Source organism: Sinomicrobium pectinilyticum (assembly GCF_003725735.1).
Lineage (GTDB): Bacteria > Bacteroidota > Bacteroidia > Flavobacteriales > Flavobacteriaceae > Sinomicrobium > Sinomicrobium pectinilyticum.
This window is the reverse complement of record NZ_RJTM01000057.1, coordinates 57,672-115,342: the sequence shown is the minus strand read 5'-3', so window position 1 is coordinate 115,342 and position 57,671 is coordinate 57,672. Positions and strand designations below refer to the sequence as shown.

Below are 57,671 nucleotides of genomic sequence, written 5' to 3'. Positions count from 1 at the left end.
CCCGGTTCTGTTATCTGATCTTCATCTCATAATATAGGCAAAAAACCTCATCACAGGCATCCCTCAATGAAAATAATCATAAACTTTCTTTGCCTTTGCCTGTCCGATCACTTTCGAAATTTCTTTCAGTTCCGCCTCTTTTATCCGTTTTACCGAACGGAATTCTTTCAATAGTTCTTCGGCCGTTTTATCGCCCACTCCCTCGATGTTTGTCAGTTCACTGTCTATCGCGGCATTGCTCCTTTTATTTCTGTGGAACGTAATGCCAAACCGGTGCGCCTCATTCCGGAGATGCTGTATCACTTTCAGGGTTTCGGATTTTTTGTCCAGGTAAAGCGGTACGGAATCCCCGGGATAATATATTTCTTCCAGCCGTTTGGCGATCCCTATAATTGCAATTTTCCCCCGGAGCCCCAGAACGTCGAGACTTTTTAATGCGGAAGACAATTGGCCTTTCCCTCCGTCTATAACGATAAGTTGCGGCAGGGATTGCCCTTCTTCCGAAAGTCTTTTATACCTTCGGAAAACCACCTCTTCCATAGAAGCAAAATCATCCGGCCCCTCTACGGTCTTGATATTGAAATGCCGGTAGTCCTTCTTACTGGGCTTGCCGTCCTTGAACACCACACAGGCCGCAACCGGATTGGTCCCCTGAATATTGGAATTATCGAAACACTCAATATGCCTCGGTTCTTCCTTTAGGCGCAGGTCCTGCTTCATCTGTGCCATCACGCGGTTCACATGCCTGTCCGGATCGGTGATTTTTACCTGTTTGAAACGTTCCTGCCGGTAAAACCTGGCATTTCTTTCGGACAGTTCCACCAGTCTTTTTTTATCGCCCAGCTTGGGTATAGTGACCTTGACATTATCGGAAGTTTTTACGGGAAACGGTACATAAATCTCCCCGGACCTGGAATGGAAGCGCTGCCGGAGCTCCGTAATGGCCAGTTCCAGTAATTCCTGATCGGATTCCTCCAGCTTCTTTTTCATTTCTATCGTATGGGCCCGGATAATGGAACCGTAAGATAGTTGTAAAAAATTGACATAACCATAACTATCGTCCGAAACAATGGAAAATACATCCACATTACTGATCCTGGGGTTTACTATGGTTGATTTCGCCTGGTAATTTTCCAGTATTTCTATTTTCTCCTTGATCCTGTGGGCCTCTTCGAACTGCATCTCATCGGCACAGGCTTTCATCCGGGTTTTAAAACTTTGCAGGGAATCCTTGAAATTACCTTTAAGGATCTCCCGTATGGCCCTGATCTGCGCATCATACTCACCGATAGATTGCAGGCCTTCACAGGGCCCCTTACAATTCCCCAGATGATATTCCAGGCATACCCTGTATTTACCCGCTTCTATTTTATCGGCAGAAAGGTCATAGTTACACGTTCGCAGCGGATAAAGTCCTTTGATGAGCTCCAGCAGTGTCCGGATGGTTTTCACGCTGGTATAGGGGCCAAAATATTCGGAACCGTCCTTTATAACCCTTCTCGTGGAAAAAATGCGGGGGAAACGCTCCTTTTTAATACATATCCAGGGGTAGGACTTGTCGTCCTTCAGTAAAACATTATACCTCGGCTGATACTTCTTGATGAGATTATTTTCGAGAAGCAGCGCGTCGGTCTCCGTGGGAACTACAATATGCCGGATGTCTGCGATTTTTTTAACAAGTACCCTAGTCTTGCCGTATTCATGGGTTTTGTGAAAATAGGAAGACACCCTCTTTTTCAGGTTTTTGGCCTTCCCTACATATAATATCTTTCCGTCTTTGTCGTAAAACTGATAGACACCGGGACTGTCCGGAAGGGTCTGGAGTAGTATATCTACAGAAGTAGTGCTCATATAGCGAAATTAGTAATTTTATATATTACTTTTTGCCGATCCGTCCACCTACTTCACCCGGTTTTCTTTGCCGGAAGAAAAGATGGCATGATTTTTAAGGTATATTTGCATATACTAAACATAGTCATACCTAAAAATATAAGGATTATGAGAAATTTGAAATTTATATTCGGACTTTTCCTCATGGCTGTATTTATTACTTCCTGCAGTGTGCACAGGGTTCATACCAATGCCAAAGGAGACATTCCCCCAGGGCAAATGAAAAAGATAACCGGTGAAAAAAATGCCAAAAACCATGCTCCCGGACAACAGAAAAAGCAACAGTACTACCGTTAACCTGTAAATAAAACAGTAAAACCAAAGCTTCGCACCGGGATTGCTTTACAGTACATCAAAAAGTTTCATGGATAAAAAGGAACTGAGAATAAAATACAAAGGCCTGCGCAGGCAGGTAACTGATGCAGCCGCCGAAGAAAAAAGTCTCGGCATAGCCAATAAAATACTGTCCTTACCTATCTGGAAAGGCACATATTACCATATTTTTCTCCCGATCGAAAAACACCGGGAAATAGATACTTCTTTCATATTGAGTATTCTCCAGGGGAAAGATAAGGAGATCGTAATACCGAAAAGCAATTTTGAAGACGGCTCCATGATCCACTACCTGCTTACGGACAATACCGTGATGAAAAAAAACGTATATGATATTCCCGAACCTGTTGACGGGCTGGAAGTGCCTCCCGCAAAAATAGATGTTGTTTTTGTGCCGCTGCTCGCTTTTGATGCAAAGGGGCACCGTGTAGGATACGGGAAAGGGTTTTACGATCGTTTTCTGTCTTTATGCCGGAAGGATACTATAAAGGTCGGCCTCTCCTTTTTTGAAGCGGAAGAATATATTACGGAAGTCCTGGAAAGCGATATAAGACTGGATTACTGTGTAACCCCGGAAAATATCTATGCGTTTTCCTGAGTTGCCGTTTCTTCCTTTTTAGGGAATGCCTGTTTATTAAAAATCAAAAGGGTCACTACACCGATAAAAATGGCCGAATCCGCGAGATTAAATACCGGTTCGAAGAAACGAAAGGCCCTTCCGCCCAGTCCGGGTACCCAATCGGGCCAGGTGGTATTTACCATCGGAAAATAAAGCATATCCACTACCTTCCCGTGAAAGAGTTTACCATAAGGTTCGGCCGCGAAAAGGGTCGCTACCTCGTTATGGCTCTCGTTGAAGACCAGGCCGTAAAAAACAGAGTCTACAATATTACCCAATGCGCCCGCAAAAATAAGGGCTATGCAAATTATTAATATCCTGGGGCTGTTTTTCTTCACTGCATCATACAGCCAGTAACCGATCCCGCAAATAGCAAACAGGCGAAAAACCGTAAGGGCAATTTTTCCTGCTTCATCCGAAATAAAGGGAATGATATCACTGAGTTTTGTACCCCAGGCCGCTCCTTCATTTTCAATGAATAATATTTTGAACCAACTGAAAACAGTTACCGATTCTCCCAGGACAAAGTGGGTTTTGATATAAATCTTGCTTATCTGATCTATAAGAACAACCAGGAAGATTATTAAAGCGGCTTTTTTTAAAGACATGATCCCTTTACCAATATGTCCGCCTGAGGCGGATTTTAAATATCATTTTTCTTTTTCTTTTAAGCAAAGGCCAAAAATACAAATATACTCCGTTTCGGATAATACACTCCCTTGTTTAAAAGAAAACCTGCCGGACACGGAACATCGGCAGGTCTTTTTTTTTATAACGTATCGCTATCGGGCCACCCGGGTATCTGTTACGGCATACATTCCGTATTCACCGGAGGGTTTTCTAGCTCTTCTGCATGTTTTTGGCTTCAATGCTCAATGTAGCATGAGGCACGAGTTTCAGACGTTCTTTACTGATGAGTTTCCCGGTTACGCGGCAAATGCCATAGGTCTTATTCTCTATACGAACCAATGCGTTTCTCAGGTCCCTGATAAACTTTTCCTGGCGGATAGCCAACTGCGTATTGGCCTCTTTACTCATGGTTTCGGAACCTTCTTCAAAAGCTTTGAATGTAGGAGAGGTATCGTCCGTACCGTTATTGCCGTCATTCATGTATGCGCTTCTTATCAGTTCCAGATCCTTTTTGGCTTTGTCAATTTTTCCTTCTATCAATATCCGGAACTCTTCCAGTTCTTTATCGGAATATCTTACCTTTACATCTGTACTCATAGCGTTAATGTTTTTGAATAAACAATTTGGTGTTCACATCATCAAAAGCAACTTCCGTACCGTTTTTCATATCTTCTTCAAGATAGAGCTCTGCTGTCAGGGTTTCTGTCTTGATATAATCGAGATTACTCGTTACTGCCTGTTCCACAGAACCGTCTTTCTGAAGCTTCACATCTATTTTGTCTGTTACGTCAAAGCCCGAATCTTTTCGAAGGTTCTGTATCCTGTTCACCAGTTCTCTTGCTATACCTTCCCTTCGAAGGTCTTCGGTGATCGTAACATCCAGAGCTACGGTAAGCCCTTCCGACACTGCAACCAACCATCCTTCTATGTCTTGTGAAGAGATCTCTACTTCATCGCTAACTAAAGTAATGCTTTTTCCGTTAATTTCCACCTCAATTAGGCCATTTTGCTCGATTTTTTTAATATCTTCCTGCGTAAACCCCTGTATTTTACTGGAAACCAACTTCATATCTTTACCAAACCGCGGCCCCAATTTTTTGAAATTGGGCTTCACCTGTTTTACCAGCACTCCGGAAGCATCATCCAGCAGTTCTATCTCCTTGACATTCACTTCCGATTTTATGAGATCGGCTACGGCAAGGATCTCTTCCCTGCTTTGTTCGTCGAGTACCGGGATCATTATTTTCTGTAACGGCTGGCGTACCCGGATGCTTTCCTTTTTACGCAGTGACAGTACCAGGGAAGATATGGTTTGTGCCTTCTCCATCTTGTGTTCCAGCAATTTATCCACACACTTTTCATCATACACCGGGAAATCGGCCAGGTGCACACTTTCCGCATTTCCTTTTCCGGTCACTGCAGTGAGGTCCCTGTATAGCCTGTCCATATAGAAAGGCGCTATGGGAGCCCCGAGCCTGGCAATCACTTCCAGACACGTATATAACGTCTGATAAGCGGAAATCTTGTCTTTGCCGTAATCTCCTTTCCAGAAACGCCTCCTGCTGAGACGTACGAACCAGTTGCTCAGGTATTCCTGTGTGAAATCGGAAATAGCCCTGGCTGCCCTTGTAGGCTCGTAATCGGCATAAAAACCGTCCGCTTTACGGATAAGCGTGTTCAGTTCCGACAGTATCCAGCGGTCTATCTCCGGACGTTCTTCCAACGGTATGTCGGCTTCCGAATAGGTGAAATTATCTATGTTGGCATAGAGACCGAAGAAAGAATAAGTGTTGTATAAAGTCCCGAAAAACTTCCGGCGTACCTCGGCTATCCCTTCCACATCGAATTTCAGGTTATCCCATGGGTTGGCATTGCTGATCATATACCACCGGGTAGCATCCGGACCGTATTCTTTCAGTGTAACAAAAGGGTCTACGGCATTGCCGAGGCGTTTGGACATTTTCTGCCCGTTCTTATCCAGAACCAGCCCGTTGGAGACCACGTTCTCATAGGCTACGGAATCGAAAATCATGGTTCCTATGGCATGCAGGGTATAGAACCACCCCCTGGTCTGGTCCACCCCTTCTGCTATATAGTCGGCGGGGAAAGCTTCTCCCCCGTCTATTTTTTCCTTGTTTTCAAACGGGTAATGCCACTGGGCATACGGCATAGAACCACTGTCGAACCAAACATCGATGAGATCAGACTCCCGCTTCATCGGTTTTCCGGAAGGCGACACCAGGACAATACGGTCTACCACGTTTTTGTGCAGGTCTATCTTTTCATAGTTCTCCTCACTCATATCTCCGGCAATAAAGTCCGCGAATATGTCTTTCTCCATCACCCCGGCCGTAACTGCTTTTCCCATTTCGGCTTTCAGTTCTTCTACCGAGCCTATGACGATCTCCTCTTTACCGTCTTCAGTACGCCATATAGGCAAAGGTATACCCCAGAAACGGGAACGGGACAGGTTCCAGTCGTTGGCATTCTGCAGCCAGTTGCCAAAACGTCCTTCACCGGTAGCCTTCGGTTTCCAGTTTATGGTAGTATTGAGGTCATACATCCGTTCTTTTACCTCGGTCACCTTTATAAACCAGGAATCCAGCGGGTAATACAATACGGGTTTGTCTGTCCTCCAGCAATGCGGGTAACTGTGCACATATTTTTCGACTTTAAAGGCCTTGTTCTCTTCTTTCAGTTTTATGGCTATCTCCACATCCACCGATTTCTCCGGCACCTTATCATCGTCGTAATATTCGTTTTTCACATATTTACCGCCTACTTCCGGCAGTTCCCCGCGGAAACGTCCCTGGAGGTCTACCAGCGGTACGGGGTTATTATTATCATCGAGTACCAGCATTGGCGGTACTTCCGGAGAAGCTTCCTTTGCCACCCTGGCATCGTCCGCACCGAAAGTGGGCGCAGTATGCACGATACCCGTACCGTCTTCTGTAGTGACAAAATCGCCCGGAATTACCCGGAAAGCATTTTCCGGATGCCGGTAGGGCAGGGCATAGGACAGTAACTGTTCATATTTTATACCTACAAGGTCTGCTCCCTTACATGCTGCCAGTACACGGTATGGTATCTTTTTCTTTTCCGAAGTATAAGTATCAAAATCCTCCCCGCTTTCCGCTGCGTAATACTTGCCGGCAAATATGCTTCCTACCAGATTCTTTGCAAGGACTACATGTATAGGCTCAAAAGTATACTGGTTGAACGTTTTCACCAGCACATATTCGATTTTCGGCCCTACGGTAAGCGCCGTATTGGACGGCAATGTCCACGGCGTTGTAGTCCAGGCCAGCAAATGGATATCCCCGTATCCGCGCAACACTTCCGGCAACGTGTCCTGTATGGTTCTGAACTGGGCAACGACCGTAGTATCCGTAACATCCCGGTAGCATCCCGGCTGATTGAGCTCATGTGAACTGAGCCCTGTTCCGGCCTTCGGGGAATAGGGCTGTATGGTATACCCTTTGTAGATCAGGCCTTTGTCATATATCTGTTTTAGCAGCCACCATACACTTTCCATGTATTTGGATTTGTAGGTGATGTACGGATTATCCATATCCACCCAATACCCCATCTTACGGGTGAGATCGTTCCAGATACCGGTATATCGCATAACCGCTTGTTTACAGGCCTGGTTATATTCTTCCACCGATATCTTTTTGCCTATGTCCTCTTTGGTGATACCGAGTTCCTTTTCCACACCGAGCTCTACCGGAAGCCCGTGGGTGTCCCACCCGGCCTTACGCTTTACCTGGTAGCCTTTCTGGGTCTTGTAACGGCAAAAAATGTCCTTGATAGCACGTGCCATTACGTGGTGGATTCCCGGCAGTCCGTTTGCCGAGGGCGGGCCTTCGTAAAAAACGAAGGGTTTACATCCTTCCCGTGATGTTATACTCTTTTCAAAAACACTGTTTTCCTCCCAATAATTCAGGATTTCTTCTGCCAGTTCAGGCAGTTCAAGACCTTTATACTCGGTAAATTTCATTATTTGTTCTCCTTATCTCTTTTAAGATTGCGAAATTAATCATTTTCAACGAATTGTAAAGGAGGTCAGCCGGGAAAATCGGCGCGTTCGTCACGGGGACAGACCACGGCAAACTTCCACCGCCGGGAACCCCGGGGTTTAAAGCTGATTATGAGTTTCTTCTCCCGGACCGTCATTTCACCGGAATTCTTTTTCGTATTGCAGGGTACTCATCATCTTTACATGGATCCGAAAGCCGTACCGGCAGACCACCGCAATGGTTTTTCAGGACTTTACTTATCTTTAAAACACCTATCCTGCAAAAACCGTTTCAACGGAATACTTCATGCAGGACCTGCAGGGACTTCGGCTTACGGAAACCGGAAAGATGCAGTTCGTAGTAGGTTATGAGGCCATCTAAAATATTTCTGCGAATATCCTTTGTAAGCTTTCTCCGGGACAGGCCTTCAAAATCCGCTCCCAGAAATTTCCGGAAGTATTCCAGAGTAACCCCTTCAATAACAGGGCCATATCCGGCATGGGAAACAAAAACACCTTCCAGAAGGTCAAAATAAGGGAGGTGATCTTCTGAAGCATCCGGATAAAAGCCGAGGTACCTGGTTAATTTCAGCAGGAACAATATGTGAAAATTTGCTGTATTTTCCTGTCTGTCCAGCCAAAGAAGGGCTTCTTCCATATACCGGTACAATGCTGTATTTTCCTCTTCTTCCTGTATACAACTGCTCAGCACTTCTGCCAGGAAAAGCACGACGGCATTTTTGGTCATATCGGAATAAAGGGTATGGTAATGATGTTCTACCCGGGCTTCTTTGATGTGCTCAAGGTTACCTTTCCCCTTGTGACCGGCTGTGATTTCCAATTGGTTAAGCGGAAAGAAAAGAGCTTTTTTTAATTTTCCCTTACGGGAGGAGGACAGGATGCCACGCAAAAGATAGGACTGCACTCCGCAGCACTCGGTAAAGCACTTGACAATAAGGCTGGTATCGCTATATTTTATAGCCGACAACACTATGGCTTTGGTAGTTATTACCATACACGCGATGATTGTTTCCCGGGTTTACTGCAAACCTAAGGAAATTTTGCAAGTATCCGGAACCGGAAAATCAGTACATGCCCGGTTATCTCAAACCGAAAATTCCGGTATTTGCTGTTGCCATAACTTGTAATAATGCCCCTGGCTGTGATACAATTCCCTATGACTCCCCTCTTCTATGACCTCTCCCTTGTCCAGCACTACTATTTTGTCTGCATTGACTACGGTACTCAGCCGGTGGGCTATAACTATAATGGTTTTGTTCTTTTCCCTGAGACTGGCAATGGTTTTTTGCACAAAACTCTCCGAAGTACTGTCCAGGGAAGAAGTGGCTTCGTCCAGCACCAGTATTTCCGGTTGTTTATAAAGTGCCCTTGCTATGGCAATACGCTGCTTTTGCCCTCCGGAAAGCGTTGCCCCGTTTTCTCCCAGATAGGTTGCAAAACCATTGGGCAGGTTTTCAATGAACGGAAGGATACCTATGCTCTTGCATATTTCCATAATCCTTTCCATATTGGGCTGGAATTCTCCGACGGCAATATTTTCTACCACATTTCCCCCGAAAAGATCTATTTTCTGTGGCACTACTCCCACCAAATCCCTCAGGCTGGAGTTTTCAATATATTTCAAATCGTATTCCCCTATGAGGATCTTACCTTTTTGTATAGGATAAATATTTTGCAGCAGGGAGATAAGGGTCGATTTTCCGGAACCGCTCTCTCCGATTACTGCGGTGATCTTACCTTTGGGTATCTCCAGGGAAAAATCCTTGAAGACTTCTACCCGGGTACCATACCGGAAATAGACATTGCGGAAGGTTATGTCTCCCATGTTCTCCCGGGTAAGTTTTATTTTATCCTCCTGTTCTTCGCGTTCCAGGTCCATAATCTCAAACAGACGGTCTGCTGCGATCCAGGCATTCTGTATTTGCTTGTTTGCCCCTACCAACTGGGCCACGGGGCCTGTAAAGTAACCGATAATGGCATAAAAAGACAGCAATTCTCCCGGGGTTATTTCACGGTCTATAACAAAATAGGACCCACTCCACAACAGTACAATAGTGAACAACTGGGAAATAAAAGTAGAAGAAGTGGTAGAAAAAACGGTGTTTAAAGCCGACTTATAGCCGATATTCAACAGGTTGATAAAGCGGGCTTCTGTCTTAATATTCGCAAAAGACTCCAGTCCGAAACGTTTGATGGTCCCCACAGAGTTCAATGATTCCACCAACTGGCTTTCCAGGTCGGCTCCGCGTTCCATGACCTTTCTTTCTGCTTTTTTATTGAGCCTGTTGGTCACTACATAAATACCAAGGTAAAACGGAATAATAGCCAGCATGATAAGCGCCAGTTTCCAATAGTAAAAGAACATCAATGCGAAAGAAAAGATAAGGATAAGCACATTTACGGTAAGGCTGAGCGCCACCCCGTTGATGAAAGTACGTATTTTAACAGCATCGTTAATACGGGAAATAATCTCCCCGACCCGCATGGTATCGAAAAATTGTTGCGGCAATTTCAACAGGTGCTTATAATATCCCAGTATGAGCCGGGCATCTATTTGCTGCCCTGTTTTTATGAGAAAAGTATCCTTGAATATGCCTACAATGATCTGCAACGCCAGCAGTATGAGCATTACCACACTCAGGAGATTGAGAAGCTTGGTATTACTTCCCGTAAGCACATAATCCGTGATCTTTCCGAGATAAATAGAAGTGGAAAAACCGAGCAGGGTAACAATAAGGGCCCCGAAAAAGGCCTGCAGAAGAACAAATTTATGAGGGCGCAGCAAAAACCAGAACCGCCTGAGCGAAGAAACCTTTTCATTTCCGGCAGAAAAGCTTTCATCCGGCATCAGAATAACCAGTACTCCGGTCCATTCTTCCTGGAACTCCTTATGGGTCTTCTTGTGCATTTTTCCATCTCCAGGGTCCATGACCATCACATGTGTCTTGGTCACTTCATATACGACTACATAATGGTGTAATACCTCCCGGACGATAACATGAGCTATTGCGGGTTTCGGAATCTTGAAGAGGCTGTTAATGTCTCCGCGAACTCCCTTGGCCTCAAAGCCCAGTTTCTGGGCGGCTTCAATAAGGCCGAGCACATTGGTCCCCTTTTTATCGGTACTGGCATACTGCCGTATACGGGCAATGGGTATTTGTAAATTGTAATGAGCTGATATGGAAGCCAGGCAGGTAGCCCCACAATCGGTAATATCGTGTTGTTTTATTATGGTCTTCTTTTTTGCCATAGCAGTAATTCGGGTTTGGGAGCGCAAAATAAGCCGGAAAACTGCACAAAACATGCAGAGAGTGTTTTTTAATCCTGCAAATCATACCGGCTTGGTATAAATGCTATATGGTGTTTCAGGGAAAAGGCCTTCATTATTTCAGTTCGCTTATCGGATTTCATATCCTGAAATACTTCCTTTTCATCCATACATAAGTCTCCTTTTCCCGTAATTTCCGATACCTGCGAAGCAGGTTTTAGACTGAATGCCCCGATATCCCGCTATATAACTCACCACTAACAGCCCGAAGCACTCCCGACTGTTACACTAATAAAAACCCGGATCAATAAAAAAGCCATTCCCAAAAGGGAACAGCTTAAACTTTTAGACTGAAATATATTACTTATATCTCTATGCTTCTGCAGAAGCAGAAATGGATATGCTCCCCAACAGGCTAGACAGCAGAGAAACAGCCCCACCAACAGTCCCGGTAACAAAGCCTATTACGCCGGAAAGCGCACCGCTTAAACTTCCTATACCTATGCTGATAGTTAATCCGCCATTTGTTTCATTCATTTCAGTAGCGTTCAGTTCCTGAACTCCGTAATTGTCTAAATTTTTCATAATAGAATCTAAGTTAAGTTAATAAAACAATTATAAAAGGTGTGCAATTTCGTAACAGTTATGGCTGGACTCCGGCTGCCCGAAGCAACCGGAATAATATCGTGAAACACTTGTAAAAGTGCATAAACTCTTATTTAATTAAGGCTAAGGTAGCTATATTCACTGCACAAACCTTGCAGTTTAAAAACTTACTTCACACTCGAAGATTTATCTTACATATGCATAAAAAAAAACTGCTTTCCCTATTCGGAAAAGCAGTCTTATAAACGTTCAAAGGTTGAAGATTCTATAATCCTCCGATAATCCCGGCTACATATTGTGCAACAGCCACTGCAGCATCCTGCACGGCGTCAACAACAATATTAACCACACCCAAGGCCAGCCCAAGGGCTTGTCCAAGACTGAGGGTTATCCCTCCGTTGATTTCATTCATTTCCGTGGCGTTCAGCTCCTGAACTCCGTAGTTTTCCAGATTTTTCATGATTTGTTAAGTTAAGTTATACAATAAGATTAGCAATCATTTTTACACGATAACAACATCGTATAAAAAGGAAAAGGGTAAAAAAACAAAGTGCCAAAAGTTTACTGCTAATTTAATGTTACTCACTGTATAAACCTTGCAGTTTTGTATGTTTTTAACTACAAAACCAAACTATTATGGACTTGAAGTCCATAGGTTTGTGGCAGACTGAAAATCTGTCCGGCCACGAATTCACGAATGAAAATGGGTTTGTACTTATAAAGATATTCGTGAATTCGTGGCGTAAATAAAAAAAGAGGATGACTTTAATCACCCTCTTTTGTGTTCTTTGTAATTTCCGGGATTAGATACCTCCGAGAAGACCTCCTAAAAGACCACTAACCAGATTCACAACGGTCCCTACAACACCGGTTACTGTTCCGATAACTCCTGTTACCAGGTCAATAACTCCGCCAAGGTCTCCTAAAAGTCCACCGTTTACTTCTTTTAATTCGTTGGTGTTCATTTCCTGAACTCCGTAGTTTTCCAGATTTTTCATGATAAAATATTAATTAATTACACAATGATTTTAGCTATTTACATCATCTTTTTACAAAAAGTAAAAGATTGAGAAAATACGTAACCGGGTAAAGCACTTCTCTGTCATTAGGCCTAAGCCGTAATACCTTCCAGAAAACTGTTTATGTAATCTTCCACGGCCTTAACCGCCGCATTCATATATCCCAGGACAATATTAAGGATACCGTTTAGCAGTGTTATGGCATCCCCGAGAGCTATCCCCCCGTTGATTTCATACAGTTCGGAACATTCCAGCTCCCGAACTCCGAATTTATTCAGATCTTTCATAACAATCAGATTATGTTCAATAAGATTTGTATGGGGCAAAAGCTATTAACAAGGGAGGTTTGGATACCGCTAAATTAGTCTTATTCACTGCACAAACCTTGCAGTTTAATGTTTTTTTGGGTCTTTCTTCAAGAAAAAACCAGGTATTTTCAACAATACCTGGCTTTTACATTTTCGGTTGGTGTAATGTGTAATGATTACAGTCCGCCTAACAGACCTCCTAAAAGACCTGTAACAGTGTTAACTACAGTTCCTACAACACCAACAACGGTATTGATAACGCCGGTTACCAGGTTAAAAACCCCGTCAAGGCCTCCGATCAGTCCGCCGTTGATTTCGTTCATTTCAGTAGTGTTCAGTTCCTGAACTCCGTAATTGTCTAAATTTTTCATGATTTCTGATTTAAATTAAATTATATGAATTAATTACTTGATTATGTTTTTCCGGTATCAGGTTGTATATCAAATCCAGAACTCAGGTCTATACGCCTCTGCTTTATACCGCTAAGGTAGCTTCGTTCGCTGCACAAACCTTGCAGTTCTTTCCTTTAATTCGACGGGAATAAAAAACCGTATCCAAGAGAATTTCCAGGTTTTTCCGGGATTGACATCCCTTTTTCTGTAATTTCTCTTCAATACGGTTTCTCTGTATCTCTCAACAAACCTGTTTACAGATCTGCCACTCCGGAGATAAGTCCCAGGGTAAGTTCTACGATGCTTCCCACTACGGAAACAATTCCTCCTACCACACCGGTAACAGTACCGAGAACTCCGGTAACCAGGCCGATAACTGCTCCCAGATCAAGACCTCCGTTGATTTCCTGTAATTCAGCCGTGTTCAGCTCCTGAACACCATAATTGTCTAAGTTTTTCATGACATTAATAGTTTAAGTTACACAATAATTTAGGACGCAATATTTAAAAAAATACTACAAACAAAAGTTTTGGCACCCTTGTTTCATATGACTAAGATAATATGGATCCCTGCATAAAGCTTGCAGTTTGGATCTTATTTGATAAAAAATAACTTCCCCCGAAGATTTCGGTAAGTTCATTATCTTTCAGAACGGTCACGGAAACCGTTACCTGAAGGTCAAAATCATCTTCATAGAAATACGTTTTATGCACCCTGCTGTACGAAACAGGGGCCTCTATGTCTTTTAACTGCTCGATAAGCTGATATACCTTACGTTCACTTATCTGCATGAGCCGGGCCAACTGTGGCGGTGAGCCCGTAGCTTCTTTTACAATAAGCTGATGTAGTTGTTGCAGTCGTTCCAGGTTCTTTAAATTATTCATTATCTAAAGGGGTTTTAGATGGTTAATTCCAGTCTAAACGTATAAATCATATTATTTTTCTTCAGTTCTGCCGTGCCCTGGACGGATTCAGCCAATCGTCCACCTTATCGTATAGCAGGTCGAACAGGGATCTCTCGGTAAGCTTAAAGTTGGCGGTCAGGGTCATCCCTTTTTTTAAATTGCCTTTAAAACCGTTTTTCAGTTGCAGATAACTCTCGTTAATGCTGCATCTTACCTTAAAGGCCGCAGATTCTTCATCAATGGTTTCTATATCATTGCCTATACTTACTATCTGTCCGGAGGCAAAGCCCCACTGGTTGTAATTAAAGGCATCTATCTGGTAGGTTATGGACTGTGCTTCCTTTACCAGACCAATATCTGTGGGCGGCACATAACATTCGATAAGCAGTTTGGTATCGGGGGAAATCTCCGCGATCTTCACTCCGGAATTAATATATCCGCCGACATCCAGTCCGGCCACATTTAACAGTGTACCCGAAACAGGGGCGATCAGTACCTGGTTCTCATTATTTGAACTGTACTGGTTAAAGTCCGATCCCAGTTCTTTCAGTGTATTGTTCAGGGAAGTATGCTCGGACTGCCATTGATAACGCTGTTGTGTTTTATAGTTTTCCAGGTCGTTCATGGCCATATCGTATTCCAGTTTTTTGGCTTCGTATTCCGAATTGGAAATCACTTTACGCGCGTGGAGTTTTTCGTGTCTTTCGAAATCTTTTCGTGTTGTTTCCAGACGTGTTTTTAGTTCTTTGATCTTTTGGCTGTACTCCATATAGCTCGCCTTGTATTTTGCAGAAGAAAGCTGAGAGGGCATTATGGGAGTGTTGCGCGTAAGCAGGGACAAATCGTGCAGAAAGGTCCTGTTTTCCCCGATTTGCTGTCTGTACAGTGAAAGTTTGTCGCTGATCTGCTCATTATTCAGGATAAGCAAAGTATCTCCGGCCTCAACCCTCTGGTTGTTGGCCATGTTCTTGTAAGCCACTTTTCCGGAATTTATAAGTGTCAGCACAGTCCGTTCGTCTTCAGGTTTAATAATACCCCTGGAAGTCGTATATACATCTACGTAAATAAAAGGGAGCGACAGGAGAAATCCCATAATACTCAACAGAACGATAGCATAGATGATCTTGCTACGGTTCCTGAGTTTAAAATGATGGGCCTCCACAGTACTATCAATTATTTCTTTGGGGAAGATTTCCATAGAGCACATTGAGATTTTGAAGTATAAAAATAGGCAAATTATCGATAATCTGCTTAAGTTTTGCGATAAATTACTGTAAACATATCGCAAACCGAGAATAAAATGACAGGAAAAATCCCTGACAAACAACAGTATAAGATATGTTTTTCGCAAGGAAGAACAGTATATTTACCGAAAAAAAGGAACTTCCCGATAACGAAAGGACAAAAAAAGAGGCTGCCTTTTATGGCAGCCTCCCGGTGTATTGTCAAAAAGTGAAAAGGACACTATACCACACCCTGTGCCAGCATAGCATCTGCCACTTTTACAAAGCCTGCAATATTAGCTCCTTTAACATAGTCTATAAACCCGTCTTCCCGCTTACCGTATTTTATACACGAATCGTGGATATCCAGCATAATCTTCCTCAGCCTTTCGTCTACTTCCTCACGGGTCCAGCCTACCCTGAGGGCATTCTGCGACATTTCAAGCCCTGAAGTAGCAACCCCTCCGGCATTGGAAGCTTTTCCGGGAGCAAAAAGTATTTTCCTGTCATGAAATACTTCCACAGCACCCGGCGTCGATGGCATGTTCGCGCCTTCCGCAACACAGAAACAACCGTTTTCCAGCAGTGTTCTGGCGTCGTTTTCATCCAGTTCGTTTTGTGTTGCACAAGGCAGGGCAATGTCGCATTTTTCTCCCCAGGGGGTTTTTCCCGCTGCATATTTTGCCTGGGGATATTTGAGAATATACTCACTGATCCTTCCGCGCTTCACATTTTTCAGTTCCATAACATAGGCGAGTTTTTCTTCGTCTATACCATCCGCATCATAAATATACCCTGATGAATCGGAGAGGGTGAGTACGGTGGCCCCCAGCATAATAGCTTTTTCCGCTGCATATTGAGCCACGTTCCCGGAACCGGATATAACCACTTTTTTACCTGTAAAGCTTTCCCCCCTGGTCTTCAGCATACTTTCCGCAAAGTAAACCGCTCCGTACCCGGTAGCTTCGGGCCGGATGAGGGAACCACCCCAGGAAAGGCCTTTTCCCGTAAGTACTCCCGTAAATTCGTTTTTGAGTTTTTTGTACTGACCGAACATAAAACCTATTTCCCGTGCCCCTACACCTATATCACCGGCAGGTACATCGGTATTGGGTCCTATATGACGGAAAAGTTCTGCCATGAATGCGTGACAAAAACGCATGATCTCGTTGTCTGACTTCCCTTTAGGATCAAAATCGGCCCCCCCTTTTCCGCCACCCATGGGCAGCGTAGTAAGACTGTTTTTGAATACCTGCTCAAAGGCGAGGAATTTCAAAATGCTGAGGTTTACCGAGGGGTGAAAACGAAGCCCTCCTTTATAAGGACCTATAGCAGAATTCATTTCTATACGGTATCCGCGGTTAACCTGGATATCTCCTTTATCGTCCACCCAGGGAACGCGAAACATTATAACCCTTTCCGGTTCTACCATCCGCAGCAAAATGTTCTTTCCGTTATAAATTTCATGTTCCTTTATATATGGAATTACCGTTTCCGCAACTTCTTTTACGGCTTGCATAAATTCCGGTTCGTGGCCGTTTCGTTCTTCCACGCAGGCCAAAAATTCTTCAATTGTTTGTTTCATAAGTGTGTCGTATCAAAAATAGAGTGTAATTGGAAAATTCTTAAAATATCGGTGCAAATATACGATATAGTCAAAATTATGAGGTTATTTTTTCTGATTATTAAGGATACATTATTCCAGCGCCTGCTTCAGGTCTTCTATAAGATCGCTCACATCTTCTATCCCCACACTAAGCCGTATCAGCGCATCCGATATGCCCAGTTTTTTCCTTTCTTCTTCCGGGATACCGGCATGGGTCATACTCGCCGGATGACCTGCAAGTGATTCCACACCACCGAGGGATTCTGCCAGGGTAAATACCTTCAGCTTTTCTACGGCACGGATAGCTTTCTCCGCATCATTTCCCTTTACCACAAAAGAAACCATACCACCAAAATCGCGCATCTGTTTTTTGGCGACCTCGTGGTTCGGGTGATTTTCCAGTCCCGGCCAGTATACTTTTTCTACTCCCGGGTGATCTTTAAGAAAAAGAGCTATATCCCTTCCGTTTTCACAATGGCGTTGCATTCTTACATGAAGGGTTTTTATCCCCCTCAGCACCAGAAAACTGTCCATAGGGCCGCAAACAGCCCCGCTGGCATTCTGTATAAAGTACAGCCTGTCTGCCAGGGCCTTCTCCTTCACCACCAGCGCACCCATCACCACATCGCTGTGCCCGCCCAGGTATTTTGTGGCCGAATGCATAACAATATCAGCCCCCAGGTCCAGCGGTTGCTGAAGGTACGGCGTGGCAAAAGTATTGTCTACCGCCAGAAGCAAGTTATTCTTTCCGGCCACCGCGGAAATTGTTTCGATATCTATGACATTCATCATGGGATTGGTAGGTGTCTCTACCCAAATCAGCCTTGTGGCAGGGGTTATAAAGTCTTCTATTTTCCCGGCATCCGCCATACCCGTAAAACGGAACCGGATACCGAGATCTTCATATATTTTGGTGAAAAGCCTGTATGTTCCCCCGTAAAGATCATTGGTAGAGATAACTTCGTCCCCGGGTTTTAACAGCTTGAGTACCGCATCTATCGCCGCCAGGCCACTGGCAAACGCCAGTCCGTACTTTCCGTTTTCCAGGCTTGCAAAAGCATTTTCAAGTGCTGACCTCGTGGGGTTATGTGTCCTGGAATATTCGAACCCCTTATGCCCTCCGGGGGTAGTCTGTGCGTAGGTAGATGTCTGGTATATGGGGGGCATAACGGCGCCGTAAGCTTTATCGTGTTCCTGGCCTCCGTGAATGGTCTTGGTATTGAACTCCATACGTCCGTTGTTTAATCGGGCAACTGTCCGTGCCTGCACTGCATATCACAGTCTCCGTTGCCTGTATCTGCTACACAAAAATAGCATTTACTTTTTCCCATTCACAATAAAGAAGTATCTTTAGCTTATTATTCTTGCTTTTACGGAGTAACGGACCGTGTTGAACACGGTCTTGTCGTAACCAAAAGAATATAAACCCATAACAATCAAACAGAAAAGCATTTTAAATTTAACCGGACCCAATGAAAGTGAAAAATATACATTCCCGACCCGGGCTCTTACCCGTTATTTTCCTACTCCTTATCGTGGCAGGCTGTGTCAAGAACGACGAACTTTCCTATACCTCTCATAAAATTGCAACGGACTCCGGTGATTGTGATAAAAACCCATGTGCCAAAGTAAAAGTAAGCTTCCCTATAGCTGTGGCCTCTACAGCCATTGCAGAGAAGATCAATGCCATTATTGATGACAAGATCATCAGCTATTTTATTATAGATCCCGATGCCAAAAAGGAAGAATCCATAGAAAAGGCTGTCGAAAACTTTAAAAACGAATACCTGAAAGACAAGAAAATGCAACCGGATTTTGCATTTGGCTATGAAGCGGACATCCAGGGAGAAGTACTTTTTAAAGGAGAAAAGCTACACAGTATTGCCTTCTCGGCATTTATGTATACCGGGGGTGCACATGGCTACTCGAGCCTCACCTATCTCAACCTGGACCCGAAAACCGGTAAGGAATATGACAATACGGAGCTGTTCACCGACATGAAAGCGTTCAAAAAAATCGCCGAAAAAAAATTCCGGACACAGGAAAAAATTCCCGAGGGCAGCAACATCAACAGCACCGGGTTCTGGTTTGAAGACGACACTTATCAGCTCCCGGAAAATATCGGTTTTACCAAAGACAATATCATCCTCCATTACAATGCCTACGATATCAGTTCTTATGCAGAAGGTGGCAAGACACTTGAAATCCCCCTGGAAGAGGCAAAACCATACCTGGCTATTTTATAGCCCGTTTCAGTGCCAGTATGTAACCCAGGTGCAGGCCTTCGTGCATATTATTATAAGCCATTGCCGAACCTATATCGGTAAGTGTTACGTTCATGCTTGTGGTATATGTATTGTATTCCGTAAAGAGACCTTTCCGGTAATCTTCCCGGAATTTATCCGCATTGTTCAGAAATAGTTCCCGGAAGTAGAGCAACTCCTCTTCTGTAACCGGTTTTTCGGGACTCGGCGCAGTTCCTTTCCTGTAGCCGTTTATAACTTCTTCACTGACATTACACTCCAGCCCGGACAGTCTGTAACACAATATCTGCTGCGACACCACAAGATGCGCCAGGTTCCAGGCAATGTTATTGTTAAACCCTTCGGGGATCTTATTGATCTGGTCCAGGGACAATCCGTCAATGGCACTTACCACCAGGCTCCTGGTATTTTTTAAAATATCAAACTGTTTTTCGTACATCGCTAATTTTTTCCAAAGCTAACTATTTAAGGGCACTCCTCCTTTCTGCTTTGTCGGAAAGTTATGCTACTTTTGTATAAAGCATCATTTTTTATGAACAAGATATATCACCTCAGCACCTGCGACACCTGTAAACGCATCATAAAACAGCTTCAGCTTCCGGATTCGTTTGTATTGCAAGACATAAAATCCGAACCGATAACAGTAAAACAGCTGGAAGAGATGAAGAAACTGGCCGGTTCTTACGAGAGCCTTTTCAGCAGAAGGGCAAAACTGTACAAGGAAAGAAACCTGGCGGAAGAAAAACTGGCCGAAGAGGATTACAAACGCTTTATCCTGGAGCATTACACTTTCCTGAAAAGGCCGGTAATACTGGCGGACGGAAAGATATTCGTGGGAAACAGTAAAAAAACGGTCGAAGAAGCCGCAAAGACTATTGCGGGAATGCAGGACTAGGTCCACACAGAAAAAAGAAACCCGGATTTCCTCCTGCCAAAAGCAGTTCCGGAAATCCGGGCTTTAAAAGTCTTCGCCTTTACTTTTTTATTATAATTCCAATGCCTTTCTGGCATTTCCGTCCATGAGCAGCTCCTCCGGGCTCTCCAGGGCTTCTTTTATAGCCACAAGGAAACCTACGGATTCCTTCCCGTCAATGATCCTGTGATCATAGGAAAGGGCAACGTACATCATGGGATGTATCTCTACTTTTCCGTCTACGGCAATAGGACGTTCCAGAATGTTGTGCATTCCCAGAATACCGGATTGCGGCGGATTGATGATAGGTGTGGACAACATACTTCCGAACACCCCACCGTTGGAAATGGTAAAGGTCCCTCCGGTCATTTCATCTACGGTAATCTGTCCGTCACGGGCACGGATGGCCAGACGTTTGATCTCCGATTCGATTCCCCTGAAGCTCAGGTTTTCCGCATTTCGCACTACGGGCACCATAAGCCCCTTGGGACCTGATACGGCTACGGAAATGTCGCAGAAGTCGTAGCTTATCTTATAATCCCCGTCAATCATGGAGTTTACATCCGGAAATAACTGTAATGCCCGCACTACCGCCTTGGTAAAGAAGCTCATGAAACCGAGACCTACCCCGTGCTTTGACTTGAAGTCTTCTTTATACTGATTTCTCAATTTAAAGATCGGCGTCATATTCACCTCGTTAAAGGTGGTAAGCATAGCCGTTTCGTTCTTGGCCGAGACCAGGCGTTCCGCCACTTTTCGGCGGAGCATGGAAAGTTTTTTACGTTCCTGACCCCTGCTCCCGGGTCCGGGCGTCCCCATAGAAGGCACTGCCTTTACGGCATCGTCTTTGGTAATACGGCCGTCTTTACCAGTCCCTTTTATTTCATTTGCCGGAACTCCTTTTTCCTCCAGTATTTTTTTTGCTGCAGGAGAAGCCGTACCAGAGGCATAAGTTTCTTTCTTCTCGGGCTGGGCTGGCTGTGCTGCCGGTTTAGCCTCTTCTTTCGGGGCCTCTTTCTTTTCTTCTTTGGCTTCCGGTTTTTCTTTTTTGTCTGCATCCCCTCCTTCCGGTTTGGCAGCGCCTGTATCTATCAGACAAACCACTTCACCTACGGCAACCGCATCGCCTTCTTCGGCTTTAAGCGTAATAATACCACTCGCCTCGGCAGGGAGTTCCAGGGTTGCTTTATCCGAATCCACTTCCGCAATGGCCTGGTCTTTCTCTACATAATCCCCGTCAGAAACCAGCCATTCGGCTATTTCTACTTCTGTAATAGATTCCCCCGGCGAAGGAACTTTCATTTCTAAAATCATTGTTCTATAATTTTATTGGTCGTATTCTTGTTTTTGGTTTACCATGCCTTATGACAGGGACATTTTTTAATGTCCGTAACCATTTTTGGCCCTGTAATCCCTGATGTTGTTATCCTTGTTTTCGTCAAAAACGTAATCTATGACTTCCTGATGTCTCTTTTTGAACCTTACCGCACTTCCGGCAGCAGGGGAAGAATAGAATCTTCTGGAGCATACCCTGAATTCCCGGGCATCCTCGAGATGCATCAGCAAGTGGCTCCAGGCACCCATATTACGGGGTTCTTCCTGTGCCCATACAATGTCTTTGGCATTCTTATATTTGCTTATGATCTCCCTGATCTCATCGGAAGGCAACGGGAACAACTGTTCCAGCCTCACCAGTGCCACATCTTTCTCTCTTCCTTTTTCTTCACGGGCGTCCAGCAGATCGTAATAGAACTTACCGGTACAGAAAACCAGGCTCTTCACATCTCCGGCCTTTACACCGGCATCATCAATTACCGGCCGGAAAGACCCATTCACCAGATCTTCCACACTTGAAACCGCTTTCGGATGACGCAGTAAGCTTTTAGGTGTAAATACCACAAGAGGTTTACGGAAATTCACTTTCATCTGTCTGCGCAACAGGTGATAGAAGTTGGCCGGGGTAGTACAGTCTGCCACGTACATATTGTCTTTAGCACAAAGCTGCAGATATCTTTCCATACGTGCCGAAGAGTGTTCGGCCCCCTGTCCTTCATACCCGTGAGGCAGCAACATAACCAGGCCGTTCTGTATTTTCCACTTATCTTCGGCGGCAGAGATATACTGGTCGATCATGATCTGCGCACCGTTACTGAAATCTCCGAACTGAGCTTCCCATATGGTCAGCGTCTTCGGGCTGGCCATGGCATAACCGTAATCAAAACCAACTACTCCGTATTCCGAAAGCAGGGAATTGTAGACATAGAAATGGCCTTGTTTTTCATTCAGTTCATTCAGCAATACTACTTCCTCTTCGCTATCCTCTACTTTTAAAACGGCATGACGGTGCGAGAAGGTCCCCCGTTCCACATCCTGTCCGCTTAGCCTCACATTAAAGCCTTCATCGAGAAGGGTCCCGTAGGCGAGAAGTTCTCCCATGGCCCAATCCAGGGTATCGGTTTCGAAGAACATCTTGTGCCTGTCTCCTATAAGTCTTTCTATTTTCCTGAGGAACTTTTTGTCTTCCGGAAGTTTAGTGATAACCTCAGCTATTTTCGTGAGCTTATCTTTGGGATAACCGGTATCTACCGGCTTCAACATTACATCTTCTCTTACCAGCTCATATCCCTTCCATTCATCCTGCATAAAAGGGGTGATCCTGGTGGTATCCTCTTTCCGTGATTCCTCCAGTTCTTCTTCCAGCAGTGTTTTGTATTTGGACTCAAGTTCACTTACATACTCATTATTTATAATACCTTCTTTAATCAGTTTCTCCGCATAAAGGTCCCTTGCGTTTTGATGTTTGGCAATGGCCTTATAGAGTTTAGGCTGTGTAAATTTCGGCTCATCTCCTTCATTATGACCGTATTTACGATATCCGAGAAGATCTATAAAGACATCTCTTTTAAAGGTCATCCGGAAATCCAGGGCAAACAGTGCAGCATGCACCACTGCCTCCACATCATCCGCATTGACATGAAGTACGGGTGACAAAGTCACTTTTCCGACATCCGTACAGTAAATAGATGAACGGGCATCGAGATAATTGGTAGTAAAGCCTATCTGGTTATTGACTACCATATGAATGGTTCCCCCGGTTTTATAGCCGTCCAGCTTAGCCATCTGTACTACCTCATAGGCAATTCCCTGGCCGGCAATGGCAGCATCTCCGTGCACTACTATAGGAAGTACTTTAGAGAAGTCATCTTCATAGTGGTTGTCCTGCTTTGCCCTTGTAATCCCTTCCACTACCGCTCCTACGGTTTCGAGGTGTGAAGGGTTGGGCGCGATATTCATGCGTATTTCCTTACCCGCTTTGGTCTTTCGTTCGGAAGTCCAGCCCAGGTGATATTTAACGTCCCCGTCAAAAGCAGGAATTTCATAGTCCTTACCGTCAAATTCGCTGAAAATATCCTTTGCGGACTTCCCGAAGATATTGGTCAGGACGTTGAGACGGCCACGGTGGGCCATCCCCATGACAAACTGCTTTACCCCCAGATCTGCCGCCTTGTCCACAATAGCGTCCAGAGCCGGAATAAGGGATTCGCCTCCTTCGAGTGAAAACCGCTTTTGCCCCACATACTTGGTGTGCAGGAATCCTTCAAAGGATATGGCATCATTCAGCCTGCTGAGAATGTGTTTTTTCTCTTCGGCAGAAAAAGAAGGATGGTTATCGTTGACATTGAGTTTGTTCTGTATCCATTGTACTTCTTCAGGCTGGCGGATGTACATGTATTCCATCCCGATAGAATCGCAGTAGATCGCCTGAAGATGATCTATGATCTCCCGCAGTGTCTTGGTCCCTATACCGAGTATTTCGCCGGCCTTGAACTCCACGTCCATATCCGCATCCGTAAGGCCGAAGTTCTCCTTGTCGAGCGTAGGGGCATATTGCCTCCTTTCCCTGACCGGATTGGTCTTGGTAAACAGATGGCCCCGGGTACGGTAAGCATCGATGAGATCCACGACCCTGAATTCCTTCACAACAACTGCCGGCACTTCTGCCTGGCCGGAAGTCCCTGAGGAGGAGGCTGCTTCGGGAACGGTTACTTCAATACCATTTGAAGCGACAAAGTCATCGGGTGCAACGCTTTCCACTCCAAAATCGAATCCTTGAAAAAAAGCCCTCCAGCTGGGTTCCACGCTGTCGGGATTCTGTAAATACTGATCGTATAGGTCAGCAAAAAATGCTGTATGCGCAGCATTCAAAAAAGAATACTTATCCATATTATCTTTTTCAGCTGTCTCTTTATGACAATTTTTTTTCAAAAGTACAATATTTCAAATACATGGTGTTAAAGTTATGAGACATTTATATATACAATTAGTAAGATTTTAACAAGTCGAAACAAAAACGCACTTACAGTAACTATATGCCTTTTTTTTGTGGGATTCCCGCCATTTGACTTTACGGACAACAAGAACCGGAAGTCACTCCCGGGGCTTTTATGAAAACCGGGGCCACAGTATCAGGTCCTGTTCTTGAACCATACCTTTTGCCATTCTCTTTTGAGGATGAGAAACGATACTTCCCCGGATATCTCCACCGTATCCAGTGCCTGTATATTTTTCACCTCTGTTTCGGGGACGTCGATAATATAGAGCAGGTTCAGGTAATCGTTAAACCTGTCCCGCATCAGCAGAAATACCGTCTCGTGCAGTATTCTCCCCAGTTTCCCGGGAGAAACGGTCGTATCTATGTCTATATGGATATTGGCGTACAGAAAATCTTTGTTTAACTGCATCACCAGTTTTTCCCATAATTGTTCCTTCCGGGCACAGTCCAGTAAGGCCTCCGTATCTTTCACCTGTGGTACCACAACATTGTTTTAATCGGATGGTTATTTCAGCGGAACGGGCCATCACCTCCGCTCCGCCCTGTTTATTCTGGCTTTGTATGCTCGTTTTTGTAAACCACTCCTTCTTTCATGACAAATACCACATTCCGGAGTGTTTTTATATTTTTGACCGGATCGTCATTCACTGCAATAATATCTGCAATATAACCTTTTTTGAGTTGCCCGATCTGGTCTTTCATCCCCAGCAACATGGCAGGCGTAACCGTAGCCGATCGGATAGCTTCCGCTTCCGGCATTCCTGCTTCCACCATATACTGGAATTCCTTTGCATTATCCCCGTGCTTATACACTCCGGCATCCGTACCGAAAGCTATTTTCACTCCTTTCTTATATGCCTTCGCAAAAGTTCCCTGTATCTTCGGCCCCACTTCCCTGGCCTTGGGAACTACCAGGTCGGGAAAATACCCTGCTATCTCCGCTTTTTCGGCTACTTCCTTTCCCGCGATTATGGTAGGCACATAATAGGCATCATATTCTTTCATCATCTCCATGGTTTCCTCACTCATAAACGTACCGTGCTCTATGGTCTTTACCCCTCCCCGAATAGCGCGCTGCATACCTTCGTCGCCATGCGCATGGGCCGCTACCAGCATGCCGTAATCAGCTGCTGTTTCCGTTATAGCTTTTATTTCGTCTAAAAAGAACTGCGGATTATGACCGCTTTTTGCCACACTAAGCACTCCGCCTGTCGCCGTTATTTTTATGACATCCGCACCGTTTTTATAACGCTGCCGCACGGCTTTCCGGGCTTCCTCGGGGGAATTTATCACACCGTCCTTAGGCCCGGGGTCCCCCATGAGGTCTTTACGGCTACCATTGGTAGGGTCCGCATGACCTCCGGTAGTAGCAATGGACTTTCCCGCGGAAAAAATCCGGGGGCCCACAACGTATCCTTTTTTTATGGCATCGCGCAAGGCTGTATTAATACCGCTACCTCCCAGGTCCCTGACCGTGGTAAAACCGGCCATCAGGGTTTTTCTGGCATACACTGTAGATTCAAAGGCCACATCGGCCTCATTTTCGGTATACCTCGCCAGGTAGCGTTTCGGGTTGGTTTCGTGTTCCAGGTGTACATGCATATCCACAAGCCCCGGTAACACGGTTTTTCCGGACAGGTCTATAACGTCTCCGGAATCTGCCGGGGTCACATAACCGGCTGCCACCTCAATTATTTTACCGTCGGAAATAACCAGGTTTTTTTCATTCAGAATCTCACCACTCTCCGTATCCAGAATTTTTCCGCAATGCAGATAGGTCTTTTGTGCCTGGAGTAAAGCAGCACTGAAGAGCGCGGTGTACAGAAGCATTTTTTTCATTGTTGTTTATTTGGTCAGTTAATTCGTATGAACTATCCAACAGTCCGGTCTCCGGAAAAATGGAAAATCTTTACGGGTACCCGTTGTTAGCCGGCAACAATTTAAAATCAACTACCCCGGGGCAATCCCGATAATAATCGGGATCGGGACACGAGGTACCCAAACGAGTCAAGCCTTAGCCTATTTCAATGCAGAGCACCGGGGAATTAAACCCATTTAATGGGATTAAACTTCTGCAACACCCGGGCTAAATAGCCGTATTTTTTCGGTATGCAACTTCAGATTTCTTTAAAATCCCCCTCGCCCATCCGGATTTATCAGCTTCTTATTTTCTTTTCCCACTCCCATGCCGATCGCATGGCATCATTGAGGGTAGATTTGGCTTTCCATCCCAGTTCCGTATTGGCTTTAGTGGTATCTGCATAGGCAGCGGTAATATCGCCGGGCCTGCGGTCTACTATCTTGTAATTGAGTTTTTCACCGGAAACATTTTCAAAACTCCCGATTACTTCCAGGACGGAACTTCCTTTTCCGGTACCTACATTATATACTTCGTAGTTGTTTTTGTTATCTCCCTTCAGTAATCGTTGCAATGCCACGACGTGGGCCTTCGCCAGGTCCACAACATGGATATAATCGCGTATCCCCGTACCGTCGGGTGTCGGATAGTCTCCTCCGAACACGGATAGTTGTTCACGCACTCCGGCACCGGTCTGCGTAATAAAGGGCACCAGGTTTTGCGGCACTCCCAGGGGCAGTTCGCCGATTTCCACGGAAGGATGTGCTCCAATGGGATTGAAATAACGAAGCGATATAGCCTTCAGCCCTTTATGCACACTACAGGTATCGGCTATAATCTCTTCTCCTATCTGTTTGGTATTTCCATACGGCGATTCTGCTTTTTTCACGGGGGCGTTCTCCGTGATCGGTAATTCGTCTGCCTGCCCGTAAACGGTACAGGAAGAGCTGAAGATAAAGCAGGCCTCTCCTTTATCCCGCAGTTCCTGTAATATGTAGACCAGCGTGTTGATATTGTTCTCGTAATACAACAGCGGCTTTTCCACACTTTCGCCAACAGCCTTGGATGCGGCAAAATGAATAACCCCGGAAATATCGGCATGTTTGGCAAAAAACTCCTTCACTTTAACTTTTTCTCTCAGGTCTATCTTTTCGAACCGGGGTGTTTTTCCCGTAATACGTGTTATTCCTTCGAGCACTTCTATGGAAGAATTGGAAAGGTTATCGATAATCACCACCTCAAATCCTTCGTTCTGCAATTCTACCACCGTGTGGGAGCCAATAAAGCCAAGCCCTCCTGTCACTAATATCTTCTTTTTCATAGTTTTTTGTGATTTTTTAATACCGAATCCCGAATGTTGAGCCGTAGAATTCCGAAGTGCTGTAAAGCATGAATTATGGATTTTTAAAACTTCGTCATTCGATTAGGTTCCTGAACCCAGCCGAAGGGTTCTGTATTCATCATTCGTTATTCCCTAAAGTACAAACTAACGATGTTTTTAATTAGTCAATTCGGTAATGTGATAATTAGAAAATTTACTTATTGGCACATTGATTAATTGACACATTTATTCATTTACAAATTCCTTTATTTTGGATGTAATGTATTCTATCTGTTCGTCTTCCAGTTCCGTATGCATGGGAAGGGATATTACTTCTTCCACCAGTTTATTGGTCACGGAAAATTCTTCTTCTTTATATCTTTCGTCCAGATATGCCTTTTGTCTGTGCAGGGGTATCGGATAATAGACCCCGCATGGTATATCGTGCGCTCCCAGAAATGCTACCAGCGCATCCCTGTCCGCTCCTTTTATCTTCAGGGTGTACTGGTGATAGACATGCGAATCGGTTTCACCTACAAGAACAGGGGTAACGACTTTGTCTTCTCCTTCGAATGCCCTGGTATATTTTGCAGCGGCTGCTTTTCTTTTTTCATTATAGGTGTCCAGCAGGGGCAATTTGGCACGCAGTACGGCTGCCTGTATGGAATCGAGCCGTGAATTCACACCGACGACATCGTGGTGATAGCGCTCATACATACCGTGGTTGACGATACCTCTTATCACATGCGCCAGGTTATCGTCATTAGTAAAAATGGCTCCGCCATCCCCGTAACAACCAAGATTTTTGGACGGAAAGAACGAAGTCGCAGCCACATCTCCTATGGCACCGGTCTTTACCTTTTTACCATCCCTGAAGGTATACGTAGCCCCTATACCTTGTGCATTGTCTTCAATGACATAGAGATTATGCTCCTTTGCTATTTCCATAATGGCATCCATATCGGCACACTGGCCGAAAAGATGTACGGGCACTATAGCCTTGGTTTTCGGCGTTATGGCCCTGCGTATGGCATCCGGGTCGATATTAAATGTATCCGGCTCCACATCCACCAGTACCGGGGTAAGCTGAAGCAGGGCAATAACCTCTACGGTAGCCGCAAAAGTAAAATCGGCCGTAATCACTTCGTCACCGGGCTCCAGGCCCAGCCCCATCATGGCAATCTGCAAGGCATCCGTACCATTGGCACAGGGAATAACGTGTTTTACACCGAGATATGCTTCCAGTTCTCTCTGAAACTCCCTTACTTCCGGGCCGTTGATAAATGCCGTAGAGTTTATAACTTCCGCTATGGAACGATCAACGGTATCCTTGATAAATTCATACTGACCTTTGAGGTCTACCATCTGTATTTTCTTCACTATATCTGTATTTAAATTGAACGCCGCACTCTGACAGGCCCCGCTCCGAATAAAAGTCAATGCTGCGGGGGCATCCACATGAATAGTATCCATATATCAGCGGCTGAAAAACCAAACAATAATACGAAATAAAGGAACGTCCGCCAATGAAACAGGAATGAATTTCTTCGATCCTGAAAATTTGGTTTTACCTCACAGGTTTGCGGAAAGTAATGTATTTTAGCAGCCAAAGAACAGGATTTCGTTCCGTTCCTCAAATTCCGGTTGCACCATGCTGTCTTTTATTTACAACATCCTGATTTGTATTGCAGGTTTTCTGCTGAAGATCATAGCTATATTCAACAATAAAATAAGGTTTTTCGTCAACGGCAGAAAAACGGTTTTTTCGGATCTGCGGAAAACACTGGGCCCGGGCGACAGGATCATCTGGTTCCACACGGCTTCGCTCGGTGAATTCGAACAGGGGCTCCCCGTCATTGAAAAGATCAAAACCGAGTTCCCGGACCGCAAAATTCTGGTTACTTTTTTCTCTCCTTCTGGATACGAAATCAAGAAGGGCAGCAAAGCCGCGGATATAATTACCTATCTGCCCCTGGACACCAGGAAAAATGCAAAAAAATTCCTTGACATTACAACGCCCGAACTTGCCGTGTTTGTCAAGTATGAATTCTGGCCGAATTATCTTTCCGAACTTAATAAACGAAAAATAAACACTATTCTTATCTCTGCCATTTTCCGTGAAGACCAGTTGTTCTTTAAACCCTACGGCGGATTTATGCGACGTTCCCTCCAAACGTTCCGTCACTTTTTTGTACAGGATGAAAACTCGGGTAACCTGCTTAACGGAATAGGTATAGACCGGGTGACCGTGAGCGGCGATACCCGCCTGGACCGGGTAGAAGAGATCCTGCACCGGGATAATACGCTTGAATTCATGGAAACATTCAAGAACGGGAAGCTGTGTTTTGTGGCGGGAAGCACCTGGCCCGAAGACGAAGAACTGCTTTCCGAAATGATAAACAATGCCCCGGAAGATATTAAATTTGCCCTGGCACCACATAATATAAAACCTGCGCATAACGAGAGCCTGCTAAAATCCATCCGGAAAAAGACCGTCCTTTATTCCGAAAGAGAAAAACACCATTTACAGGACTACGATGTCATTATCATCGATACCATAGGGATACTTACCAGAATATACAGTTATGCCGATATAGCCTACGTAGGTGGCGGTATGGGCTCCACCGGGCTTCATAATATCCTCGAACCCGCAGTTTTCGGGATCCCTGTAATTATTGGCAAAAACTACAGTAAATTCAAAGAGGCCAATGAACTTGTAAAACTCGGCGGAGTACTTTCTGTTTCCCATAAAGACCAGCTTTCTCAGGTATTTTCACAACTAATTGAAAAAGAACTGCATAGAAAAGAAACAGGACGAATTAACTCACTTTATGTTAAAAAAAATACAGGCGCTGTAATCCAAATAGTCGGTTTTTTGCGTATATTACTATAGACAAGTAAGCTAAGAAGGGTCAATCGGAAAAACATTTTCCGGATTTTTCTATTTATTAACTCGTAAAAAACATTCAGATTATGAAAAAAGTATCTTTAAGCATGATTTTATTGGCTGTATTTGCAATTACCCTCACTTCATGCAGGGACACCAAGAAAAAAGAAGACGCCGGAGATAAAATAGAAAACTCTCTGGATGAGGCCGGGGACAAGGCAGAAGATGCCTGGGATGACACCAAAGATGCTGCGGAAGACACTTGGGAGGATACCAAGGATGCAGCAGAAGATACCTGGGATGAAACTAAAAAAGCAGCTGATACTATAAAGGAAAAAGCCAAAAAGACCGGCGAGAAAATCGAAGAAAAGATCGATGATAATCAATAGGCTGAAGTCCTGCTGCAAAATATTTGCATAGAAAAAAACCCGTCATATGGTTATGGCGGGTTTTACTTTTTTATATCTTTCCTGTTGTATTCAGGACCGGCCCCGGAAATTACAGGCTAAAAAGTCCGGGGATTTAATGAGAATTCTGTTTTCAATCGTTCAGGTATCGGAGTGTTGAGGGCGTGGAGTCATCAATAGTTATAACACAAAATACCCATAGGGGAAATCCGAAGGAATACCGGCAAATTTTTTATGTGAATGACGGAATTGAAAGGGCTGCCACAATACAAAAATGCTGTAACTTATATATGACAACAACGCCGGACATACTATATTATATCGGTGCAAAATATCTTCAAAACAACAGAACATGACACAAAACGATCTTGACGAATCGGTAGCATATCTTCTCGAAAGGGGTTTCCGGGAGCCGGAAATAGGCATTGTACTGGGTACCGGGCTGGGGAAACTGGCCGATGATATCCGGAATGCCGTAGTGGCCTATTACAGTCACATCCCCTATTTTCCGCTGGCCACGGTAGAATTCCATTCGGGAAAGCTGATTTTCGGGGAACTCGAAGGTAAAAAAATTGTGGTCATGCAGGGAAGATTTCACCTGTACGAAGGGTATGACCTTATCGGCGTAACCTATCCTATCCGGGTAATGCACCGGCTGGGAATAAAAAAATTACTTATCTCCAATGCCGGAGGGGCTGTTAACCCGGAATTCAAAAAGGGTGAGATCATGCTTATCGAAGATCATATCAACCTTCAGGGTGACTCCCCGCTCGCCTTTAAAAATGTTTCCGATTTCGGAAAACGCTTTGTGGATATGAGCAACCCCTATGACACTTCCATGCGGGACATCCTGGTAAAAATAGCACAGGAAAAAGACATCGTCCTCAGAAAAGGAGTGTATGCTTCCGTAGTGGGGCCACAGCTGGAAACCAGGGCCGAATACCGCTACCTGAAGATCATCGGCGCGGACGCCGTAGGCATGAGCACCGTACCGGAAGTAATCGTAGCCAACCATCTGCAACTTCCAGTAGTGGCGGTATCCGTACTCACCGACGAATGTGATCCGGATAACCTGGCCCCCATAGATGTCAATGACATTTTAGCTACTGCAGCCAGGGCCGAACCCGATATGATACTACTTTTCAAGGAATTAATAAAACGACTCCCCGCTTAAAACTTTACCCCGCGGCAAATAAATAGCCCGGTACGCCGTTTAAAGATTGTGTACGGAACATCCGAAGCAAGAAAAATCCTTGATGCCGGAGAGCCATCTTGTTTCGGATACCCGGAAACAGGCAATAGCGGGAGAAAATACGGAGCCTGGCCATAGCGGGATTTTCCCTGCTAAAAAAATTACAGGGAAAAACATCCAAAACATCTGTTATGCTCGTATGTTAATGACAGCAGTTATTCCGAACTACCCCGGCTAATTGAGAAAAAATGATATGTCCGTTATGCATAAAAGGTGTTACCCCTTTAACCCCGGGGAAGTACATCACGGGAAATGCCCGGCGGACCCAAAACACTGAAAATGAACACAGGTGCAGGGAAAATACTATATAACGAAATACCAGATCGTTATAAAAACGGAATAGTGGTCCGAAAAGTTTCGGGAACCGTAAAAGGTACTATCTTTGCCGCCGCTCAATTTTGGGCGGGATATTCAAGTACAGTTTAAAACAATCTAAATGGTGCTAACACTTTCATACATTGCCATTGCTATATACAGCATAGCTTTGTTGCTTATTTTCTTTTACAGCCTGGCGCAGTTAAACCTGCTTTTCAATTACCTGGGGCACAAACGTAAAAACGACGAGGCTCCCAAATTCAATTTACTGGACCCGAGAGAGATCCCTTACGTTACTATCCAGCTTCCTATTTACAACGAGGAATATGTAGTGGAAAGGCTCCTCGAGAATATCGCTAAGATAGAATATCCGCAGAACAAACTGGAAATACAGGTCCTGGATGATTCTACGGACGAATCGGTTGCCGAAACAGCCGGGCAGATCGCCAAACTCCGGGAAACCGGGCTTGACATTCAGCATATCCGAAGGGAAAATCGTCAGGGGTTTAAAGCCGGCGCATTAAAAGAAGGCCTGAAAATAGCCAAAGGAGAATTTATAGCCATCTTCGATGCCGATTTTTTACCGGACAGCGACTGGCTGAAGAAAACGGTGATCTATTTTAAGGACCCGGAAATAGGTGTGGTACAAACCCGTTGGGGACATCTTAACCGTGATTATTCTCTACTCACCAAGATACAGGCTTTCGCCCTGGATGCCCACTTCACCCTGGAGCAGGTGGGGCGTAACAGCAAAGGGCACTTTATCAACTTCAACGGTACGGCAGGGATATGGCGTAAGGAATGTATCATCGACGCCGGGAACTGGGAAGGAGATACCCTTACCGAAGACCTGGACCTGAGTTACAGGGCACAGCTCAAAAACTGGAAATTCAAATATCTTGAAGACGTGGAAACACCGGCAGAACTTCCCGTGGTTATCAGTGCTGCCCGTTCCCAGCAATTCCGCTGGAACAAGGGAGGAGCCGAAAACTTCCGGAAAACGGTTACCCGCGTTATCTCGGCGAAGAACATCCCGTTCAAAACCAAGCTGCACGGTGTTCTTCACCTGCTGAACAGTTCCATGTTCTTATGTGTATTTGTCGTGGCGTTGCTCAGTATACCTATGCTCTATATAAAAAACACCTTCGGACATCTCGACTGGGTTTTTGAAGTAACAAGTTTTTTTATAGCCAGTACCATCATACTGTTCGTGTGTTACTGGTTTACTTATAAAAACATTCAGGGCAGCGGATTTGACAATTTTATCGACTACATCAAAATGTTCTTTACCTTCTTCTCCGTAGCCATGGGCTTTTCCCTGCACAATTCCGTAGCCGTACTGGAAGGACATATCGGTAAAAGAAGTGAATTTGTAAGGACGCCGAAATTCAATATCAAAAATCTTGCAGACAGTTGGAAAGGCAATAAATACCTTCACGAAAAAATTTCCCCCAACACCCTGCTCGAAGCAGTTCTGGCCTTTTATTTCCTCTTTGGCATGTACAGCGCAATATCACTGAATGATTACGGACTATTCCCGTTCCACTTTATGTTGTTTCTCGGCTTCGGGTTCGTCTTCTTTAAATCACTGACTTCCAAAGCCTAATCACAGGAAGGGCATATCTGAAGGAAGAAAACGTTCCGGTGTGACCCAATAGCGGAAAGATAAAACCAGAAAAGGGCTGTTCAAACACAGCCCTTTTCTATTATTTTCCGTTTACATCATTTTGAGATTGATAACCTCCTGTTGTGTCAGGGGGCGCCAGTGTCCCCGCGGAAGGTCTTTTTTGGTAAGCCCGGCAAAAATAACCCGGTCCAGTTTAATCACATCATACCCCAGGTGTTCGAAGATCCTGCGGACAATACGGTTTTTGCCGCTGTGTATTCGTATCCCCACCTCGCGTTTAGGAGCATTTTCTATATAGCTGACCTCGTCTACCTCAATAAGACCGTCATCCAGGGTAAGCCCCTGCTGTATCTTCACCAGGTCTTCCTGCTTAAGGTTCTTGTCCAACTCTACGTGATATATCTTCCGCACCCCGTGTTTCGGATGGGTAAGTTTCTTGGCCAGGTCTCCGTCGTTGGTAAATAAAAGTAATCCGGTGGTATTGCGGTCCAGCCGCCCTACAGGCAGCAATTTGGATTTGGAAGCATTGGACACCAGTTCCATGACCGTTCTTCTCCCCCGCTCATCCCTGGTTGTGGTAATAAAACCTTTCGGTTTGTTCAGAAGCACATATTCTTTCTTCTCCGGCCGGATGAGCTTTCCGTCAAAACGGACCTCATCCGTAAGTTTTACTTTAAACCCGAGTTCGGTCACCGGCTCCCCGTTGACGGACACATTACCCGCGGCAATATAAATATCCGCATCCCGGCGCGAACAGATCCCCGCATTGGCTATATATTTGTTCAGCCGCATTTCATCCGGGTTTTTCGATACGGGCTTCTTGCGTATAGGTGCATTGCCTCTGGCATAACTTTCCTTACGCTCTCCTCCTTGTCTTCCGGATACCTTTCCTCTCCTGTTCTTGTCTGTTCTGCTCATGTCCTCTTTTTTGGCAAAGATAGGATATTCGTCCCTAACTCCGTTATCCGTTATCTTTGAAAGTTGGGCCATTATCCTTTTGACCTTTACAGGATCCGGTTCAGCACCAGGTCGATATCTATCAGCAGGATACTGAACACTCCTGCGACAATTATAAACTTAAGAATGTTGTGCAGTACGAGGTAATCTTTCTTGGAAGATGCTTTCCACATCAGCGCCAAAAAGACCAGGAGCAACAGGAAGCAACCGTAAAAGAAAATATCCATATGACCTATTTCAAATCTGGCTATCAGCAAGTAGGTAGGTACCCAGGTAACGAATGCCAGCAGGGTAATGATCCTCTTGGAGACCTTTTCCCCGTAAATAATAGGAATGGTCCTGTACCCCTGTGCCAGGTCTCCCCTGATGTTTTCGAGGTCTTTCACCATATCCCGGATCAGGATAATGAGAAACAGAAAGATCGCATGTACAAAAATCACCGTTGCAAAATTCTTGTAATAAATAAATACGGCAAAAAAAGGAGTAATTGCCAGAACGGAAGATATCACATTTCCTATCATAGGAATGCGTTTCAGCTTATGTGAATAGAACCACAACGCAAAAATATATACCGAAAAGAAAGCGACGGCGCGAAAAGATACGTAGCTGGCAAAGATCACCGAAGCAAAATTCAGTAGAAAATAGGCCGTTAATTTTGTTCGCTGGCTGATAAGACGGTCGAGCATGGTTTTCCTGGGGCGGTTAATCAGGTCCTTTTCCGCATCGTAAAAATTATTGATAATGTACCCGGAAGCAATGGCAAGTGCCGAAGCGGCGACGATAGCAAAAAGATTACCGTCCAGGACCACCTGCATAAGCGGTTTTTCCGGAGCGAGAATGTAAACGGAGGTAAGATACTGGGCAACGACAATAGCCAGGATGTTATATCCCCGGACCACGGAAAAGACACTTAAAAGCTTAAGTAATAGCAGTTTGTTTTTCCTGGATAGCTGCACACCTTCAATTTTTACGGCCTTATACGAAAACAAAACCGGAAACGGTTATATGTTCCCGGAATAGATATTGCTAATATACGGAAAGCAATATTCTTTTCATACTTATTGCAGGGCAAACGTATCATATACAGAGAGACGAGGAGAACCGGAGATTTGTGGTAATTGATGAAGGTTGCCCGTCGATTTCAGTTTATCCTGAACTTGCCAAAGGGTTCAGGAACCTGATAAAGATTGAAGGTATTGCATGCTAAGGGGTTCTGAAGTTTTTTAGGAAAGATTTTCCGTTTCAACTCCCGAACTAATCAACAACCGGGAAACTGGCAAACCGGCAACAAACCTTAAACATAGAATTACTCAATTACAACGTGTTAGGCCTGATATGTATTGCTTTCAGGGTTATTTATGTCATCAGAAATTGTAGACTACTTCCAGGTTGTAGTCTTTGAGAGCTTTTCTGGCCTTATCGATATCCTGGGTAAAACCGAGTATATATCCTCCCCCTCCGGAACCACAGAGTTTCAGGTAGTATTCATTGGTTTCGATACCGTGTTTCCAAAGTTTGTGAAACTGTGCCGGGATCATGGGTTTAAAATTGTCCAGGACCACGTGCGACAATTGTTTGATATTCCCGAAAAGCGATTTTACATCCCCTTTCAGGAAATCCTCCACACAGGCATCGGTATGCTTGATAAACTGTTCTTTAAGCATTTTACGGAACCCTTCCTGCTTCATGTTTTCCATAAAAATCTGGATCATGGGGGCTGTTTCACCAACCATCCCGCTATCCAGCAGAAAAACCGCACCCTTACCGTCTTTCTTCTGTGAAGGGATTCCCGCAGGTTCTATATTATCTTTCGAATTGATGAGTATGGGAATACTGAGGTAACTGTTCAGGGGGTCCAGTCCGGAAGACTTCCCGTGGAAAAAAGATTCCATTTCCCCGAATATCTCTTTTAATTTCAATAATTTATCCCTGGTAAGGTTTTCCAGTACGGTGATCTTGTCAGTGGCATATTTATCGTAAATGGCGGCTACCAGCGCACCGCTCGAACCTACTCCGTAACCCTGGGGTATACTGCTGTCAAAATACATCCCGCCCGCCACATCTTCTTTCAGTTTTTCTATGTCAAAAGTCACCAGGCCCGGTTTTTCGGTTTGCAGGCTCTCCAGGTAATCTGCAAATCGTTTCAGGCTGAGGTTGGATTCGGATATTTCCCTTGAAAATTCTTTGGCCGTTTTCAACGCCCCGTTGTAAAAATTATAAGGTATGGACAACCCTTTGGAATCCTTAATGATACCATACTCTCCGAAGAGCAGTATTTTCGAATAAAATAACGGTCCTTTCATGTATTATTTTATTGTGTTTTCAACGGTCATATTTCGACAAACTCAACACAGGAACGAAACCTTTGATGGCTAAAACAACCATCTCTCTGTGCGGAACGGTTTTTCACACCTACCGGTTTCATTCTCTTTAATATTTCGGCCTCAGCTTTATAAAGATACACAAATTTAACGGCGACAACAATTTTTATTGCGTTTTAACACTATTTTTCGCAAACAAATATTGCTGTCTGTCAGACAATATATCGCTCCTCTTTACAGAGATACGGCCCCTTCACCAATGCGGTCGCAAATATAATACCCCTTTTCACAATATGCAACCAACTCATTATTAATAAATTCCATTACTGCCTTTTTTTCCTCTTCCGGGTACAAAACATGGACGTTTGCCCCTGCATCGAGCGTAAAGCAGACATTAGAGCCGGATCTTTTACGAAAATCCCATATTTTACGGATGACCTGAAGGGTTGCGGGGCTCATCAGCATAAAATACGGTTTCCCGGTCATCATCATGGCATGCAGGGTGAGGGCTTCGCTTTCCACGATTTCCGTAAAGCGCGCCATATCCCCCGCCTTTAATACCTGCTGCAATGCGGACAGGTTCTCACCGGCCTGTACAAAACGGCGTTCCGCAAAAGGATGGCCGTGCATAAGCCCGTGGCCCGCGGTACTGCTCACCTGTTTTTCCCCGCGGTCTACCAGTAATATGGTATCCTGATAAGTTTGGAATACGGGGTGCACTTCTCCCGGATAAGAAACCCCGTACAGGTCCGTACTTCCCATAATTCCGGGATGCCTTCCCCATACGACCAGCCCGCCTTCTATACTGCGGCATGCACTACCGGAGCCCAATCTGGCCAGAAAAGACGCTTTCCGGTAAAAATGCTCCTCCGGCATACCGGGAGACATTTCCTTTTCCATGGACATCAGGCATAATGCCAGGGCACTCATTCCACTCGCTGAAGAAGCTATTCCGCTACTATGAGGAAAGGAATTGGATGTTTCTATTGTAAAATGATAATGTCTTAAAAATGGCATATAGCTTTCAATACGGCCAAAAAAACTATTTATCTTAGGTTTAAAATCTTCCCTTGCTTTTCCTTCGAAAAGCAGATCGAAACCGAAACCCGAAACCGGTTGTTCCCGCTTCTCAAAATGCAGCGTCGTAGTTGTGGCACAAGTATCCAGCGTAAAACTAAGGGAAGGGTTGGCAGGTAACTGTTCTCCCCGTTTTCCCCAGTATTTCACCAGGGCGATATTGCTCGGCGATCTCCAGGTAAAACTTCCTGTTTCTATGGTAGCCCGGTATCCGGCAGGCACAAAATCCTTTTCTGTCATCAATCCGTAAAATTTGTACAAAGATAGTGCTTTCCTCACTTTATCATATCCGGAAAATCGGAAGTTAAAAAAGCAGAAAATCCCGTTAAGATCCTGTTAAATCGAAGGTAACTTTGGTGTTTCCTTCATAAATATCGTAGTTTCGGCAAAAATAAAGTAATTAAAATTCCTACAAAAATGAAATTTTCAGGCAAATTAAAAGCTACTCTGATGTGTTTTTTGATGGTGGGCACTGCCGCTTTCGCACAAACAGCAGAACAGAAAAAAGTAGATGTATCGGATGATGAACTGGGTAAAATAGCTGCCGCTTTTCAGGGAGTGCAGGAAGTGAATGTAAAAGCCCAGCAGGAAATGGTAAAGACGGTAGAAGAAAATGGTTTTGAAATAGATCGTTTCAACGAATTATACCAGGCATCGCAATCTCCCGAAAAAGAAGCGGATGCCAGTACAGACGAAAAAGAAAAATTCGGTGTGGTAATGAACAAGATGCAGGAAATGCAATCCGGTTTTCAAAAACAGATGGAAGACGCCATAACCAATGAAGGTATTTCCCTCGACCGTTACCAGGAAGTTGCAATGGCATTACAGACCGATACGGAACTACAACAACGCTTGCAGGCATTACTGGCCCAGCAGCAGTAATCGTAATATCACAACTCATTGTTGGACAAACAACACTGGGAAAAAAGGATTGTCTGAAAAGTCATTCAAGCATTTATTGTTTCCGGGAACATACGAGAGCAGGTGGAATAAGCTTTTTATTCCGTTTCCCGAAAACGACGGATTAAGCACTTTTCGGACAGTCTTTTTTATTTATTCCCTTTTCCCGACAAGGCGCTTATTATTGCTTTAGCAGCTATATACCCCCCTGTCCAGGCACTCTGAAAGTTAAAGCCCCCGGTTACGGCATCTATGTTCAGTACTTCTCCTGCAAAAAACAGCCCTTTGTGGATTTTACTTCCAAAAGTCTTAAAATCTATTTCTTTCAGGTCCACTCCTCCGGCAGTAACAAATTCTTCCTTAAAAGTACTTTTCCCCTCTACCCGGAAAACGCCTTTCGTCAGTTGTCCGGCAAGGTCCTCCAGCAATTCTCTGCGTATTTCCGCCCACCGCATCTCCGCCGGAATTCCCGATGCTTCCGCGAGTTTCACCCATAGCCTTTTCGGAAGATCAAAAGGCCCGGAAGAAAGAATATTCTTTTTTCCGTGAATTTCTTTGTTTTCCTTCAGGACCGCTATGGTTTCTTCAAAAGTCAATTGATGCAGCCAGTTTACCTCTACGGAAAACTTGTAATTACAATCATGCAGTTCCCGGGCTGCCCATGCCGACAGTTTCAGAACGGCGGGACCACTGATGCCCCAATGTGTTATCAGCAGGGGTCCTTCAAAAACACCGGTACTCTTTTCTCCCGATATCCTCACGGAGACCCGGGCAGCCAATCCCATAAGGCCTGCAAGACGCGGATCTTTTATATGAAATGTAAAAAGTGAAGGAACAGGGGGTACTACGGAATGCCCAAATCGGCGGATAATATTCCACATTTTCGGACTGCTTCCGGTAGCTATAAGGAGCTTGCGGCAGGTAAAGTTTCCTTTCGCCGTCACCAGTTCCCAGCTATTTCCGGCGGATTGTATTTCCCTGATGGCATGCCCCGTCAGGACCTGTACCCCTCGTTGTGCCGTTTCCCGGAGCAGGCAATCAATAATGGTCTGTGACGAATCGGTTTCGGGAAACATACGGCCATCCTCTTCTGTTTTAAGCCTTACTCCCCTGCTTTCGAAAAATTGTACCGTATCTCCGCTGCAAAACGTGTGGAAAGGCCCCAATAATTCTTTTTGTCCCCGGGGATAATGTATGGCCAGTTCGCGCGGAACAAATTCGGCATGTGTAACATTACACCGCCCTCCTCCTGATATTTTTACTTTGGCAAGCACTTCCCCGCTTTTTTCCAGTATCATTATCCTTATACCGGGCAAAGCCTCCGCCATATGGGCAGCGGCGAAAAAGCCTGCCGCCCCGCCTCCTGCAATAATTACATCCGCATCTTTTGACATCCCTATCTCTTTGCAGGAAATTAATTCAGTTTATACACCAGGTCCCTCCTGCTCAGTTCCGTAAGGAGTTCATTAGAAATACGCACCTTTTTCTTCCGGCTGGGCATATATAACTTTAATTTTTCATCCATCTTGTAAACGGTAAAGCTCAGGGCATGGTCTCCCTTGTGCTCCTGTATAATGTCTTTGAGTACCCGGATCTTGGAATCCTCCAGGTCTTCGATATTGAGATGGATAGTAAGTTTTCTCGCGTAGGCTTCCATGACATCCTGTAACAACTGCATACTGTTAAACTGCAGGCGGGGGTCTCCCCGCTGACCGGTATCGCGGTTAACCCATCCTTCGCGGATAAAGACCTTCATGTAAATAAAGGAATTCACCATCAGGAAATGCCTGAATTTGAGGTATTCTTCCCCGAAGATCTTAAACTCATAGGAATCCGTGTAATCTTCTACGATAAATGCAGCCCATCCCTTTCCGTTCTTGGAGGTCCTGTGCTGCACATCGGTGATGACCCCCGCCAGCGAAAGCTCCCTGTTGGTATAATTCTCCAGTTCGTTCAGCAGACCTATATTTCCGTTGCAGAAATATTGCATTTCGGTTTTAAAATCATCCAGCGGATGGCCGGAAATATATATGCCCACAACTTCCTTCTCTCTCCGGAGTTTCTCCATAGTCCCCCATTCCTCACAGGGGGGTACCACCGGTTCGGGTATCTGTACTTCACTGGCTTCCCCGAAAAGGCTTACCTGCGCGGAATTTTCGTTTTCCTGGTATTTGGCAGCATACCGCATTACTTTTTCCAGGAAAACAATGCCATCGCCTTCATCGTGAAAATACTGGGCGCGGTGCGTCTCATCAAAAGAATCGAAACCACCGGCCAGGGCAAGGTTCTCGAATGCTTTTTTATTGGCCGCACGAAGGTCTACCCGCTTTGCCAGGTCAAATACGGAGCGGTATGGCCCGGATTCCCTGTTCTCCACAATGGTCTCCACGGCACCACGGCCCACTCCCTTAATGGCCCCCATTCCAAAACGTATGGCGTTGTCCTTGTTTACGGTAAACTTGTAAAAGGATTCGTTTACATCCGGCCCGAGAACATTCAGTCCCATGCGCCTGCACTCTTCGAGGAAGAAGGAGACGGACTTGATGTCGTTCATGTTGTTGGAAAGTACGGCTGCCATATATTCCGCAGGATAATTGGCTTTCAGGTAAGCTGTCTGGTAACCGATCCAGGCATAGCAGGTAGAGTGACTTTTATTAAATGCATAACTCGCAAAGGCTTCCCAGTCTTTCCATATCTTCTCCAGTACTCCCCTGTCGTGGCCGTTCTTTTCCCCCCCGTCCAGGAACTTGGGCTTTAACTGCTCCAGCAGGGCAAATATTTTTTTACCCATGGCCTTTCGCAACACGTCCGCTTCACCCTTGGTAAAACCTGCAAGTTTTTGCGACAGCAACATCACCTGCTCCTGGTACACCGTAATACCATAGGTTTCCTGGAGGTACTCTTCCATTGCAGCAAGATCGTAAGTGATCTCCTCCTTACCGTGTTTCCGGTTGATAAAACTGGGGATGTATTCCAGGGGTCCCGGACGGTACAGCGCGTTCATGGCTATGAGATCGGCAAAGACCGTCGGCTTCAGTTCTTTCATGTATTTCTGCATCCCGGGGGATTCGTACTGGAATATCCCTACGGTTTCACCGCGCTGAAAGAGCTCATATGTCTTTTGATCGTCCAGCGGAAAATCATCCGGGTTGAGGTCTATATTGTGCTTGTATTTCACCAGCTTTACCGTATCCTTGATCAGGGTCAGTGTTTTCAGCCCGAGAAAGTCCATCTTCAGCAGACCCGCGCTTTCCACCACCGAGTTGTCGAACTGTGTTACGTACAGGTCGGAATCCTTGGCTATAGATACCGGGACGAAATTCGTAATGTCATCCGGGGTAATGATAACGCCGCAGGCATGTATCCCGGTATTCCTTACGGAACCTTCGAGTATCTGTGCCTGTTTTATCGTCTGTGCTTCAAGATCGGCCCCTTCGGCCAGGTTTTTCAGTTCGTTCACCTTTAAGAGTTCATCCGAACGAAGGCTGGATTTCAGTTTGCTGTCATCCAAAGAGAATATTTTGGCCAGCTTCATATTGGGGATGAGCTTGGCTATCCTGTCGGCATCGCCCAGGGGAAGATCCAGCACCCTGGCCGTATCGCGGATGGAAGATTTGGCTGCCATAGTACCATAGGTAATGATCTGTGCTACCTGGTTGGCCCCGTACTTGTCAATAACATAATCCATAACCCGGCTTCGCCCCTCATCGTCAAAGTCGATATCGATATCGGGCATGGACACCCGGTCCGGATTAAGGAAACGCTCAAAAAGGAGGTCATAGGCTACGGGATCGAGATTCGTGATCCCGAGACAGTAAGCAACTGCCGAACCTGCTGCCGAGCCACGCCCGGGCCCTACGGAAACCCCCATATCTCTTGCGGCAGCGATAAAGTCCTGCACAATAAGAAAATACCCCGGGTACCCTGTCCGTTCTATAACACTTAATTCAAAGTCGAGACGTTCCCGTATTTCTTCGGTAATTTCCGGATATCTCTTCTTCGCCCCTTCATAGGTAAGGTGACGCAGATAGGCATTTTCTCCTCTTTTTCCACCGTCTTCATTATCCTGTGCATCCTGGAACTGTTCCGGTATATCAAACTTTGGCAGTAACACGTCTCTCGCCAGCTCATAAGGCTCTATCTTATCCACCACTTCCTGAATATTGGAAATGGCTTCGGGAAGATCGGCAAAAAGGGCTTTCATCTCTTCCCCGGACTTAAAATAATATTCCTGGTTCGGCAGGCCGTAACGGTATCCCCGTCCTCTCCCGATAGGTGTGGCCTGTTTTTCCCCGTCCTTTACACAAAGGAGAATATCGTGAGCATTGGCATCCTCTTTGGTTATATAGAAGGTATTGTTGGTAGCTACCATCTTTATGTCGTGCTTTCTGGCAAACTGCACAAGGACATTGTTCACCCTGTCTTCATCTTCCTGCCCGTGCCGCATCAGCTCTATATAAAGGTCCTCCCCGAACTGATCTTTCCACCATAACAGGGCCTCTTCTGCCTGATTCTCTCCGACATTCAGTATTTTACCGGGGACTTCACCGTAAAGGTTACCGGTAAGTACAATAATATCTTCTTTGTATTTCTTAACAACTTCCTTATCTATCCTGGGCACATAATAGAACCCCTGCGTATAAGCCACGGAAGACATTTTTGCCAGGTTGTGATAGCCCCTTTTGTTCTTTGCCAGCATCACCACCTGGTAGCCGTTATCCTTACGGCTTTTATCCAGGTGATTTTCACACACGTATAACTCGCAGCCTACAATGGGCTTTATTTCTACTTCAACGGCTTCCTCCCCCTTCTCCACTGCTTCTGCATTCTTCGCCTTTACCGATTTGTTATAGTTACTTATCTCTTTAACAAAGTGAAAGGCACCCATCATGTTCCCGTGATCGGTAATGGCGACAGCGGGCATTTTTTCACGGGCGGCGGCAGCTACCAGGTCGGGCAGGCTCGAAGTGGCCTGCAATACCGAAAACTGTGTATGGTTATGCAGGTGTACAAAGTCCAGTTTTTTGAGCTCTTCCTTGTTTTCTTCCAGTTCCTGCCTGGAAATGTCCGTGCCCTGCGCTTTCTGTATCCTTTTGCGAATGGCATCGGAAGCGGCTTTCAGGTTGATATGCTCCAGCCCTATAAGCTGTATCTCCTGCGGATTGGCTTCGCGGAATCTTTCAAAATACCCCGGAAGCACATCCAGTTCTTCTTCTGTAAACCCTTCTCCTATACGAATGAGTTCAAAGAAACAGCGTGTAGTGGCCTCCACATCGGCCGTAGCGTTGTGGGCTTCGGCAAACGCCTCCCCGAAGAGTTTTTCGTGCAGTTCGGTCAGCGTGGGAAGCTTGAATTTTCCTCCGCGACCTCCGGGTATACGGCAAAACTCTGCCGTAGTTTCCGTACAGGTATCCAGTACCGGCAGGGAGGTAAGGGGTGAGTCCATTCCTTCCCGGTAAAATTCACAGCCCATGATATTCACGTCGAACCCTACGTTCTGTCCGACTATAAATCTGGTTTTGGCCAGCGCTGCATTGAATTTTTCCAGCATATCCTTAAGCCCTATACCTTCCTCTTCGGCAAGTTCGGTAGATATTCCGTGCACCCGCTCCGCGTCAAAAGGGATATTAAATCCTTCGGGCTTCACAAGGTAATCTCCGTGCTCTACAAGGTTTCCCATATCATCATGCAACTGCCAGGCGATCTGTATACAACGGGGCCAGTTATCCGTATCCGTTAACGGGGCATCCCAGCGTTTTGGTAATCCGGTAGTCTCGGTATCGAAAATAAGGTACATAAGGGTGTGGTTTGTGTGGTCTGCCAGAGGCAGGATTCTTTACGATTACTGTCCGGTGGCATTTCGGTTAAAGGCCTTCGCTTAGGCCACATGAAACACGTATAAATCTCTGACCGGACCTAAGAGCATGTTTAAAAAATATGCAGGGTAAAATTACATATTATTTGGCACCGGGGAAAGTGGTATAAAAAGTAGTTATCAACGGAAAAACGAACTTCCGCTCACCTCCTGTTCTTCTTCCGCCCGGAATGCATGCAACTGCTCACCGATGATTTCTCTCGCCTGTTCCTTCAATGCCACACGATCGGCCACCGTGAGACCGGTAGTTTCCAGAAAGGTATGCACTTTCACCCGCATAATTCCCGGGCTGCCGCTCAGAAAGGTATACGAGAACCTCTTTTTGTTATCTGCAAAGGTCATAGGCACTATGGGGATCTGATATGCTATGGCCAGCCGGAAGGCCCCGTCCTTGAATTCATCGAGAAAGACTTCTTCATCCGGGACACCTCCTTCCGGAAAGATACAGATGCTCAATCCGTCATCCAGGCGTTTTTTAGCCCGCTCATAAACTTCGGTACGGCTTTTTATATTGTTGCGATCCACCATAATGCATACCCGTTTATAGAAAAATCCGAAAATGGGTATCCTGGCAAGTTCTTTTTTCCCTACAAACACAAAAGGGTTCCGGGAAGCCTTTAGCATCAGCATGATATCTGTCATACTCGTATGGTTGGCAATAAGCACATAACTCTTACCCCGCTCTATTTCCTGCTCTCTTTCGATGACGGGATAAAATCCCATCCCGTAGAGGATAACATTGGCCCAGACATTCCGCACCAGCCAGAAAAACTGGTGGTAATACCTATCGGATGAAGTAAGTATCAAAAACAGTGGTGACAGGAGTATTATGGTACACAACATAAGTACATAGAACCAAATTCGCCAGATAAGTATAAAGGGGTATTTAAGTAATTTCATCATAATTCAAAGTTAATCTTTTAAAAAAAATTCATATATTTAGATGAAAACTTTTAAATATTCCTGTTATGTTATATGCAATAATCATTGGAGCCATCGCCGGATGGCTGGCCGGAAAAATCATGAAAGGCGGCGGATTTGGCGTCCTTATCAACATTCTTTTGGGTATCCTGGGAGGATTTGTAGGAAACTGGCTCTTCGGGGTTCTGGACATCAGCATAGGCTCCGGTATAGTGGGAGACCTCATCACCGGGGTTATCGGCGCTGTTGTCGTCCTCTTTATTGTCGGACTGTTTAAAAGATAGCCCGCCTTAACAATTACAAGCTGAATTATCCTACCGCTTTTACACTGTCGCAAAAGCGGTTTTTTACTTCCCGGGCACCTCCTGTCAATGCACCTGCAAAATTTATCTTCCATTCTGCGGTAAATGTTTTTATTTTGTTTTTATTTTGCACGACAATAATCCTGCTTATTCACAATACCCGTTTCACATCGCCTTTAACCCGATCCGCCTAAAGGCCCGGAAAGGTATGAAAAACATCTGTGAATTTGGGATAATAACAACCCTGCGAAGCACCAATCTGTAAAAAATAACGGCAGGTGTAATACGAGAGACAAAATTATGGCAAGAATACTTACGGGCATACAAAGCACAGGAACACCTCACCTGGGAAATATCCTGGGAGCCATACTTCCCGCAATACAAATGTCGGAACAACCCGGAAACGATTCCTTTCTGTTCATAGCGGATATGCATTCCCTGACACAGATAAAAAACGGGGAAGAATTGCGACAAAACACCTATAACGTAGCCGCTACCTGGCTCGCTTTCGGGCTCGATATAGAAAAAGCAGTTTTTTACCGCCAGAGCGACGTGCCGGAAACCGCCGAACTGGCCTGGTACCTCAGTTGTTTCTTCCCGTTTCAGCGGCTCACGCTTGCCCATTCATTTAAGGACAAAGCCGACAGGCTGGAAGATGTGAATGCAGGTCTGTTCAGCTATCCCATGCTCATGGCAGCAGACATCCTCTTGTATGACGCCGAAATCGTCCCCGTGGGGAAAGACCAGATGCAGCACCTGGAAATCACCCGCGATGTAGCCAGCAGGTTTCACTCCAAAATGGGCGATACCTTTGTTATTCCCGAAGGAAAGGTACAGGAAAACACACAGTACATTCCGGGCACGGACGGTGGTAAAATGAGTAAATCACGCGGAAATACCATAAACCTCTTCTTACCGGATAAACAACTGCGCAAACGGGTGATGAGCATTGAAACCGACAGCACTCCCCTGGAAGAGCCTAAAAACCCGGACACCTGTAATGTGTTTGCCCTGTACAAAATACTCGGCACACCGGACCAGACAAAGGCCATGCGCGAAAATTACATTAAAGGGGGGTATGGATACGGCCATGCCAAACAGGCCCTTTACGAACTTATTACGGAAAAATTTGCAACGGAACGGGAACGCTACCATTACTACATGAACCACCTGGACGAGATTGACGAAGCCCTTGCCTTTGGCGCGGAAAAAGCGCGGAAAGTAGCCGGAGAAGTCCTGAAAAGGGTGAGACATAAGATAGGGTATTGAGAAAAGTATGAAGTTCGAAGTTGGAAGCTTGAAGGTGGAAGTACGGGGTGACAGCAGAAATCAGTCGCAACCCGCATGTCCCTTCGGATAGTTTTTTGAAGCCAATGCCAAAAACCCCTGATTTCCGATCTTATTCCACCGCTTCAAATAATTTCCCCGGGAGAGGTCTCACTACCCCCTTCATTTCCATATTCAAGAGGATCGATGATACCTTATACACCGGTATTTCACACTGCAAAGCAATACTGTCGAGCATCTCCCTGCCGTTCTTACAAAGAAAACCATAGATCTTTTTTTCCGCATCGTCCAGCGCCGCAAAAAGACTGGTCTGCATAACCTGTGATGTCCTGCCGTTTTCGCCTGCAGGCGCATTCCGGACAGGGCCTCCCTGCAATTCCCTGTGCCAGCCCAGTATATAGATCAGGTCTTCTGCGGAGGTGAGCATATGCGCCTTCTGTCTTTTGATCAGGTTATTGCATCCTGTACTATACCTGTCTCCCGTCCGTCCCGGTACCGCAAAAACTTCCCGGTCGTAGGAATGAGCTATATCTGCCGTTACCAGGCTCCCTCCTTTTTCGGCTGATTCTATAACAATAGTTGCTTCGGATAGTCCGGCAATAATCCGGTTACGCCTCAGGAAGTTCTCCCTTTCGGGTTTATCACTACTCCAGAAGTCGGTTACAAAACCCCCGTTAGCCTCCACCTGATTTATGTATTGCTTGTGCGCTTTGGGATATACCTGGTTCAGACCGTGAGCCAGGCAACCTACGGTTTGCAAACCGTTTTTCATTGCGGCCTTCTGAGCTGTTATATCCACACCATAAGCAAATCCGCTGATGACCACCGGGTCCAGGGGGGCCAGTTCCGCAATAAGGCGTTCACAGAAATACCTGCCATATGTTGTAATACGCCTGGTACCGACAACACTGATGATCTTTTTCTTTTTCAGATCCATACGACCGGAACGAAAAAGCAATACCGGGCCATCCACACAATGCTTCAATCCTCCCGGATAATTTTCATCCTCAAAATACGACCACTCAATACCGTTATCCTCTATAAAGCGCAATTCTCCTTCCGCCGCGCGAAGGTTTTCCGCCCTGCGGAGGTTTTCTGTCAGATATCCGCCCACCCCGTGTATCTTTTGCAGGCGGTCCTGCCGTTCTTCAAAGACAGCCCGGGCACTTCCGCAATGGGCAATAAGTTTTTTAGCGGTGATGTCCCCGATCTTCGGGGCATGTTGCAAAGCCAGGACATAAAGCAATTCGGATGCTGTCATAACACGGTTGGTTATCAGGTGTTTTTAAAAGAGAACTCTTTTCGGGACAGGATGGTTTACCCTGTAAAAATAAAAATATTCTCTCAACCCGGGCACTCATAAACAGGAACTGTTAATAAATTTTTCACTACTCCTCTTTTACAACATGGAAAAAATCGCCATCTTTGTTTTATGCAGTTAGATCACTACATCAGCGACCTATTATACAGGTATTCATGCGTTACCGTTCCCGGGTTCGGTTCATTTTTAACCCAGTTCAGGTCTGCGCGGATACACAATCACACTTTTTTTCCACCTTCAAAAGCCATTTCGTTTAATGCTCAGCTCGTCTCCAACGACGGTTTACTGATAAAGCATATTTCCGGAACAGAAGGGCTTTCATACGATGAAACGGCAAAAAACGTAAAGAAAATTGCGCTTTCCTGGAGAGAATCACTGGAACGGGAGGAAAAATTACTACTGAAGAACATCGGTCTCTTATGGCTGAACAAGGAAGGGAGCATACAATTCCAGCCCTTTACCGAAACCAATTACCTGACCGATGCTTTCGGCCTCGGGTCCGTAAGTTCGCGGGAGGTCACCAGGGAAACCCTCAAGAAGGAAGTGGCGGCACTGGAAGAGAAAACGCCTATTCTGTTCACCCCGGAAAGACGCGCCCGAAAAAGGTCGTATCTGAAATACGCAGCCATTCTGCTACTATCTGTTTCTGTCGGCACCATCGGATACCAGTCCCTGAAAATGGAGCAACAAAAAGAACAGTTGCAAATACAAATGGCGGAACAGGAAGCACAGGAAGAACTGCAAAGAACCATACAGCAGGCCACTTTTTTCGACACCACGCCCATGAACCTGCCCTCCATTACACTGAAAGCCACTAAAAAACCTCTTTATTATGTAGTTGCAGGGGCATTCAGGGTAGAAGAAAACGCGGAGAAGAAAATGGAAGAACTTTCGGCTAAAGGATACACCCCGGAACGTCTCGACCCGACAAGATACGGCTTGCACCAGGTAGCTTTCGGAAGTTATACCGACGCCAGGGAAGCTATTAATTTCCTGAACAAGGTCAAAACGGAAGCCCCGGAAGCATGGCTCCTTATCTCGGAAAATTAATTTATAATCCGGTAATACTGCCGCAACATTTAAAAACTTCTGTAAGACAATTTTTTTCCAGGTTTCTTACGGAATCAAACCACTGCCAGACCACAGGTTTTTCATGTCAGGTCAAAGGCCTGTTTTACTACTGCCTGTCATTACCCACAGGCAAGGTTCCGGCTTTATAACCTCATCCTCCAAAACCCTTTAACTTTTCGTCACGCTCCACCTTTACTTACAGGATATGTTTGCCCTGATACAGCCACGTACACTTCCCTAACCGAGGTATAATTTTGTACATTTGCAAAAATTCATACACTTACACAGTAATGCAAGCAAAAACTCCCGGAGAATCCAGAACTATCATGACCGACCTCGTCCTGCCCAGTGAAACAAACCCCCTGAACAATCTCTTCGGGGGAGAATTACTGGCAAGGATGGACAGGGCCGCCAGTATTGCCGCCCGACGGCACTCCAGAAGGATCGTCGTCACCGCATCTGTCAACCATGTGGCCTTTAACCGGGCAGTCCCCCTGGGCAGTGTGGTTACCGTGGACGCTGCGGTGTCAAGGTCTTTTAAAAGTTCCATGGAGGTATTTATAGACGTCTGGATAGAGGACCGTGAAAGCGGTTCCAGGACAAAAGCCAACGAAGCCATATATACTTTTGTAGCCGTAGATGAAACAGGGAGACCCGTTGCCGTCCCGCCCCTGAAACCGGAAACCGACCTGGAAAAATCACGTTTCGATGCAGCCTTACGCCGCAAACAACTCAGCCTGGTCCTGGCCGGGAAAATGAAACCCAATGATGCTACCGAACTGAAAGCGCTGTTTGTATAACCAGGAAAGGAATAACCTTTCCGTACAAATTTTTATCTATGGAAACCTTCTCCACCAGCCTGGTAAAGCTCGATTCCCCTTTATGGACCCTTATCGCCCCCGTACCGGATGCCATTGCCGAAATATTAATCGGAAAAGCCCCGGATAAAAGGGTATTGTGCACCATGAACGGCAAAGTGAAGAAACACTGCGCCCTCATGCCAAGAGGGGATGGTTCGTATTATATACTGGTAAATAAAAAGGAATTAAAGCAACTCGGACTGAACCCCAACGAAGAAATTCAACTCGCACTGGAACCGGACACCTCCACTTATGGTATGCCCATGGATGAGGAATTCCGTGCGGTCCTGGATTCCGATGCCGAAGGAGAGCATTTTTTCGAGGCGTTGACCCCCGGAAAGAAACGCACCCTCCTGCATATTGTCAATACCGTAAAAGACGGGCAGCGAAAAATACATAGGTCGGTCATTATCATAGACCATCTGAAGATGACCGGAGGTAAAGTAGATTTTAAATTGCTGAACCGTCAATTCAAAGAGCGGAAATTCTAATTTCTGCCGTTCTCTCCCGGATATAATTCCCACACCGGATCGCTTTGCCAGAACATCTTGGTATCCACATCCATAACAGTTAGCGGGCCTTTAAAGGCGGCCCCCGTATCTACGTTCCATATATTTGCCGCATTTACAGGGGTCATTTCCCCTATCCGGGTCACCGGCGTATGCCCTATAAAAATCTCGTTATAATGCGATAAACGCGCCGGATACCTGTATTCTTCTCTCTCCAGGGAAGTATCGAGAGACAGCGCCATTTCCCACAGGGTCCTGTCCCAGTAGAACATTTCCGGAAAATACTCGTGTTCCACTCCCCGGAGGTTTGTGAAACCCGCATGCAGGAACAGCCTGTTCTCGGCATCCAAATGATAGTTATGCAGCCGGCCCAGAAAATCCATATGCCGTTTTTTCGTAGCTTCTCCCACGCCGCGATACGCATCTATGGTTGCCTGCCCGCCGTGGTAGAGCCATTGCTTGTTACGCTCCCCATGCCGGAGCCACTTATAGCAAAAATCGTCATGATTCCCCTGTACAAAGAGGCAGTTACGGGCTTTCTCCAACTCCAGAAGAAAATCTATAACCTGCGGTGATTCGCTCCATCCGTCTACATAATCCCCCAGAAAAATCAGGGTATCGTCCTTGCCTGTTTCCACTTTTCCGAGGACCTGTTCCAGTGCCCTGACAGCGCCATGAATATCCCCGATAACAAATGTCTTACTCATTTTTATATATTCTGTTCTGTTAACACCTCCCGGAATTCCATGCCCGAGGCCGGAAGAGGAAAATGCCTAACTGTACTTCACTTTTCGCAGCACCCTCAGCGATTCCTTAAGAGATGCGTATACACTACGATCGTATTCTTTTATGATCTTACGGTATTTTTCCAGCTTCTCCCTGGCGTCCTCAAATCCGTTCAGGGCACATATCAGGTAAGTTGCCGGAAGGTTTTCCACATCCTTTTTTTCGGCAGCACTGAGAGACATGCCCTTTTTTATTTTTTCCAGCAGTACATTATTGGTATTGTAAACGTGGTGCAGCAATTTTTTGTCGTACTGCGGAGGTTCGAAAATAAGGGTGCTGTCCATCTTATAGGACCCGTTATCGTTAAATGTAATGGTAACGGTCTCCAGCGGATAGTATTTCCGCTGATGATTGAGTCCCAGGTGTATATATTCGGTCGTGGAAAAGGTATTATCATCCGTTTTTATTTCCACTTCATCCAATGCAGAGTAAAACAGCCGGACCTGCTCGTTAATAAGTTCTATATCCACCCTCGAGTAATACACCTTCTCCGCTCCGTTTTCCCCGGGCTCATTTACTTTTTTGGTTATCCCTGCCCAGCACACCACAAATTGCTCCTTGAACACCTTGTAATGCGACTCCAGATTCCGGTGTTTATTGTTTATAAAATCTATGACCCCGTCCAGAGTAAGTTCTATATTATTGCGGGCGTGCTGCTCTATCCCGGCTACCACTTGAGAATTGACGTCCTTTATTTTTATATCAAACACTTTGGGCATACTCATACTCCCGTCCCTGAAAAAAACGGACCCGCCATAGTATTTCCAGATATTCCTGCGCAGTGAACACAGCTTCCCGTTGGAACGTATGGTTACCAGTCCCACGACCTTACCATCCGGCAGGTGCGGGAACGGAATATTTTCGTAGGAAATAAGAGGGGGATTATCCAGGTAGGCATTGACGAGATTCTGTATTTTGCTGTCATCGAAGAAGTCGGTGCCGATTATGGTATTATCTTCATCCTCTACTCCCACCACGATAAAGGAGTTATTATTGGGATTGGAGTTTGCCAGTGCACAGACATGCTTCAGAAATTTGGCCTTTCCTTCTCTTTCGCCGATATTGAGGAAACGCTTTTTATCGTAAAAGCTGTTTTCATCGTTATGTGCCAAAAGGTTTTTTACTAAAAGGCGTTTGTTAATCATAGTGGTCTTGTAACACTGCCGGGAACATCCGCTTCAAACATTGCTGTAGAATCCTGTCCCCGCTTTTTTTCTTTTTCACGTATTTATCTTATGTACCAGATTGCTGCCGGCCTGAGCTGTGGGGAACACCAACAGGTCAGCAATATTCACATGGTAAGGCCTGGTCACCACAAACCGGATTATATCGGCTATATCTTCTGCCTGAAGGGCTTTAAATCCTTCATAGACCGTATCTGCCTTCTCCGCATCTCCTTTAAACCTCACCTTACTGAATTCTGTCTCCACAAGTCCCGGATGTATGGCCCCGACCCTTATTCCGCTTGTGTTCATATCCATCCGCATTCCCTGTGTTATGGCATCTACCGCATGTTTGCTGGCGCAGTACACATTGCCGTTGAGATATACTTCTTTGGCTGCGATAGACCCTATATTGATGATATGCCCTTTTTGCCGTTTAACCATTTGCGGCATTATAGCCCTGGAAACATACAAAAGGCCTTTTACATTACCGTCTATCATAGCGTCCCAGTCGTCCATATCACCGGATTGGATAGGATCGAGCCCATGGGCATTTCCCGCATTGTTTATTAGGATATCTATTTCCGAAAATGACGCGGGAAGGCTTTCTATGGCGTCGAATACCTCTTCTCTCCTGCTCACATCGAATTGCAGAGTATGTACGGCGGTGAGACCGGATAATTCTATTTCCAGGTTTTCCAGGCGGTCCTGTCTGCGGCCGCAAAGCACCAGGCGTATCCCCTCCTGTGCAAAGGCCCTTGCCGTAGCCCTTCCTATGCCGCTGGTTGCCCCGGTGATAAGAGCTGTCAGTTGTGGTTGTTCTTCCTCATTATTTTTTTTCCCATTCATGGTATTCCTAACATTATAATGTTGTCAATCCGTTTTTGTTTTATTGTTTACGGCACCTTGTGTCCCTGGCTGGTTTCGAGTAATAAAAACCAGTCCCCTGTTTCCATTTCAATGCCCGGAGCTTTTACGGCATTGGTTATCCGTTCCGGGGAAGTCGTCCCTATAACCGGATGTATACCGGCCGGATGCTTTAATATCCAGGCCAGTAAAAGCTGGTCGGCCGAGACCCGGTACTTCACCATCAGGTCCATCAGCAATTGCTGTATCCTGTCGGTCTGCGCCGTCTTTTCCCGGAATGTTTTCCCCAGGGGGCTCCAGGCCATGGGGAGTATGCCTTTGACCATCATATAATCCAGGGTGCCGTTATGTATGGCATCAAATCCGGTGATGGAAAATTCGATCTGGTTGACATTCACTTCCACCACAGATTGCACGAGCTCCATCTGTGAAGAGGTGAAGTTAGATACCCCGAAATCTCTGATCTTACCGGAAAAATACAGTTTCTCTACGGCCAAAGCAATTTCTTCCGGATCCATCAAAGGACTCGGATGGTGTAACAGCAACAGGTCCAGGTAGTCCGTACGGAGGTTCCGCAGTGATTGCCCGACAGTCTCCACGATATAATCGGCAGTGTAGTTGCAATGCTTTATTCGGTTATTCCGATTCTCACGTACATACTGAATACCGCATTTGGAGATCAGCCGGATATCTTCCCGTGCTATATTACTTTTCGCATAAGCCTTCCCGAATTCTTCTTCTGTCGTATATCCGCCGTAGATGTCCGCATGATCAAAAGTGGTTATACCGTTTTCCAGGCAGTGATGTATGCGCTTTTCCATTTCTCCCACGGATAGCTTTTTACCCCAGCTTCCCCAGGTCCTCGTTCCCGCAATAATCCTGGAAAATTTTACTTTTTTATCTTTCATAAAACACACATCATTTACGGCTGCAAAGACGGTAAACACCAAGCACAGCCATTCCGTTACACTAACCGGGAGCCCCTCCGGATCACTTTACGGTTCAAATCACCTTTTCCGTCCATAAAAGTAACACTTTATTCCGTAGGCATCCGTGAACAATATATTAAAAATTAAACCGTTTCTACAAAAGATTCTCCGTGCAGAATCTCTTTATTAACTAACAAATACCGAATACTATGAAACATTTAAGGTTCATAATAATTGTCATGTTTTCGGGCCTGCTGCTAGCCACTTCCTGCAGCGACGACGATGACGATAACAAACAAACCGCCAGGGTTTCGGTTAAACTGACAGATGCTCCCGGTGACTATGAAGCCGTTAATATTGATGTACAGGATGTACAGATCAAACGGGAAGACAGTGACGAAGAAGGTAACTGGGAGAGCATAGGCCCGGTAGAAGCAAAGGTCTATAACCTGCTGGAACTCACCGGCGGGATCAATGCACTCCTTGCTGAGAATGATATCCCATCAGGAAAATTAGAACAAATGCGGCTGGTTTTGGGAAATGAAAATACTATTGTTATTGAGGGAACGGAAATTCCCCTCACAACCCCCAGTGCCGAACAATCGGGCTTAAAATTAAACATACATGAAACTCTCGAAGCCGGTTTCACCTACAATTTTGTACTCGACTTTGACGTAGAACAATCTATCGTAAATACCGGAGCTGCCGATAAGTTTATTCTTAAACCGGTGATACGTGTAAGTACCGAGGTCTCATCCGGAATAATTACCGGCACAGTATCTCCGGCAGATTTTCAGGTACTGGCTTCGGTAGAGACCAGTGAAGGAGAAATTATTTCCGCTTACACCGATGCAGATGGTTCATTTTCACTTTACGGTGTACCGGAAGGCACCTATACGGTAACTTTATTACCCGATCCGGAATCGGGCATACCTGAGGTAAGCGTAGAAAACGTAACGGTTACCAAAGGAGAAATATCGGATATCGGTACTGTAGACCTCAACATGTAACCGGCAAACAATCCGGGTTGGTCCTGAGGCTATCCTTCAGGATAAACCCGGTTTTTATTCCGCATCATCACACCACCTATTAAACAACTGATAAACAGACACATAATTCACCTTCAAATATTTCCTCCTACCCTGGTTCCCATTCTTATTCCTTTAAATTTTTCTACTAAAATCCCCTCAGAATTATTCACCGCCGTTAATTTATCATAATTTTTTGCAAAGACTACGTTATTAATAGAATACTATTTTATTTTTTAACTATAAATTAACTGTCCGGTTTTAAATTAATTTTTCAATTTGCATCGTAATAGCTAGGTTTAGTATATTCACGGCGGAAAAAATTTAATAGATGGAAGATAACAGGACTTCAGATATTGGTCTTATCAATGAAAAAATACAGAAAGAAAGCGCTTTTGTCGATCTGTTAACCTTAGAGATGAATAAGGTAATTGTCGGACAGAAGCACATGGTAGAACGACTGCTGATAGGGCTTCTGGCACAGGGGCACATTCTCCTGGAAGGAGTTCCGGGACTGGCAAAGACCCTGTCCATTAACACACTTGCAAAGGCAGTACATGGCAGCTTCAGCAGGATACAGTTCACTCCGGACCTGCTTCCGGCCGATGTGGTCGGGACCATGATCTACAATATCAAAGAAAATGATTTTTCTATCAAAAAGGGCCCCATCTTTGCCAATTTCGTTCTGGCGGATGAGATAAACAGGGCTCCGGCCAAAGTGCAGTCCGCACTTCTGGAAGCCATGCAGGAGAAACAGGTTACCATCGGGGACGAAACTTTCATCCTGGACAAACCGTTCCTGGTTATGGCCACTCAAAACCCGGTAGAACAGGAAGGTACTTACCCGCTTCCCGAAGCCCAGGTAGACCGGTTTATGCTGAAAACCGTGATAGACTATCCCAAACTGGACGAGGAACAACTGATTATCAGGGCCAACCTGAAGGGTGCTTTCGAACATGTTAACCCTGTGGTTTCCCTGGAGCAGATACTCCGCGCTCAGCAGGCCGTAAGGGAAGTGTATATGGATGAAAAAATCGAAAAATATATTCTGGATATCATTTTCGCGACACGATATCCTGAAAAATATAAATTATCCGACATAAAACCTCTCATCAATTTCGGGGCTTCCCCCCGGGGAAGTATCAACCTGGCCAGCGCAGCCAAATGCTATGCCTTTATCAAGCGCCGGGGCTATGTCATTCCCGAAGATGTCAGGGCCGTAGTCCACGATGTCCTTCGCCACAGGATAGGTATTACTTACGAGGCCGAAGCAGAAAACATCACTTCTGTGGATATCATCAATAAAATCGTAAATGAAGTAGAAGTCCCCTAGAGAACGCCGGTTGCACATTGCACGGAACGGACGTTTTTCTGAAAAAGGGAATGATGAAACAGACAAACACATCTAACACCTAAGTTAGATCATGGAAAATCCTCCCCCGGAGGGAACAGGAAGGGCCAGCATGGATACCAAAGAACTA

At 45.4% G+C, this 57,671-nt stretch carries 52 protein-coding genes (1 of these 52 only partly in view); 17 read left to right on the top strand and 35 right to left on the bottom strand.

Annotation, left to right across the window (positions count from 1 at the left end; genetic code table 11):
- Nucleotides 1-63: 63 nt before the first annotated feature.
- Nucleotides 64-1,851, bottom strand: coding sequence for an excinuclease ABC subunit UvrC (uvrC, locus tag ED312_RS08250; RefSeq protein ID WP_123215521.1), 1,788 nt, complete (start codon nt 1,849-1,851; stop codon nt 64-66).
- A gap of 147 nt (nt 1,852-1,998) precedes the next feature.
- Between uvrC and ED312_RS08245 the strand changes: the two genes are divergently transcribed.
- Both ED312_RS08245 and ED312_RS08240 read left to right on the top strand, forming a co-directional pair.
- A complete protein-coding gene (locus tag ED312_RS08245; RefSeq protein ID WP_123215541.1) occupies nt 1,999-2,187 on the top strand; it encodes a hypothetical protein in 189 nt (62 codons plus the stop codon).
- Nucleotides 2,188-2,254: 67 nt separating this feature from the next.
- A complete protein-coding gene (locus tag ED312_RS08240) occupies nt 2,255-2,821 on the top strand; it encodes a 5-formyltetrahydrofolate cyclo-ligase (RefSeq protein WP_123215520.1) in 567 nt (188 codons plus the stop codon).
- Here the strand turns inward: ED312_RS08240 and ED312_RS08235 are convergent.
- The 15 genes from ED312_RS08235 to ED312_RS08165 form a co-directional block, all read right to left on the bottom strand.
- Nucleotides 2,806-3,450, bottom strand: coding sequence for a lipoprotein signal peptidase (locus tag ED312_RS08235; protein WP_123215519.1), 645 nt, complete (start codon nt 3,448-3,450; stop codon nt 2,806-2,808). The genes ED312_RS08240 and ED312_RS08235 overlap by 16 nt on opposite strands.
- Before the next feature lie 232 nt (nt 3,451-3,682).
- Nucleotides 3,683-4,069 carry a TraR/DksA family transcriptional regulator gene (locus tag ED312_RS08230; RefSeq protein ID WP_123215518.1) on the bottom strand — a complete coding sequence of 129 codons (387 nt, stop codon included), beginning with the start codon at nt 4,067-4,069 and terminating at the stop codon, nt 3,683-3,685.
- A 4-nt stretch (nt 4,070-4,073) separates the two neighbouring features.
- Nucleotides 4,074-7,472 (bottom strand): isoleucine--tRNA ligase, encoded by a 3,399-nt coding sequence (ileS, locus tag ED312_RS08225; RefSeq protein WP_123215517.1) that lies wholly within the window; start codon nt 7,470-7,472, stop codon nt 4,074-4,076.
- A gap of 310 nt (nt 7,473-7,782) precedes the next feature.
- Nucleotides 7,783-8,505 carry a DNA repair protein RecO gene (gene recO, locus ED312_RS08220; protein ID WP_123215516.1) on the bottom strand — a complete coding sequence of 241 codons (723 nt, stop codon included), beginning with the start codon at nt 8,503-8,505 and terminating at the stop codon, nt 7,783-7,785.
- Between the two features lie 90 nt (nt 8,506-8,595).
- A complete protein-coding gene (locus tag ED312_RS08215; protein ID WP_123215540.1) occupies nt 8,596-10,761 on the bottom strand; it encodes a peptidase domain-containing ABC transporter in 2,166 nt (721 codons plus the stop codon).
- 390 nt (nt 10,762-11,151) lie between these two features.
- Nucleotides 11,152-11,364: a hypothetical protein gene (locus ED312_RS08210; RefSeq protein ID WP_123215515.1), complete on the bottom strand. Its 213-nt coding sequence runs from the start codon at nt 11,362-11,364 to the stop codon at nt 11,152-11,154.
- 286 nt (nt 11,365-11,650) lie between these two features.
- Complete coding sequence (locus tag ED312_RS08205) at nt 11,651-11,845, bottom strand: hypothetical protein (RefSeq protein WP_123215514.1); 195 nt, start codon at nt 11,843-11,845, stop codon at nt 11,651-11,653.
- A gap of 343 nt (nt 11,846-12,188) precedes the next feature.
- Nucleotides 12,189-12,383, bottom strand: coding sequence for a bacteriocin (locus ED312_RS08200; RefSeq protein ID WP_123215513.1), 195 nt, complete (start codon nt 12,381-12,383; stop codon nt 12,189-12,191).
- Between the two features lie 113 nt (nt 12,384-12,496).
- Entirely contained in the window at nt 12,497-12,691 is a 195-nt protein-coding gene (locus ED312_RS08195) for a hypothetical protein (protein WP_123215512.1), read from the bottom strand.
- 197 nt (nt 12,692-12,888) lie between these two features.
- On the bottom strand, nt 12,889-13,083 hold the full coding sequence (locus ED312_RS08190; RefSeq protein ID WP_123215511.1) for a bacteriocin: 195 nt from the start codon (nt 13,081-13,083) through the stop codon (nt 12,889-12,891).
- 275 nt (nt 13,084-13,358) lie between these two features.
- On the bottom strand, nt 13,359-13,565 hold the full coding sequence (locus tag ED312_RS08185; protein WP_123215510.1) for a hypothetical protein: 207 nt from the start codon (nt 13,563-13,565) through the stop codon (nt 13,359-13,361).
- Nucleotides 13,566-13,656: 91 nt separating this feature from the next.
- A complete protein-coding gene (locus tag ED312_RS08180; RefSeq protein ID WP_123215509.1) occupies nt 13,657-13,989 on the bottom strand; it encodes a DNA-binding protein in 333 nt (110 codons plus the stop codon).
- A 61-nt stretch (nt 13,990-14,050) separates the two neighbouring features.
- Entirely contained in the window at nt 14,051-15,208 is a 1,158-nt protein-coding gene (locus tag ED312_RS08175) for an HlyD family secretion protein (protein ID WP_170164468.1), read from the bottom strand.
- A 266-nt stretch (nt 15,209-15,474) separates the two neighbouring features.
- Nucleotides 15,475-16,818: an NADP-specific glutamate dehydrogenase gene (gdhA, locus tag ED312_RS08170; RefSeq protein WP_123215507.1), complete on the bottom strand. Its 1,344-nt coding sequence runs from the start codon at nt 16,816-16,818 to the stop codon at nt 15,475-15,477.
- A gap of 111 nt (nt 16,819-16,929) precedes the next feature.
- Entirely contained in the window at nt 16,930-18,069 is a 1,140-nt protein-coding gene (locus tag ED312_RS08165; protein WP_123215506.1) for a cystathionine gamma-synthase, read from the bottom strand.
- 242 nt (nt 18,070-18,311) lie between these two features.
- Between ED312_RS08165 and ED312_RS08160 the strand changes: the two genes are divergently transcribed.
- A complete protein-coding gene (locus tag ED312_RS08160; RefSeq protein ID WP_123215505.1) occupies nt 18,312-19,085 on the top strand; it encodes a DUF3298 and DUF4163 domain-containing protein in 774 nt (257 codons plus the stop codon).
- Here ED312_RS08160 and ED312_RS08155 read toward each other — a convergent pair.
- Complete coding sequence (locus tag ED312_RS08155) at nt 19,075-19,542, bottom strand: DinB family protein (protein WP_123215504.1); 468 nt, start codon at nt 19,540-19,542, stop codon at nt 19,075-19,077. The genes ED312_RS08160 and ED312_RS08155 overlap by 11 nt on opposite strands.
- Before the next feature lie 93 nt (nt 19,543-19,635).
- Here ED312_RS08155 and ED312_RS08150 point away from each other — a divergent pair, with 93 nt between their 5' ends.
- Nucleotides 19,636-19,998, top strand: a complete 363-nt coding sequence (locus ED312_RS08150; RefSeq protein WP_123215503.1) for an arsenate reductase family protein — start codon at nt 19,636-19,638, stop codon at nt 19,996-19,998.
- A 90-nt stretch (nt 19,999-20,088) separates the two neighbouring features.
- On the opposite strand, the gene odhB is transcribed toward ED312_RS08150, so the two are convergent.
- The 6 genes from odhB to ED312_RS08120 all read right to left on the bottom strand — a co-directional run bounded on the left by odhB (nt 20,089) and on the right by ED312_RS08120 (nt 28,908).
- On the bottom strand, nt 20,089-21,330 hold the full coding sequence (gene odhB, locus ED312_RS08145; protein ID WP_123215502.1) for a 2-oxoglutarate dehydrogenase complex dihydrolipoyllysine-residue succinyltransferase: 1,242 nt from the start codon (nt 21,328-21,330) through the stop codon (nt 20,089-20,091).
- A gap of 66 nt (nt 21,331-21,396) precedes the next feature.
- Complete coding sequence (locus ED312_RS08140; protein ID WP_123215501.1) at nt 21,397-24,240, bottom strand: 2-oxoglutarate dehydrogenase E1 component; 2,844 nt, start codon at nt 24,238-24,240, stop codon at nt 21,397-21,399.
- A gap of 242 nt (nt 24,241-24,482) precedes the next feature.
- Nucleotides 24,483-24,833 carry a hypothetical protein gene (locus ED312_RS08135; RefSeq protein ID WP_123215500.1) on the bottom strand — a complete coding sequence of 117 codons (351 nt, stop codon included), beginning with the start codon at nt 24,831-24,833 and terminating at the stop codon, nt 24,483-24,485.
- 62 nt (nt 24,834-24,895) lie between these two features.
- On the bottom strand, nt 24,896-26,188 hold the full coding sequence (locus ED312_RS08130; RefSeq protein WP_123215499.1) for a metal-dependent hydrolase family protein: 1,293 nt from the start codon (nt 26,186-26,188) through the stop codon (nt 24,896-24,898).
- 317 nt (nt 26,189-26,505) lie between these two features.
- Nucleotides 26,506-27,528: a UDP-glucose 4-epimerase GalE gene (gene galE / locus ED312_RS08125; protein WP_123215498.1), complete on the bottom strand. Its 1,023-nt coding sequence runs from the start codon at nt 27,526-27,528 to the stop codon at nt 26,506-26,508.
- A gap of 246 nt (nt 27,529-27,774) precedes the next feature.
- Nucleotides 27,775-28,908, bottom strand: coding sequence for a DegT/DnrJ/EryC1/StrS family aminotransferase (locus tag ED312_RS08120; RefSeq protein ID WP_123215539.1), 1,134 nt, complete (start codon nt 28,906-28,908; stop codon nt 27,775-27,777).
- A gap of 271 nt (nt 28,909-29,179) precedes the next feature.
- Here ED312_RS08120 and ED312_RS08115 point away from each other — a divergent pair, with 271 nt between their 5' ends.
- The 4 genes from ED312_RS08115 (at nt 29,180) to ED312_RS08095 (ending at nt 33,995) form a co-directional block, all read left to right on the top strand.
- On the top strand, nt 29,180-30,421 hold the full coding sequence (locus tag ED312_RS08115) for a 3-deoxy-D-manno-octulosonic acid transferase (RefSeq protein ID WP_317125669.1): 1,242 nt from the start codon (nt 29,180-29,182) through the stop codon (nt 30,419-30,421).
- A gap of 80 nt (nt 30,422-30,501) precedes the next feature.
- Nucleotides 30,502-30,804: a hypothetical protein gene (locus ED312_RS08110; protein WP_123215497.1), complete on the top strand. Its 303-nt coding sequence runs from the start codon at nt 30,502-30,504 to the stop codon at nt 30,802-30,804.
- 370 nt (nt 30,805-31,174) lie between these two features.
- Entirely contained in the window at nt 31,175-31,996 is an 822-nt protein-coding gene (locus ED312_RS08105; RefSeq protein WP_123215496.1) for a purine-nucleoside phosphorylase, read from the top strand.
- 514 nt (nt 31,997-32,510) lie between these two features.
- Nucleotides 32,511-33,995: a cellulose synthase family protein gene (locus tag ED312_RS08095; RefSeq protein WP_123215495.1), complete on the top strand. Its 1,485-nt coding sequence runs from the start codon at nt 32,511-32,513 to the stop codon at nt 33,993-33,995.
- 111 nt (nt 33,996-34,106) lie between these two features.
- Here ED312_RS08095 and ED312_RS08090 read toward each other — a convergent pair whose 3' ends face one another.
- From ED312_RS08090 to ED312_RS08075, 4 genes are all read right to left on the bottom strand, one after another.
- Nucleotides 34,107-34,934, bottom strand: a complete 828-nt coding sequence (locus ED312_RS08090; RefSeq protein WP_123215537.1) for a pseudouridine synthase — start codon at nt 34,932-34,934, stop codon at nt 34,107-34,109.
- An 86-nt stretch (nt 34,935-35,020) separates the two neighbouring features.
- Nucleotides 35,021-35,929, bottom strand: a complete 909-nt coding sequence (locus ED312_RS08085) for a geranylgeranylglycerol-phosphate geranylgeranyltransferase (RefSeq protein ID WP_123215536.1) — start codon at nt 35,927-35,929, stop codon at nt 35,021-35,023.
- Between the two features lie 408 nt (nt 35,930-36,337).
- Nucleotides 36,338-37,276 carry a mevalonate kinase family protein gene (locus ED312_RS08080; protein ID WP_123215494.1) on the bottom strand — a complete coding sequence of 313 codons (939 nt, stop codon included), beginning with the start codon at nt 37,274-37,276 and terminating at the stop codon, nt 36,338-36,340.
- A gap of 252 nt (nt 37,277-37,528) precedes the next feature.
- Complete coding sequence (locus ED312_RS08075) at nt 37,529-38,611, bottom strand: diphosphomevalonate/mevalonate 3,5-bisphosphate decarboxylase family protein (protein WP_123215493.1); 1,083 nt, start codon at nt 38,609-38,611, stop codon at nt 37,529-37,531.
- Between the two features lie 177 nt (nt 38,612-38,788).
- On the opposite strand from ED312_RS08075, the gene ED312_RS08070 reads away from it, so the two are divergent.
- Entirely contained in the window at nt 38,789-39,253 is a 465-nt protein-coding gene (locus tag ED312_RS08070; protein WP_123215492.1) for a DUF4168 domain-containing protein, read from the top strand.
- Between the two features lie 167 nt (nt 39,254-39,420).
- Here ED312_RS08070 and ED312_RS08065 read toward each other — a convergent pair whose 3' ends face one another.
- From ED312_RS08065 to ED312_RS08055, 3 genes are all read right to left on the bottom strand, one after another.
- A complete protein-coding gene (locus ED312_RS08065) occupies nt 39,421-40,665 on the bottom strand; it encodes a BaiN/RdsA family NAD(P)/FAD-dependent oxidoreductase (RefSeq protein ID WP_123215491.1) in 1,245 nt (414 codons plus the stop codon).
- 20 nt (nt 40,666-40,685) lie between these two features.
- Entirely contained in the window at nt 40,686-45,068 is a 4,383-nt protein-coding gene (gene dnaE / locus ED312_RS08060; protein ID WP_123215490.1) for a DNA polymerase III subunit alpha, read from the bottom strand.
- Nucleotides 45,069-45,266: 198 nt separating this feature from the next.
- Nucleotides 45,267-46,049, bottom strand: a complete 783-nt coding sequence (locus tag ED312_RS08055; protein WP_170164467.1) for a lysophospholipid acyltransferase family protein — start codon at nt 46,047-46,049, stop codon at nt 45,267-45,269.
- A gap of 65 nt (nt 46,050-46,114) precedes the next feature.
- Here ED312_RS08055 and ED312_RS08050 point away from each other — a divergent pair, with 65 nt between their 5' ends.
- Both ED312_RS08050 and trpS read left to right on the top strand, forming a co-directional pair.
- Nucleotides 46,115-46,351: a GlsB/YeaQ/YmgE family stress response membrane protein gene (locus tag ED312_RS08050; protein WP_123215489.1), complete on the top strand. Its 237-nt coding sequence runs from the start codon at nt 46,115-46,117 to the stop codon at nt 46,349-46,351.
- Between the two features lie 318 nt (nt 46,352-46,669).
- Nucleotides 46,670-47,638 (top strand): tryptophan--tRNA ligase, encoded by a 969-nt coding sequence (trpS, locus tag ED312_RS08045; RefSeq protein WP_123215488.1) that lies wholly within the window; start codon nt 46,670-46,672, stop codon nt 47,636-47,638.
- Between the two features lie 130 nt (nt 47,639-47,768).
- On the opposite strand, the gene dprA is transcribed toward trpS, so the two are convergent.
- Complete coding sequence (dprA, locus tag ED312_RS08040; protein ID WP_123215487.1) at nt 47,769-48,917, bottom strand: DNA-processing protein DprA; 1,149 nt, start codon at nt 48,915-48,917, stop codon at nt 47,769-47,771.
- 171 nt (nt 48,918-49,088) lie between these two features.
- Between dprA and ED312_RS08035 the strand changes: the two genes are divergently transcribed.
- From ED312_RS08035 to ED312_RS08020, 3 genes are all read left to right on the top strand, one after another.
- A complete protein-coding gene (locus ED312_RS08035; RefSeq protein ID WP_123215486.1) occupies nt 49,089-50,027 on the top strand; it encodes an HU domain-containing protein in 939 nt (312 codons plus the stop codon).
- A gap of 311 nt (nt 50,028-50,338) precedes the next feature.
- Nucleotides 50,339-50,848, top strand: coding sequence for an acyl-CoA thioesterase (locus ED312_RS08025; protein ID WP_123215484.1), 510 nt, complete (start codon nt 50,339-50,341; stop codon nt 50,846-50,848).
- Between the two features lie 38 nt (nt 50,849-50,886).
- Complete coding sequence (locus ED312_RS08020; RefSeq protein WP_123215483.1) at nt 50,887-51,399, top strand: YdeI/OmpD-associated family protein; 513 nt, start codon at nt 50,887-50,889, stop codon at nt 51,397-51,399.
- On the opposite strand, the gene ED312_RS08015 is transcribed toward ED312_RS08020, so the two are convergent.
- The 4 genes from ED312_RS08015 to ED312_RS08000 form a co-directional block, all read right to left on the bottom strand.
- Nucleotides 51,396-52,124: a metallophosphoesterase gene (locus ED312_RS08015; protein WP_123215482.1), complete on the bottom strand. Its 729-nt coding sequence runs from the start codon at nt 52,122-52,124 to the stop codon at nt 51,396-51,398. The two genes, ED312_RS08020 and ED312_RS08015, sit on opposite strands and share 4 nt — an antisense overlap.
- 66 nt (nt 52,125-52,190) lie before the next feature.
- On the bottom strand, nt 52,191-53,348 hold the full coding sequence (locus ED312_RS08010; protein ID WP_123215481.1) for an ATP-binding protein: 1,158 nt from the start codon (nt 53,346-53,348) through the stop codon (nt 52,191-52,193).
- 75 nt (nt 53,349-53,423) lie between these two features.
- Complete coding sequence (locus tag ED312_RS08005) at nt 53,424-54,215, bottom strand: SDR family NAD(P)-dependent oxidoreductase (protein WP_123215480.1); 792 nt, start codon at nt 54,213-54,215, stop codon at nt 53,424-53,426.
- A gap of 47 nt (nt 54,216-54,262) precedes the next feature.
- Entirely contained in the window at nt 54,263-55,141 is an 879-nt protein-coding gene (locus ED312_RS08000) for an aldo/keto reductase (RefSeq protein WP_123215479.1), read from the bottom strand.
- Between the two features lie 230 nt (nt 55,142-55,371).
- Here ED312_RS08000 and ED312_RS07995 point away from each other — a divergent pair, with 230 nt between their 5' ends.
- The 3 genes from ED312_RS07995 to ED312_RS07985 form a co-directional block, all read left to right on the top strand.
- Entirely contained in the window at nt 55,372-56,172 is an 801-nt protein-coding gene (locus ED312_RS07995; protein ID WP_123215478.1) for a DUF4382 domain-containing protein, read from the top strand.
- Between the two features lie 349 nt (nt 56,173-56,521).
- A complete protein-coding gene (locus tag ED312_RS07990) occupies nt 56,522-57,523 on the top strand; it encodes an AAA family ATPase (protein WP_123215477.1) in 1,002 nt (333 codons plus the stop codon).
- A 130-nt stretch (nt 57,524-57,653) separates the two neighbouring features.
- On the top strand, nt 57,654-57,671 hold the beginning of the coding sequence (locus ED312_RS07985; RefSeq protein WP_123215534.1) for a DUF58 domain-containing protein. 849 nt of this gene lie beyond the right edge of the window; 18 of the gene's 867 nt are visible here — the first part of the coding sequence; it begins with the start codon at nt 57,654-57,656; its stop codon lies beyond the right edge, outside the window.

Excerpts from the sequence above, each read along its gene's own strand:
- ED312_RS08055 (WP_170164467.1), bottom strand. The coding sequence starts at position 46,049 with ATGATGAAATTACTTAAATACCCCTTTATACTTATCTGGCGAATTTGG.
- uvrC (WP_123215521.1), bottom strand. The coding sequence starts at position 1,851 with ATGAGCACTACTTCTGTAGATATACTACTCCAGACCCTTCCGGACAGT.
- ED312_RS08165 (WP_123215506.1), bottom strand. The coding sequence starts at position 18,069 with ATGGAGTTCAATACCAAGACCATTCACGGAGGCCAGGAACACGATAAA.
- ileS (WP_123215517.1), bottom strand. The coding sequence starts at position 7,472 with ATGAAATTTACCGAGTATAAAGGTCTTGAACTGCCTGAACTGGCAGAA.
- ED312_RS08070 (WP_123215492.1), top strand. The coding sequence starts at position 38,789 with ATGAAATTTTCAGGCAAATTAAAAGCTACTCTGATGTGTTTTTTGATG.
- ED312_RS08015 (WP_123215482.1), bottom strand. The coding sequence starts at position 52,124 with ATGAGTAAGACATTTGTTATCGGGGATATTCATGGCGCTGTCAGGGCA.
- ED312_RS08050 (WP_123215489.1), top strand. The coding sequence starts at position 46,115 with ATGTTATATGCAATAATCATTGGAGCCATCGCCGGATGGCTGGCCGGA.
- ED312_RS08005 (WP_123215480.1), bottom strand. The coding sequence starts at position 54,215 with ATGAATGGGAAAAAAAATAATGAGGAAGAACAACCACAACTGACAGCT.
- ED312_RS08140 (WP_123215501.1), bottom strand. The coding sequence starts at position 24,240 with ATGGATAAGTATTCTTTTTTGAATGCTGCGCATACAGCATTTTTTGCT.
- ED312_RS08090 (WP_123215537.1), bottom strand. The coding sequence starts at position 34,934 with ATGAGCAGAACAGACAAGAACAGGAGAGGAAAGGTATCCGGAAGACAA.
- ED312_RS08245 (WP_123215541.1), top strand. The coding sequence starts at position 1,999 with ATGAGAAATTTGAAATTTATATTCGGACTTTTCCTCATGGCTGTATTT.
- ED312_RS08240 (WP_123215520.1), top strand. The coding sequence starts at position 2,255 with ATGGATAAAAAGGAACTGAGAATAAAATACAAAGGCCTGCGCAGGCAG.
- galE (WP_123215498.1), bottom strand. The coding sequence starts at position 27,528 with ATGAAAAAGAAGATATTAGTGACAGGAGGGCTTGGCTTTATTGGCTCC.
- recO (WP_123215516.1), bottom strand. The coding sequence starts at position 8,505 with ATGGTAATAACTACCAAAGCCATAGTGTTGTCGGCTATAAAATATAGC.
- ED312_RS07995 (WP_123215478.1), top strand. The coding sequence starts at position 55,372 with ATGAAACATTTAAGGTTCATAATAATTGTCATGTTTTCGGGCCTGCTG.
- dprA (WP_123215487.1), bottom strand. The coding sequence starts at position 48,917 with ATGACAGCATCCGAATTGCTTTATGTCCTGGCTTTGCAACATGCCCCG.
- ED312_RS08080 (WP_123215494.1), bottom strand. The coding sequence starts at position 37,276 with ATGAAAGGACCGTTATTTTATTCGAAAATACTGCTCTTCGGAGAGTAT.
- ED312_RS08175 (WP_170164468.1), bottom strand. The coding sequence starts at position 15,208 with ATGGAAATCTTCCCCAAAGAAATAATTGATAGTACTGTGGAGGCCCAT.
- ED312_RS08235 (WP_123215519.1), bottom strand. The coding sequence starts at position 3,450 with ATGTCTTTAAAAAAAGCCGCTTTAATAATCTTCCTGGTTGTTCTTATA.
- ED312_RS08065 (WP_123215491.1), bottom strand. The coding sequence starts at position 40,665 with ATGTCAAAAGATGCGGATGTAATTATTGCAGGAGGCGGGGCGGCAGGC.
- ED312_RS08200 (WP_123215513.1), bottom strand. The coding sequence starts at position 12,383 with ATGAAAAATCTGGAAAACTACGGAGTTCAGGAAATGAACACCAACGAA.
- ED312_RS08115 (WP_317125669.1), top strand. The coding sequence starts at position 29,180 with ATGCTGTCTTTTATTTACAACATCCTGATTTGTATTGCAGGTTTTCTG.
- ED312_RS08210 (WP_123215515.1), bottom strand. The coding sequence starts at position 11,364 with ATGAAAAATTTAGACAATTACGGAGTTCAGGAACTGAACGCTACTGAA.
- ED312_RS08205 (WP_123215514.1), bottom strand. The coding sequence starts at position 11,845 with ATGAAAAATCTGGAAAACTACGGAGTTCAGGAGCTGAACGCCACGGAA.
- dnaE (WP_123215490.1), bottom strand. The coding sequence starts at position 45,068 with ATGTACCTTATTTTCGATACCGAGACTACCGGATTACCAAAACGCTGG.
- gdhA (WP_123215507.1), bottom strand. The coding sequence starts at position 16,818 with ATGAAACAAACAATTGAAGAATTTTTGGCCTGCGTGGAAGAACGAAAC.
- ED312_RS08020 (WP_123215483.1), top strand. The coding sequence starts at position 50,887 with ATGGAAACCTTCTCCACCAGCCTGGTAAAGCTCGATTCCCCTTTATGG.
- ED312_RS08095 (WP_123215495.1), top strand. The coding sequence starts at position 32,511 with ATGGTGCTAACACTTTCATACATTGCCATTGCTATATACAGCATAGCT.
- ED312_RS08025 (WP_123215484.1), top strand. The coding sequence starts at position 50,339 with ATGCAAGCAAAAACTCCCGGAGAATCCAGAACTATCATGACCGACCTC.
- ED312_RS08000 (WP_123215479.1), bottom strand. The coding sequence starts at position 55,141 with ATGAAAGATAAAAAAGTAAAATTTTCCAGGATTATTGCGGGAACGAGG.
- ED312_RS08155 (WP_123215504.1), bottom strand. The coding sequence starts at position 19,542 with ATGTACGAAAAACAGTTTGATATTTTAAAAAATACCAGGAGCCTGGTG.
- ED312_RS08075 (WP_123215493.1), bottom strand. The coding sequence starts at position 38,611 with ATGACAGAAAAGGATTTTGTGCCTGCCGGATACCGGGCTACCATAGAA.
- odhB (WP_123215502.1), bottom strand. The coding sequence starts at position 21,330 with ATGATTTTAGAAATGAAAGTTCCTTCGCCGGGGGAATCTATTACAGAA.
- ED312_RS08130 (WP_123215499.1), bottom strand. The coding sequence starts at position 26,188 with ATGAAAAAAATGCTTCTGTACACCGCGCTCTTCAGTGCTGCTTTACTC.
- ED312_RS08195 (WP_123215512.1), bottom strand. The coding sequence starts at position 12,691 with ATGAAAGATCTGAATAAATTCGGAGTTCGGGAGCTGGAATGTTCCGAA.
- ED312_RS08150 (WP_123215503.1), top strand. The coding sequence starts at position 19,636 with ATGAACAAGATATATCACCTCAGCACCTGCGACACCTGTAAACGCATC.
- ED312_RS08160 (WP_123215505.1), top strand. The coding sequence starts at position 18,312 with ATGAAAGTGAAAAATATACATTCCCGACCCGGGCTCTTACCCGTTATT.
- ED312_RS08190 (WP_123215511.1), bottom strand. The coding sequence starts at position 13,083 with ATGAAAAATTTAGACAATTACGGAGTTCAGGAACTGAACACTACTGAA.
- ED312_RS08035 (WP_123215486.1), top strand. The coding sequence starts at position 49,089 with ATGCAGTTAGATCACTACATCAGCGACCTATTATACAGGTATTCATGC.
- trpS (WP_123215488.1), top strand. The coding sequence starts at position 46,670 with ATGGCAAGAATACTTACGGGCATACAAAGCACAGGAACACCTCACCTG.
- ED312_RS08185 (WP_123215510.1), bottom strand. The coding sequence starts at position 13,565 with ATGAAAAACTTAGACAATTATGGTGTTCAGGAGCTGAACACGGCTGAA.
- ED312_RS08010 (WP_123215481.1), bottom strand. The coding sequence starts at position 53,348 with ATGATTAACAAACGCCTTTTAGTAAAAAACCTTTTGGCACATAACGAT.
- ED312_RS07990 (WP_123215477.1), top strand. The coding sequence starts at position 56,522 with ATGGAAGATAACAGGACTTCAGATATTGGTCTTATCAATGAAAAAATA.
- ED312_RS08230 (WP_123215518.1), bottom strand. The coding sequence starts at position 4,069 with ATGAGTACAGATGTAAAGGTAAGATATTCCGATAAAGAACTGGAAGAG.
- ED312_RS08110 (WP_123215497.1), top strand. The coding sequence starts at position 30,502 with ATGAAAAAAGTATCTTTAAGCATGATTTTATTGGCTGTATTTGCAATT.
- ED312_RS08215 (WP_123215540.1), bottom strand. The coding sequence starts at position 10,761 with ATGGCAAAAAAGAAGACCATAATAAAACAACACGATATTACCGATTGT.
- ED312_RS08105 (WP_123215496.1), top strand. The coding sequence starts at position 31,175 with ATGACACAAAACGATCTTGACGAATCGGTAGCATATCTTCTCGAAAGG.
- ED312_RS08180 (WP_123215509.1), bottom strand. The coding sequence starts at position 13,989 with ATGAATAATTTAAAGAACCTGGAACGACTGCAACAACTACATCAGCTT.